At 58.7% G+C, this 56,775-nt stretch carries 50 protein-coding genes and 4 tRNA genes (2 of these 54 only partly in view); 33 read left to right on the top strand and 21 right to left on the bottom strand.

From position 1 onward, the window contains the following. On the bottom strand, nucleotides 1–373 hold the start of the coding sequence (locus tag KGB24_RS19750) for an electron transfer flavoprotein-ubiquinone oxidoreductase (RefSeq protein WP_223415219.1). The gene continues 1,292 nt to the left of window position 1, outside the view; only the first 373 of its 1,665 coding nucleotides appear in the window; its start codon is at nucleotides 371–373; its stop codon lies beyond the left edge, outside the window. A gap of 547 nt (nucleotides 374–920) precedes the next feature. On the opposite strand from KGB24_RS19750, the gene KGB24_RS19755 reads away from it, so the two are divergent. From KGB24_RS19755 to KGB24_RS19775, 5 genes are all read left to right on the top strand, one after another. After that, nucleotides 921–1,670 (top strand): electron transfer flavoprotein subunit beta/FixA family protein, encoded by a 750-nt coding sequence (locus tag KGB24_RS19755; protein ID WP_007942046.1) that lies wholly within the window; start codon nucleotides 921–923, stop codon nucleotides 1,668–1,670. Next, a complete protein-coding gene (locus tag KGB24_RS19760; RefSeq protein ID WP_008032881.1) occupies nucleotides 1,671–2,600 on the top strand; it encodes an electron transfer flavoprotein subunit alpha/FixB family protein in 930 nt (309 codons plus the stop codon). A 185-nt stretch (nucleotides 2,601–2,785) separates the two neighbouring features. Then, the gene (locus KGB24_RS19765; protein ID WP_223415218.1) at nucleotides 2,786–3,622 is read left to right on the top strand and encodes a substrate-binding periplasmic protein; all 837 of its coding nucleotides are present in this window, start codon (nucleotides 2,786–2,788) and stop codon (nucleotides 3,620–3,622) included. A gap of 9 nt (nucleotides 3,623–3,631) precedes the next feature. Next, a complete protein-coding gene (locus tag KGB24_RS19770) occupies nucleotides 3,632–3,988 on the top strand; it encodes a DUF4398 domain-containing protein (RefSeq protein ID WP_008032884.1) in 357 nt (118 codons plus the stop codon). After that, on the top strand, nucleotides 3,985–4,797 hold the full coding sequence (locus tag KGB24_RS19775) for an OmpA family protein (protein ID WP_223415217.1): 813 nt from the start codon (nucleotides 3,985–3,987) through the stop codon (nucleotides 4,795–4,797). The genes KGB24_RS19770 and KGB24_RS19775 overlap by 4 nt, the downstream gene beginning before the upstream one ends. 70 nt (nucleotides 4,798–4,867) lie before the next feature. Here KGB24_RS19775 and KGB24_RS19780 read toward each other — a convergent pair whose 3' ends face one another. Next, a complete protein-coding gene (locus KGB24_RS19780) occupies nucleotides 4,868–5,110 on the bottom strand; it encodes a hypothetical protein (RefSeq protein WP_223474851.1) in 243 nt (80 codons plus the stop codon). On the opposite strand from KGB24_RS19780, the gene KGB24_RS19785 reads away from it, so the two are divergent. From KGB24_RS19785 to KGB24_RS19805, 5 genes are all read left to right on the top strand, one after another. After that, nucleotides 5,109–6,548: a PLP-dependent aminotransferase family protein gene (locus tag KGB24_RS19785; RefSeq protein WP_008040862.1), complete on the top strand. Its 1,440-nt coding sequence runs from the start codon at nucleotides 5,109–5,111 to the stop codon at nucleotides 6,546–6,548. The two genes, KGB24_RS19780 and KGB24_RS19785, sit on opposite strands and share 2 nt — an antisense overlap. A gap of 95 nt (nucleotides 6,549–6,643) precedes the next feature. Continuing rightward, nucleotides 6,644–7,117: a translation initiation factor 2 gene (locus KGB24_RS19790; protein WP_223413998.1), complete on the top strand. Its 474-nt coding sequence runs from the start codon at nucleotides 6,644–6,646 to the stop codon at nucleotides 7,115–7,117. Nucleotides 7,118–7,282: 165 nt separating this feature from the next. Next, entirely contained in the window at nucleotides 7,283–7,537 is a 255-nt protein-coding gene (locus KGB24_RS19795) for a YkgJ family cysteine cluster protein (protein ID WP_008032889.1), read from the top strand. A gap of 40 nt (nucleotides 7,538–7,577) precedes the next feature. Beyond that, nucleotides 7,578–8,183 (top strand): START domain-containing protein, encoded by a 606-nt coding sequence (locus KGB24_RS19800; RefSeq protein ID WP_008040859.1) that lies wholly within the window; start codon nucleotides 7,578–7,580, stop codon nucleotides 8,181–8,183. Between the two features lie 1,145 nt (nucleotides 8,184–9,328). Next, the gene (locus KGB24_RS19805) at nucleotides 9,329–11,422 is read left to right on the top strand and encodes an LTA synthase family protein (RefSeq protein WP_223416131.1); all 2,094 of its coding nucleotides are present in this window, start codon (nucleotides 9,329–9,331) and stop codon (nucleotides 11,420–11,422) included. Between the two features lie 60 nt (nucleotides 11,423–11,482). Here KGB24_RS19805 and KGB24_RS19810 read toward each other — a convergent pair whose 3' ends face one another. Further along, a complete protein-coding gene (locus tag KGB24_RS19810; RefSeq protein ID WP_174602692.1) occupies nucleotides 11,483–11,641 on the bottom strand; it encodes a DUF3309 family protein in 159 nt (52 codons plus the stop codon). A 278-nt stretch (nucleotides 11,642–11,919) separates the two neighbouring features. On the opposite strand from KGB24_RS19810, the gene KGB24_RS19815 reads away from it, so the two are divergent. The 3 genes from KGB24_RS19815 to csrA all read left to right on the top strand — a co-directional run bounded on the left by KGB24_RS19815 (nucleotide 11,920) and on the right by csrA (nucleotide 13,460). Next, on the top strand, nucleotides 11,920–12,735 hold the full coding sequence (locus KGB24_RS19815; RefSeq protein ID WP_008034550.1) for an SDR family oxidoreductase: 816 nt from the start codon (nucleotides 11,920–11,922) through the stop codon (nucleotides 12,733–12,735). 64 nt (nucleotides 12,736–12,799) lie between these two features. Beyond that, on the top strand, nucleotides 12,800–13,132 hold the full coding sequence (locus KGB24_RS19820) for a YnfA family protein (RefSeq protein WP_008034549.1): 333 nt from the start codon (nucleotides 12,800–12,802) through the stop codon (nucleotides 13,130–13,132). Nucleotides 13,133–13,274: 142 nt separating this feature from the next. After that, entirely contained in the window at nucleotides 13,275–13,460 is a 186-nt protein-coding gene (gene csrA / locus KGB24_RS19825) for a carbon storage regulator CsrA (RefSeq protein ID WP_008034548.1), read from the top strand. Nucleotides 13,461–13,465: 5 nt separating this feature from the next. Here the strand turns inward: csrA and KGB24_RS19830 are convergent, their stop codons facing one another. From KGB24_RS19830 to mnmC, 5 genes are all read right to left on the bottom strand, one after another. Then, on the bottom strand, nucleotides 13,466–13,693 hold the full coding sequence (locus KGB24_RS19830; RefSeq protein WP_003199186.1) for a YheU family protein: 228 nt from the start codon (nucleotides 13,691–13,693) through the stop codon (nucleotides 13,466–13,468). A 208-nt stretch (nucleotides 13,694–13,901) separates the two neighbouring features. Then, on the bottom strand, nucleotides 13,902–15,092 hold the full coding sequence (locus tag KGB24_RS19835) for an osmoprotectant NAGGN system M42 family peptidase (protein WP_223416132.1): 1,191 nt from the start codon (nucleotides 15,090–15,092) through the stop codon (nucleotides 13,902–13,904). A gap of 158 nt (nucleotides 15,093–15,250) precedes the next feature. Further along, nucleotides 15,251–16,999, bottom strand: a complete 1,749-nt coding sequence (ngg, locus tag KGB24_RS19840) for an N-acetylglutaminylglutamine synthetase (protein ID WP_223416133.1) — start codon at nucleotides 16,997–16,999, stop codon at nucleotides 15,251–15,253. Nucleotides 17,000–17,002: 3 nt separating this feature from the next. Beyond that, entirely contained in the window at nucleotides 17,003–18,775 is a 1,773-nt protein-coding gene (locus tag KGB24_RS19845) for an N-acetylglutaminylglutamine amidotransferase (RefSeq protein WP_223416134.1), read from the bottom strand. Nucleotides 18,776–18,951: 176 nt separating this feature from the next. Further along, on the bottom strand, nucleotides 18,952–20,931 hold the full coding sequence (gene mnmC / locus KGB24_RS19850) for a bifunctional tRNA (5-methylaminomethyl-2-thiouridine)(34)-methyltransferase MnmD/FAD-dependent 5-carboxymethylaminomethyl-2-thiouridine(34) oxidoreductase MnmC (protein ID WP_223416135.1): 1,980 nt from the start codon (nucleotides 20,929–20,931) through the stop codon (nucleotides 18,952–18,954). Between the two features lie 160 nt (nucleotides 20,932–21,091). On the opposite strand from mnmC, the gene pap reads away from it, so the two are divergent. Together pap and KGB24_RS19860 are read left to right on the top strand one after the other, a co-directional pair. Further along, complete coding sequence (pap, locus tag KGB24_RS19855; protein WP_008035689.1) at nucleotides 21,092–22,615, top strand: polyphosphate:AMP phosphotransferase; 1,524 nt, start codon at nucleotides 21,092–21,094, stop codon at nucleotides 22,613–22,615. 101 nt (nucleotides 22,616–22,716) lie between these two features. Beyond that, the gene (locus tag KGB24_RS19860) at nucleotides 22,717–23,901 is read left to right on the top strand and encodes a thiolase family protein (protein WP_192227884.1); all 1,185 of its coding nucleotides are present in this window, start codon (nucleotides 22,717–22,719) and stop codon (nucleotides 23,899–23,901) included. 121 nt (nucleotides 23,902–24,022) lie between these two features. Here KGB24_RS19860 and KGB24_RS19865 read toward each other — a convergent pair whose 3' ends face one another. Further along, nucleotides 24,023–24,217, bottom strand: coding sequence for a DUF6316 family protein (locus KGB24_RS19865; protein ID WP_223416136.1), 195 nt, complete (start codon nucleotides 24,215–24,217; stop codon nucleotides 24,023–24,025). A 210-nt stretch (nucleotides 24,218–24,427) separates the two neighbouring features. Between KGB24_RS19865 and KGB24_RS19870 the strand changes: the two genes are divergently transcribed. Next, a complete protein-coding gene (locus tag KGB24_RS19870) occupies nucleotides 24,428–25,387 on the top strand; it encodes a DMT family transporter (RefSeq protein ID WP_223416137.1) in 960 nt (319 codons plus the stop codon). 131 nt (nucleotides 25,388–25,518) lie between these two features. Here KGB24_RS19870 and KGB24_RS19875 read toward each other — a convergent pair whose 3' ends face one another. After that, nucleotides 25,519–26,913 carry a class II fumarate hydratase gene (locus KGB24_RS19875; protein WP_223416138.1) on the bottom strand — a complete coding sequence of 465 codons (1,395 nt, stop codon included), beginning with the start codon at nucleotides 26,911–26,913 and terminating at the stop codon, nucleotides 25,519–25,521. Nucleotides 26,914–27,105: 192 nt separating this feature from the next. On the opposite strand from KGB24_RS19875, the gene KGB24_RS19880 reads away from it, so the two are divergent. From KGB24_RS19880 to KGB24_RS19900, 5 genes are all read left to right on the top strand, one after another. Continuing rightward, nucleotides 27,106–27,636, top strand: coding sequence for a DUF2059 domain-containing protein (locus tag KGB24_RS19880; RefSeq protein WP_008035681.1), 531 nt, complete (start codon nucleotides 27,106–27,108; stop codon nucleotides 27,634–27,636). A 12-nt stretch (nucleotides 27,637–27,648) separates the two neighbouring features. Next, complete coding sequence (locus KGB24_RS19885) at nucleotides 27,649–27,945, top strand: BolA family protein (protein WP_008035680.1); 297 nt, start codon at nucleotides 27,649–27,651, stop codon at nucleotides 27,943–27,945. 252 nt (nucleotides 27,946–28,197) lie between these two features. Next, entirely contained in the window at nucleotides 28,198–29,139 is a 942-nt protein-coding gene (locus KGB24_RS19890; RefSeq protein ID WP_008035679.1) for a rhodanese-related sulfurtransferase, read from the top strand. A 3-nt stretch (nucleotides 29,140–29,142) separates the two neighbouring features. Then, nucleotides 29,143–29,781 carry a DsbA family protein gene (locus KGB24_RS19895; RefSeq protein WP_008035678.1) on the top strand — a complete coding sequence of 213 codons (639 nt, stop codon included), beginning with the start codon at nucleotides 29,143–29,145 and terminating at the stop codon, nucleotides 29,779–29,781. Next, nucleotides 29,774–31,591, top strand: coding sequence for an ABC transporter ATP-binding protein (locus tag KGB24_RS19900; RefSeq protein WP_008040921.1), 1,818 nt, complete (start codon nucleotides 29,774–29,776; stop codon nucleotides 31,589–31,591). The genes KGB24_RS19895 and KGB24_RS19900 overlap by 8 nt, the downstream gene beginning before the upstream one ends. Nucleotides 31,592–31,605: 14 nt before the next feature. Here the strand turns inward: KGB24_RS19900 and KGB24_RS19905 are convergent, their stop codons facing one another. After that, entirely contained in the window at nucleotides 31,606–36,264 is a 4,659-nt protein-coding gene (locus tag KGB24_RS19905) for a deaminase domain-containing protein (RefSeq protein WP_223416139.1), read from the bottom strand. Nucleotides 36,265–36,554: 290 nt separating this feature from the next. On the opposite strand from KGB24_RS19905, the gene KGB24_RS19910 reads away from it, so the two are divergent. Then, on the top strand, nucleotides 36,555–39,014 hold the full coding sequence (locus KGB24_RS19910; protein ID WP_223416140.1) for an EAL domain-containing protein: 2,460 nt from the start codon (nucleotides 36,555–36,557) through the stop codon (nucleotides 39,012–39,014). Nucleotides 39,015–39,092: 78 nt separating this feature from the next. Next, on the top strand, nucleotides 39,093–39,854 hold the full coding sequence (locus KGB24_RS19915) for a TenA family transcriptional regulator (RefSeq protein ID WP_008035666.1): 762 nt from the start codon (nucleotides 39,093–39,095) through the stop codon (nucleotides 39,852–39,854). Between the two features lie 78 nt (nucleotides 39,855–39,932). Here the strand turns inward: KGB24_RS19915 and sugE are convergent, their stop codons facing one another. From sugE to rdgC, 3 genes are all read right to left on the bottom strand, one after another. After that, nucleotides 39,933–40,247, bottom strand: coding sequence for a quaternary ammonium compound efflux SMR transporter SugE (gene sugE / locus KGB24_RS19920; protein WP_008035664.1), 315 nt, complete (start codon nucleotides 40,245–40,247; stop codon nucleotides 39,933–39,935). A gap of 119 nt (nucleotides 40,248–40,366) precedes the next feature. Continuing rightward, a complete protein-coding gene (locus tag KGB24_RS19925) occupies nucleotides 40,367–41,332 on the bottom strand; it encodes a bile acid:sodium symporter family protein (RefSeq protein WP_008035661.1) in 966 nt (321 codons plus the stop codon). Between the two features lie 145 nt (nucleotides 41,333–41,477). After that, on the bottom strand, nucleotides 41,478–42,398 hold the full coding sequence (gene rdgC, locus KGB24_RS19930; RefSeq protein WP_223415829.1) for a recombination-associated protein RdgC: 921 nt from the start codon (nucleotides 42,396–42,398) through the stop codon (nucleotides 41,478–41,480). Nucleotides 42,399–42,558: 160 nt separating this feature from the next. Between rdgC and KGB24_RS19935 the strand changes: the two genes are divergently transcribed. The 4 genes from KGB24_RS19935 (at nucleotide 42,559) to KGB24_RS19950 (ending at nucleotide 43,090) form a co-directional block, all read left to right on the top strand. Further along, nucleotides 42,559–42,634 (top strand) — tRNA-Val (locus KGB24_RS19935). Nucleotides 42,635–42,653: 19 nt separating this feature from the next. Further along, a tRNA-Asp gene (locus tag KGB24_RS19940) sits at nucleotides 42,654–42,730 on the top strand. A gap of 188 nt (nucleotides 42,731–42,918) precedes the next feature. Next, nucleotides 42,919–42,994, top strand: a tRNA-Val gene (locus tag KGB24_RS19945). A 19-nt stretch (nucleotides 42,995–43,013) separates the two neighbouring features. Beyond that, nucleotides 43,014–43,090 (top strand) — tRNA-Asp (locus KGB24_RS19950). 221 nt (nucleotides 43,091–43,311) lie between these two features. On the opposite strand, the gene KGB24_RS19955 is transcribed toward KGB24_RS19950, so the two are convergent. Beyond that, nucleotides 43,312–44,481 carry a catalase family protein gene (locus KGB24_RS19955; protein WP_223415830.1) on the bottom strand — a complete coding sequence of 390 codons (1,170 nt, stop codon included), beginning with the start codon at nucleotides 44,479–44,481 and terminating at the stop codon, nucleotides 43,312–43,314. Next, nucleotides 44,478–46,286 carry a di-heme-cytochrome C peroxidase gene (locus KGB24_RS19960; protein WP_008030403.1) on the bottom strand — a complete coding sequence of 603 codons (1,809 nt, stop codon included), beginning with the start codon at nucleotides 46,284–46,286 and terminating at the stop codon, nucleotides 44,478–44,480. Before KGB24_RS19960 ends, KGB24_RS19955 begins: the two co-directional genes overlap by 4 nt. Before the next feature lie 269 nt (nucleotides 46,287–46,555). Between KGB24_RS19960 and KGB24_RS19965 the strand changes: the two genes are divergently transcribed. The 5 genes from KGB24_RS19965 to KGB24_RS19985 all read left to right on the top strand — a co-directional run bounded on the left by KGB24_RS19965 (nucleotide 46,556) and on the right by KGB24_RS19985 (nucleotide 49,243). Further along, nucleotides 46,556–47,272 (top strand): FKBP-type peptidyl-prolyl cis-trans isomerase, encoded by a 717-nt coding sequence (locus KGB24_RS19965; RefSeq protein ID WP_008030401.1) that lies wholly within the window; start codon nucleotides 46,556–46,558, stop codon nucleotides 47,270–47,272. 293 nt (nucleotides 47,273–47,565) lie between these two features. Then, nucleotides 47,566–48,021, top strand: a complete 456-nt coding sequence (locus KGB24_RS19970) for a YkvA family protein (protein WP_008030397.1) — start codon at nucleotides 47,566–47,568, stop codon at nucleotides 48,019–48,021. 113 nt (nucleotides 48,022–48,134) lie between these two features. Further along, nucleotides 48,135–48,476, top strand: coding sequence for a helix-turn-helix domain-containing protein (locus KGB24_RS19975; protein ID WP_008040908.1), 342 nt, complete (start codon nucleotides 48,135–48,137; stop codon nucleotides 48,474–48,476). Beyond that, nucleotides 48,473–48,844, top strand: coding sequence for a hypothetical protein (locus KGB24_RS19980; RefSeq protein ID WP_003223109.1), 372 nt, complete (start codon nucleotides 48,473–48,475; stop codon nucleotides 48,842–48,844). The genes KGB24_RS19975 and KGB24_RS19980 overlap by 4 nt, the downstream gene beginning before the upstream one ends. Next, nucleotides 48,845–49,243 (top strand): sel1 repeat family protein, encoded by a 399-nt coding sequence (locus KGB24_RS19985; protein WP_223415831.1) that lies wholly within the window; start codon nucleotides 48,845–48,847, stop codon nucleotides 49,241–49,243. Between the two features lie 70 nt (nucleotides 49,244–49,313). On the opposite strand, the gene KGB24_RS19990 is transcribed toward KGB24_RS19985, so the two are convergent. The 3 genes from KGB24_RS19990 to KGB24_RS20000 all read right to left on the bottom strand — a co-directional run bounded on the left by KGB24_RS19990 (nucleotide 49,314) and on the right by KGB24_RS20000 (nucleotide 54,517). Beyond that, complete coding sequence (locus KGB24_RS19990) at nucleotides 49,314–49,979, bottom strand: TIGR02466 family protein (RefSeq protein ID WP_223415832.1); 666 nt, start codon at nucleotides 49,977–49,979, stop codon at nucleotides 49,314–49,316. 534 nt (nucleotides 49,980–50,513) lie between these two features. Continuing rightward, the gene (locus KGB24_RS19995) at nucleotides 50,514–52,304 is read right to left on the bottom strand and encodes a bifunctional diguanylate cyclase/phosphodiesterase (RefSeq protein WP_223415833.1); all 1,791 of its coding nucleotides are present in this window, start codon (nucleotides 52,302–52,304) and stop codon (nucleotides 50,514–50,516) included. 131 nt (nucleotides 52,305–52,435) lie between these two features. Further along, nucleotides 52,436–54,517 (bottom strand): carboxy terminal-processing peptidase, encoded by a 2,082-nt coding sequence (locus tag KGB24_RS20000; protein WP_223415834.1) that lies wholly within the window; start codon nucleotides 54,515–54,517, stop codon nucleotides 52,436–52,438. 138 nt (nucleotides 54,518–54,655) lie between these two features. On the opposite strand from KGB24_RS20000, the gene KGB24_RS20005 reads away from it, so the two are divergent. Further along, a complete protein-coding gene (locus KGB24_RS20005; protein WP_223415835.1) occupies nucleotides 54,656–55,618 on the top strand; it encodes a zinc-binding dehydrogenase in 963 nt (320 codons plus the stop codon). A gap of 115 nt (nucleotides 55,619–55,733) precedes the next feature. Here the strand turns inward: KGB24_RS20005 and KGB24_RS20010 are convergent, their stop codons facing one another. After that, entirely contained in the window at nucleotides 55,734–56,387 is a 654-nt protein-coding gene (locus tag KGB24_RS20010) for an HAD family hydrolase (protein ID WP_192419335.1), read from the bottom strand. Nucleotides 56,388–56,421: 34 nt separating this feature from the next. Next, on the bottom strand, nucleotides 56,422–56,775 hold the 3' portion of the coding sequence (locus KGB24_RS20015) for an ABC transporter ATP-binding protein (protein ID WP_008030381.1). 636 nt of this gene lie beyond the right edge of the window; the window shows 354 of its 990 coding nt (coding positions 637–990); its start codon lies off the right edge, out of view; its stop codon occupies nucleotides 56,422–56,424.

Here is a 56,775-nt window from a genome sequence, read left to right on the forward strand (position 1 = left end):
CCAGCCAGCGGCACAGGTTGCCCAGGGAGATGATGTAGTTGCCTTCGTTGTGCATGGTCTTGGGCACAAAGAGGTCGGGAATCTTCTGCGCGCTGTCGGCGTTTTTCAGCACGAAAATGTCATCGCGGGTGACCGGCGTGTTCAGCGGCGCGCCAAGTTCTTTCCAGTCCGGGAACAGTTCGTTCAGGGCGCGTGGTTCGAACACGGCACCGGACAGGATGTGAGCACCCACTTCGGAGCCTTTTTCGACCACGCAGACGCTGATTTCCTTACCGGCTTCAGCAGCCTTCTGCTTCAAGCGGCAGGCGGCGGAAAGACCAGCGGGGCCGGCACCGACGATGACCACGTCGAATTCCATGTATTCGCGTTCCACAGGTTATCTCCTACTCAAGGCTCAACAGTTTTTTTTCTAATTGGAGGTTTGGTGTCGCATCCATGAATTCCTGCACGAGGCAGGAAGAGGACAATCGATGAACCACCTTTCTCTTTGGGTGGCGCATTATATCTACACCACTCTTAGCGTCCAATACAAACGTTTGTTTGAATCGGCTCAAAGCCAGAGAAATCAAAGTCACGCGGCTTATGACTGGCCATTTTGCCGTATTGACCGGAATAGGCGTTCCGGTCAAGATACGGTCGGTTTTGCGCTCGCCGTAGGCTGACTGTTGGTTTCAAGAGCACCTCTAAAGACAGGGCGATGGCAGTACAAGGTGACGCGCAGCGCAGTGTTGGCGCGCAGTTTACACGCCACGATATTTAATGACTTGTTGGTCACCACTGACGAACGGTCATCAACGTCATGAGCGATGGTCACTTGACACGTATGCCGGCGTTTTTAGAGGTGCCCTTGCGCCCGATGAGCATCAACCGCCAGGTTCGCCTAGGCGACTTTCTTTTCACCGGAGAGTAACGAGGAATCCATGAAGGTTCTTGTAGCTGTCAAACGCGTTGTGGATTACAACGTCAAGGTTCGCGTCAAGGCGGACAATTCCGGCGTCGACCTCGCCAACGTGAAGATGTCGATGAACCCGTTCTGCGAAATCGCAGTGGAAGAAGCCGTACGCCTGAAAGAGAAAGGCGTTGCGACTGAAATCGTCGTCGTCTCCATCGGCCCGTCCACCGCTCAAGAGCAACTGCGCACCGCGCTGGCTCTGGGTGCCGACCGCGCCATCCTCGTCGAATCCGCTGAAGATCTGACTTCCCTGGCCGTTGCCAAGCTGCTCAAGGCTGTTGTCGACAAGGAACAGCCTCAGCTGGTGATCCTTGGCAAACAAGCCATCGACAGCGACAACAACCAGACTGGCCAGATGCTCGCTGCATTGAGCGGCTACGGTCAGGGCACCTTCGCGTCCAAAGTCGAAGTGTCCGGCGACAGCGTTGCCGTGACCCGCGAAATCGACGGCGGCGCGCAAACAGTTTCCCTGAAACTGCCGGCCATCGTCACCACCGACCTGCGTTTGAACGAGCCGCGCTACGCGTCCCTGCCAAACATCATGAAAGCCAAGAAGAAGCCTCTCGAAGTGCTGACTCCGGACGCTTTGGGCGTTTCCACCGCCTCCACCAACAAGACCGTGAAAGTCGAAGCGCCTGCTGCACGCAGCGCGGGTATCAAGGTCAAGTCGGTGGCTGAACTGGTCGAGAAACTGAAAAACGAAGCGAAGGTAATCTAAATGACTATCTTGGTTATTGCTGAACACGACAACAAAGTGCTGGCCCCGGCCACGCTGAACACTGTAGCCGCTGCTGCCAAAATCGGCGGCGACATCCACGTGCTGGTTGCAGGTCAGGGCGCTGGCGCCGTGGCTGAAGCCGCTGCGAAAGTGGCTGGCGTGGCTAAAGTGCTGGTGGCCGATAACGCCGCCTACGCTCACCAACTGCCGGAAAACGTCGCGCCACTGGTTGCCGAGCTGGGCAAGGGCTACAGCCACATCCTGGCTGCCGCTACTTCCAACGGCAAAAACATCCTGCCGCGCGTTGCCGCTCAGCTGGACGTTGACCAGATCTCCGAGATCATCTCGGTTGAAAGCGCTGACACTTTCAAGCGCCCGATCTACGCCGGTAACGCCATCGCTACCGTTCAGTCGAACGCTGCGGTCAAAGTGATCACCGTGCGTGCCACCGGTTTCGACCCGGTTGCCGCTGAAGGCGGTTCGGCTGCCGTTGAAGCAGTTGCTGCTGCGCACAACGCCGGCACTTCGAGCTTCGTCGGTGAAGAACTGGCCAAGTCCGATCGTCCGGAACTGACCGCTGCCAAGATCGTCGTTTCCGGCGGTCGCGGCATGCAGAACGGCGACAACTTCAAACACCTGTACGCCCTGGCCGACAAGCTGGGCGCTGCCGTGGGTGCTTCCCGCGCCGCGGTCGACGCAGGTTTCGTACCCAACGACATGCAGGTCGGTCAGACCGGCAAGATCGTTGCTCCACAGCTGTACATCGCGGTCGGTATCTCCGGCGCGATCCAGCACCTGGCCGGCATGAAAGACTCCAAAGTGATCGTCGCGATCAACAAGGACGAAGAAGCGCCGATCTTCCAGGTGGCCGATTACGGCCTGGTGGCGGACCTGTTCGAAGCCATCCCTGAGCTCGAGAAGCTGGTCTAATCCAGCCGCTTGACCTATAAAGAGCCCGACCTTTTGGTCGGGCTTTTTTTTGCTCTTCTGTAGGAGCGAGCCTGCTCGCGATGGACTTGGAGGCACCGCGGTTACCCGGAGCGGGCGCGTCATCGTTAACGTCCATCGCCGGCAAGCCGGTCTCGCTCCTACAGGGGATATAACGGGGTTTGAGTATGGATCTGCATCGAGTGTTCGGTTGGTCATTGCTGCTGGGTCTGACGCTGTTGCCGACGCTGTCCATCGCAGCGGGCAAGTGTGAGCGACTGGTGGTCACCGGCAGCCCGGATGCGCCGCCGTATCTGTGGCAAGACCCGCAAAACCCCAAGCACCTGATCGGGGCCAGTGCCGATCTGTTGCAACAAGTAGCAGGGCAGTTGGGCATCAAGGTCGAGATGCTCTATGCCGGCAAACGCGCTCAGGCGCTGGAGGAAGTGCGCAGTGGGCGCATGGACATGCTGGCCGACGCGCCGTTGACGGTCAGTGAGCTGGAAACCCTGGATTACATTCATCCGCCGTTGCTGGAAAACGATTACCTGGTCTGGACCCGAAAAGACTCGCCACTGGTCTACAACCAGGCGCAGGACCTTCACGGTCACCCCGGCGCGTTGTCGGAAAAGTCTCGAATGACCCCGGAATTCGGTACGTTTGCCGAGCAGCAATTGACCCTCGTACGCACCCCCAACCTGACCCAGGCCCTTCAGAAATTGCTGTTGGGGGAAGTGGAATTTGTCCTCGCCGGACGCTATTCGGGCATGGCAGCCGCACAGGCCTTGAGCATGGCCAATGACCTCGTCGCGCGCCCGCAGCCGGTCGACAAACCCGGCCTGTTCCTCGCGGTTTCCCATAACTCTGCCTGCAACGATCCGTGGTTGCGCGGACAGCTGGCCAAAAAGATGACAGAATTGCCCGCGTCCGGACTGACGGAAGCCGTGCTGCAACGCAATATCGAGCGCTGGAAAGCGCAGCAACAGCAACCACAGCAACCCCCCGCCAGTACCCCAAAACAGTAGGGATTTTTAGTGAGTATTCGACCTCTTTTCGCTGCCCTGGCCGTTCTGGCTCTGGCGGGTTGTGCAGCCGATCCGGCGCCGAATGAACAAATACGCCTGACCGAACAGGTGCTCGTGCAAGCCAAAGCCGTGGGGGCCACCGCGGACGATGTGCCGGAAATGAAACTGGCCGAAGAAAAATTCGCCCGTGCCCAAGGTGATATGGCCGATCAGTCTTACAAGCATGCACGCATGCGCTCCGAACAGGCCGAACTTGACGCGCGCCTGGCTGAAGCCAAGGTCCTGACGCTCAAAAGTGAGGAGAAGCTGGATCTTCTCAACACCCGCATCACTCGATTGCGCAAGCAAGTGGGGGATGCTCAATGAACCTCACGTCCAAAGCTATCGGCGGCTTGATCCTCGTGGGCTGTGCCAGCCTCTATGGCTGCGCCGGTCAGCGCAGTGAAGCCGCGCTGCAAGAAGCGGGTGCTGACTTTCAGAAGGTGAAAGAGGATTCCAGCGTGCTGCGAATCGCACCGAAAGACGTGATCCGTGCCGGTGAATCCCTGGCCCGTGCCGATCGACTGTCCAGCTACTGGGGCAGCGGGTCTGACGTGCTGCATTACGCCTACCTGAGCCGGCGCTACAGCGAAATCGCTCGGGAACACACCAATCAGGTACTCAACGAAGAGCGCGCGGCGAAGCTCGAACTGGAGCGTCAACGCCTGCAACTGGCCCTGCGCGAATCCAAATTGCTGAGCGTGCAGCAGCAGGGCAAGTGGCTTGAAGAGCAGATTGTTGCGCTGGCCACGACCCAGACTGACCGTGGCCTGGTGATGACCCTCGGCGACGTGCTGTTCGACACCGGCGAAGCGGAGCTGAAAAACTCGGCGAACCGCGTGGTGTTGAAGATCGTGCAATTCCTGCAGCTCAATCCCAAGCGCGTCGTGCGCATCGAAGGCTACGCCGACAGCACCGGCGGCAAGCAGGAAAACCTCAAACTGTCCCGTGACCGTGCGCAATCGGTGGCGGACGTGTTGACGGACCTGGGCATCGACGAAAAACGCATTAAGGTCGAAGGTTATGGCGACGAATACCCGGTAGACGCGAACGCCTCGGAACGGGGCCGGGCGCAGAACCGTCGGGTGGAAATTGTGTTCTCCGACGAAAAAGGCCAGCTCGGCGCCGCCCGGTAATGGCGGATTCCGATTGAAACCACATACTCTGTAGGAGCCGGCTTGCCGGCGATAGCATCACCGCGGTGTCTCAGATGAACCGCAGTGATGCCATCGCCAGCAAGCCGGCTCCTACAAACCCGGGCTGCCCGTCAGCGCCGGGTTTTTTTTCGCCTGCCAACTGCTCCGCGTTTTCAGTAAAAAGCAGTACAGATTTTGCTGACACTGCACTGTACCGTCGACTATTGTGGCAACTGTCCCCGTACACTTCTAAACTGTTCCGGTATTGTTTCACACAAGAATAAAATGCCCGTGAAATCGAGTGCTGCGTCATGACCAATCTCTTGCTCTACCAACGTATTGCTCAACAACTGGCCGAAGACATCCGTCGTGGGGTCTATCAGCCGGGGGAGCGCGTGCCTTCGGTGCGCAAGATGAGTTCGCAGCTCAATGTCAGCCACGCGACGGTGTTGCAGGCGTATGCCAATCTCGAAGATCAGGGGCTGATCCGTGCCCGGCCGCAGTCGGGTTACTACGTGCACCAGACGCCGGCCCTGACTGCGCCGACACCGGACATCGCCCGGGTCGAACGTCCCGGCCTGGTCACCCGCAGCAGCATCATTCAACAAGTGTTGGTCGAATCCCGTCGTGAGGGCGTGTTTCCCTTGGGCGCGGCGGTGCCGAGCGTCGATTACCTGCCGGTGCGGGCGCTGCATCAGCAGTTGGCCAAAGTCACCCGATTCCATAGCCCGCGGGCATTCAGTTACATGTTCAGCCCCGGTTTTGAACCGTTGCGGCGGCAAGTAGCGATTCGCATGCGCGATGCCGGCGTGGTGGTCGATCCGTCGGAAGTGGTGATCACCCACGGCTGCGTCGATGCCTTGCAGATGTCCCTGCGCGTGCTGACCCGGCCGGGCGACTTGATCGCCGCCGAGTCGCCAACCTACTACGGGTTGCTGCAACTGGCCGATCTGCTGGGCCTGAAAGTCATCGAGATCCCCAGCGATCCGGCCACCGGCATGAGCCTGGAAGCCTTGCAGCTGGCAGCGAATCAGTGGTCGATCAAAGCGCTGGTGCTGACTACGCGCCTGAGCAATCCGCTGGGCGGCACCATGCCCGAAGAGCGGCAGAAACAACTGCTGCGCCTGGCCTCGGATTTCGATATTCAGGTGGTCGAAGACGATATCTACGGCGAACTGATGTTCGAGCAGGGCCGCACCAAGGCACTCAAGGCCTACGACCGGCTGGATCGGGTGATCTACTGCTCAAGCTTCTCCAAGACCCTGTCCCCGGGTGTGCGGATTGGCTGGATGATTGCCGGCAAGTACCAGCAGGAAATCCAGCGCTTGCAGACCTTCAGCACGCATTCGGCTTGCAGCGTTACGCAGATGGGGATCGCGGCGTATCTGGAAAATGGCGGTTACGACCGGCATTTGCGCTACATCCGTCAGGAGTACCGCAAAAATCTCAGCGCTTTCCAGCTCGCGGTGCAGCAGTATTTCCCGGAAGGCACACAGATGACCCGGCCGACCGGCGGCTTCATTCTGTGGGTGAGTCTGCCGGGACGGGTCAATACACAAGAACTTCATGTGCGCGCGTTGCAGCAAGGCATCAGCATCGCACCGGGGCTGATTTTCAGTAACACCGAGCAGTTCAATCACTGCATTCGGCTCAACTGCGGCATTCCCTGGAATCGCGAAGCCGAGCGTGCATTGATGACCCTAGGCATGCTGGCTACCCAGCTTTGCCAGGAGATGGCCGGCGGAATGTGATGGGGCGGACGGGTAATTCCTGCCCGAGCTTGTCATGTCGCGTCCAACGAGCGAGCATATGCCCTCTGCCGATAGCGCCGTTCCCCGTTGGATCCATGAAACCGATTTTTCCTGCCGCCTGGTTGTCGATCTGCCTGCTGATAACCTTCAATTCGGAAGGCGTCCTGGCGGCTTCCGCTCAGGAAAAACCTGCCGCCAGCGCGACATCGAAAAAACCGGCACCGGCAAAAAAAGCCACGCCGGTCAAAAAGAAAGCGGCTACGCAGAAAAAACGTTCGCCCATTGCCTCCAAATCCAAACCGGCCAGTGAAGTGGTGAAAACCAAACTGCCTTCGGCTGACCTGGATTTGAGCTTGCCTGAGGAAATGGCCGAAGAGTTTAAGCCGGTCGGTACAGTCCCGTTGCCCCGGCACGATGCGGTATTGCCAAAAATGTTTGGTGAGAAGGCCGGCAGCTCTCCGTTCCAGCTCAACGGGCGACTGATCAGCAACGAAATGAAGTTGCAACTGCGTAACGAAGAGCGTCGAGACGTCGACGGTGCGGCGCTGGAATTGGAGTTCAAGCAGTAAATCCTCCCTCGGCGTGACCCGCAGGCCAGACGCTTTGTCGGAGACTGGTCAGTCACGCTGGTTTGAGCGTAAAAACCCGGCGGCAGGTAATTTAAAACAACTGTTTTAGCGGTTACTCTGTGCCCCGTCCTTTAACACATCACCCGTCGCGAGGAGCTCGTCGTCATGAAATGCCGTGAAGGCTGTGGCGCCTGTTGCATTGCCCCTTCCATCAGTTCTCCGATTCCCGGTATGCCCAATGGCAAAGCCGCCGGAGAACGTTGCGTTCAACTCTCCGCCGAAAACCTGTGCAGTATTTTCGGCCAACCGGAACGTCCGGCCGTGTGTTCGGCATTTGAAGCCGACGTCGAAGTCTGCGGGAACAGCAGTGACGAAGCGATCAGATTGCTGGGCTGGTGGGAGCAGATGACGGCGGCGTGATGTGTCAACGAACGGAACTTCAACAATAAGGAATAAGACTATGGGTTCGCTGCATCGTATGGCTGTGCTGTGTGGTTTGACGGTTTTGCTGGCGACTGCCACCGCACAGGCCGAAGACTGGAAGGTGGCCAAGAATGAAGACGGCATCAAAGTGTCCTTGAGTGAAGTGGCCGGCTCTGACTACAAGGCTTATCAGGGCGTTACCCTGATGAAAACCACCATGGCCAAATTGCGCGCACTCCAGGAAGACGTGGCGGGCGCCTGCTCGTGGATTCACGAATGCAAGCAGCAGAAGCTGCTCAAGCATGAAGGCGATCAGAGCTGGACCTACACCCAGTTCAATACCCCATGGCCGGTGACTGCGCGTGATTCGGTGCTGCATATCACGACTACCGTAGGCGCCGATGGCAGTCTGACCCGTAAGCTTGAGGGTGTGCCGAAGTACATTCCTGAAGAAAAGGGTTTTGTGCGGGTTGCCAAGGTTGATGGGTTCTGGAAGTTCGTGCCCAAGGGTGACCAGATTGAAGTGACCTATCAGGTTCACACTGAGCCGGGTGGTAGCGTGCCTTCGATGATTGCCAACAAGTTTGTGGTTGATGCGCCGTTCAATACCTTGAAAGCGCTGAAAGAGCGTGCCGAGAAGTAATTGCTTCGTTTCTTTCTATAAAAAGCCCTGATTTGATCGGGGCTTTTTTTTTGCGGGTTTGTTTGATTGGTGTGCATATCCGTAGCTGCGGTCATGGCGGCTTATGGTTTCGCTTTTACAGCGAGTCACTTGGAAGAGCCCCAAGTAACCAAGGGCTCTTGCCCCTTTCGTTCGGTGGCTCGCTAATGCTCGCCATGCCCTCGCTCCGGTCCTGCTCCGTGGGCCCGCCGCCATCGGCCATCCCTGGCCGGGGGCGGCTAACCCGGCATCCATGCCGGGTTGCCCACTGCGCAGAACCTGCGCTCGGCCTCTCGAGGGGGCGCTCAGATCAAAAGCGGAAGGCGAGCTAACGCTCGGCCTGATGAGTGGTGGAAATCAAAAGCGTACGCGATTTCCTGTAGGAGCCGGCTTGCCGGCGAAAAGCGTCTGGGCGACGCGTTCATTCAGACAGCACGCGTTATCGTTGACGCCCATCGCCAGCAAGCTGGCTCCTACAATTTCGAACTGTGTGAACCCAATCCCTGTAGGAGCCAGCTTGCTGGCGATGGCGTCCGTCCAATCAATAAACAGGTGACTGATCCACCGCTATCGCCAGCAAGCCGGCTCCTACAGGGGGAATGTGCAAACATCCAAAATTAGTGCAGCCACCACAATGCGGGAGTGCACACACGGCCAAGGAGCCAGGTCGGCTTTCAGGCCGCCTCGGCGGCTGTGGCGGTAGTCGCCCCCTCGAGAGGCCGAGTGGAGGTTCTGCGCAGTGGGCAACCCGGCATGGATGCCGAGCCACAGCGAGGCACCGAACGAAAGGGGCAAAAGCGCTTGGTTACTTGGCGCTTCTCCAAGTGACTCGCTGTAAGGGCGAAACCAATAGCCGCCATTACCGCAGAAACGGATATGACCACACCCAACTTATGGACTCTGAAAGACTTTATTGTGTTTCCGAATATGCGCTACACAAAATTTTCACAAAGCCTCCAAGACAATTCGCCCGCGCCAGCCGTGCAGATCAGTAATCAATGGCAATGCCGCGGTTGATCGTGCAACATTTGCGCACCGCGCAAACCCCGGGGCCGAGAACTGGCCAACAGAGGGCAGGGCGCAGCTGTAATTTTGAAACTTCAACTTCCAATGGGTCCTAAAACGACATGGCAATCCCGGACGCCCTGAGTCAGCAGCGAGCTTCTAGTCGCCTGCTGCAACCGACCGTCAAATCGCATCTGGCCTACACGCTGTTGTGTGCCCTGGTCATGATGGTCATGTTCAGCCTGCTGCGCGTCGCGCTGCTGGTCTACAACCGCGAGATGATCCTCGACACCCCGGCCTCGACCTTTTTCGAAGCGTTCGCCAACGGTCTGCGCTTCGACCTGCGCCTGGTGGTCTACCTCAGCATTCCGCTGTTGCTGGCGCTGTTCAGCTCCCGGGCCATGGCGGCCCGCGGGTTCTTCCGTTTCTGGTTGACCATCGCTTCGAGCATCGCGCTGTTCCTCGGCCTGATGGAAATGGACTTCTACCGCGAGTTCCACCAGCGCCTCAACGGCCTGGTCTTCCAGTACGTGAAGGAAGACCCGAAAACCGTAATGAGCATGCTCTGGTACGGATTCCCGGTGGTTCGCTACCTGCTGGCCTGGGCCGTGGGTACGTTGATCCTGACCCTGGCGTTCAAGGGCGCCGACCGCGCGACCCGTCCTCGCGGTCCGTTCAGCGGCGGCAGCATCGGCACGCGCCAGATCGCCCCGTGGTACGCGCGCATTGTCGTGTTCGTGGTGTGCCTGCTGGTCTGCGTGGTCGCGGCTCGCGGCACTCTGCGCCAAGGCCCGCCACTGCGTTGGGGTGACGTTTACACCACCGACTCCAACTTCGCCAACCAGTTGGGCCTCAACGGCACATTGTCGCTGGTCGCGGCGGCCAAGAGCCGGATGTCCGAAGATCGCGACAACATCTGGAAAGCCACGCTGCCACAGCCGCAAGCTCAGCAAATCGTGCGTGACATGCTGGTGATGCCGAACGACAAACTGGTAGATGCCGAGACCGCAGCGGTGCGTCGCGATTACACGCCGCCGGCCGACAAGACTCTGCCGATCAAGAACGTCGTCGTGATCCTGATGGAAAGCATGGCCGGTCACTCGGTCGGAGCCCTCGGTGCGCCGGGCAACATCACGCCGTACCTCGACAAGCTGTCGAAGGAAGGCCTGCTGTTTGACCGCTTCTTCTCCAACGGCACCCACACCCACCAGGGTATGTTCGCCACCATGGCCTGCTTCCCGAACCTGCCGGGTTTCGAATACCTGATGCAGACCCCGGAAGGCAGTCACAAACTGTCCGGCCTCCCGCAATTGCTCAGCGCCCGCGACTATGACGACGTGTACGTCTACAACGGCGACTTCGCCTGGGATAACCAGTCGGGTTTCTTCAGCAGCCAGGGCATGACCAACTTCATTGGTCGTAACGACTTCGTCAACCCGGTGTTCTCCGATCCAACCTGGGGTGTGTCCGACCAGGACATGTTCGACCGTGGTCTGGTCGAACTCAAGGCGCGGGAAAACGGCAAGCCGTTCTATGCCTTGCTGCAGACCCTGTCCAACCACACGCCATACGCCTTGCCGACGCCATTGCCGGTCGAGCGCGTGACCGATCGTGGCAGCCTGAACGAGCATTTGACCGCCATGCGTTACGCGGACTGGGCGCTCGGTCAGTTCTTTGAAAAGGCCCGCAAGGAGCCTTACTTCAAGGAAACCCTGTTTGTCATCGTCGGTGACCACGGTTTCGGCAACGAGCGCCAGATCACCGAAATGGACCTGGGCCGCTTCAACGTGCCGATGCTGATGATTGCACCGGGCATCCAGGACAAATTCGGCAAACTTGACCACACGGTGGGCACGCAGATCGACATCGTACCGACCATCATGGGTCGCATCGGTGGCGAAGTGCGTCATCAGTGCTGGGGGCGTGACCTGCTCGACCTGCCGGAAGGCGACACCGGTTTTGGCGTGATCAAACCGTCGGGCAGCGAACAGACCACGGCCATTGTCACGGCGGATCAGATTCTGGTCTTGCCGAAAGAAAAGGAAATGGAGCCGAAGATGTATCAGTACGAACTGGGCGCGACACCTCACGCCGAGATCGTTCCGAATGCACCTCGCACTGCCGAGCTGAAACTCAAGCTCGAAGCGTTCCTGCAAACGGCGACCAAGAGTCTGATCGACAACACCGCCGGTGTCGTTGACGGCAAGCCGGACTGAGCGTTGACGCAATAAAAAAGAGGCCCTTCAAGGGCCTCTTTTTTTTTGCCTGTCAGATTTTTATATCTTGCCGAGTAACAGCAAAATCAACAGCACCACCAACACCACGCCGATGATACCCGACGGGCCATAACCCCAACTTCTGGAATGAGGGAAGACCGGCAGACCACCTACCAGCAGGAGGATCAGAATAATGATTAGTATTGTGCCCATGTCTATTTCCTTGTCGGAAGTGTTCTGAAATTGCCTGGTGTTAATTGTCAGCTGGACTGCAATAAACCCGAGCTGCTTGTAAATTCCGACTGGTGCACTTGAAAGAAAATTCCAAGTTTTTTTAATGTATTTCGAAGAAAGGCTTATTTCGTTTTCAGGGGCCTGGTTGATTCAGGCGCGCTCGCGGTTTGATTGCGCCATTCAGCAATCTGATGGAGCGTGGGTCGGGCAAGGTCCTTCGCTACACTCGACGCATCTTCCCCGGAACAACAAGGCTGTTTGCTATGCAAAATCGCATGATGATCACTGGCGCGGGCTCGGGCCTGGGTCGCGAAATCGCGCTGCGCTGGGCACGTGAAGGCTGGCAACTGGCTTTGTCGGATGTCAGCGAACCCGGTCTGCAGGAAACCCTGAAACTGGTTCGCGAAGCCGGCGGCGATGGCTTTATCCAGCGTTGCGATGTGCGCGATTACAGTCAGCTGACTGCGTTCGCCCAAGCCTGTGAAGTCAAGCTCGGCGGCATCGATGTCATCGTCAACAACGCCGGTGTTGCCTCGGGCGGGTTCTTCAGCGAACTGTCCCTGGAAGACTGGGACTGGCAGATCGCGATCAACCTGATGGGCGTGGTCAAGGGTTGCAAGGCGTTCTTGCCGCTGCTGGAAAAAAGCAAAGGCAAGATCATCAACATCGCGTCGATGGCCGCCCTGATGCAAGGCCCGGCGATGAGCAACTACAACGTGGCCAAGGCCGGTGTAGTTGCTTTGTCCGAAAGCCTGCTGATCGAACTGGCGCACCAGGAAGTTGGCGTGCATGTGGTGTGCCCGTCGTTCTTCCAGACCAACCTGCTGGACTCTTTCCGTGGTCCGACACCCGCCATGAAAGCGCAGGTTGGCAAGTTGCTGGAAAGTTCGCCGATTAGTGCGGCCGACATTGCCGACTACATCTATCAGCACGTCGCCGCCGGCGAATTCATGATCCTGCCCCACGAACAAGGCCGTATGGCCTGGGCGCTGAAACAGAAGAACCCGCAACTGCTCTACGACGAAATGACCCTCATGGCCGATAAAATGCGCGCCAAGGCCAAACAAACCGCAGGCTGAACTTGCCCACGCACAACGTCGCCGTTAGGGTGGCCGCCATCGGTCATCCTCGCGAGACGTTCGCATGCTCAATTACCTGTGGTTTTTTCTCGCCGCGCTATTCGAAATCGCCGGCTGCTTTGCCTTCTGGATGTGGTTACGCCAAGGCAAAAGCGTCTGGTGGGTGGTGCCGGCGCTGCTCAGCCTGACCTTGTTCGCGCTGCTGCTGACCCGTGTCGAGGCGAGCTACGCGGGGCGGGCTTATGCCGCCTACGGTGGCATCTACATCATTGCGTCGATTGGCTGGCTGGCCGTGGTCGAACGGATTCGCCCGCTCGGCTCTGACTGGATCGGCGTGGCGCTGTGTGTGATCGGCGCAAGCGTCATCTTGTTTGGCCCGCGTTTTTCCGCTGCCTGAAGCAAAGCCTCGGTTTGTAAGACGTTTCCTTAAGAGGTGTTCGCCTTGCGCTGTAGGGCGGGACTGTTTTGCCCTCGTCGCATTGAAGGCCCGCCGCGTGCCGGGCATCTTCAGGGTTCGATAACCCTGAAGGACGAATGCCATGCTTGTACTCAGCCGCGTTGTGGGCGAAATGATTTCCATCGGTGACGACATTTCGGTGCGTATTGTCGCCGTCAACGGCAACACGGTGCGCTTCGGCGTCGACGCGCCGCAAAGCGTCAATGTGCACCGTGCTGAAGTCTACAAGCGCATCCAGGTCAAACTGGCAAAAACCAAAGGGCGATGAAGGCGTCAGTCGAACAGATGCTTGGGCACGTCGTGCTTGAGCATCAACTGGCATTGCTCGCTTTCCGGGTCGAAGACAATCAGCGCCTGACCTTTGGTCAGGGCCTGGCGAACACGCAATACGCGGGTTTCCAGCGGCGTGTCATCGCCGTTATCGGTGCCGTCACGGGTCACGAAGTCCTCGATCAGGCGGGTCAGGGTGTCGACTTCAAGTTGGTCGTGGGGAATCAGCATAGGCACCTCGGCTAAACAATGGCGCGATGCTACGGCGAATGATGGGTGGCGGCTAGTCTGGACCTGATGTGTTGCCTGATAGATCGCCATCGCCGGCAAGCCAGCTCCTATAGGGTTTGATGTCGTTCTCCAAATCCCGAACGACGCAAGACCTGTAGGAGCTGGCTTGCCGGCGATAGCGATCTACCTGACAGCCCAAAACGCCGGATCAGCTATCCGCCCGCTGCCCCACCAGGCTATCCACCGAAGGCACCCGCGTATCGCTTTCCATCTGCGTGTCATGTTCGATCTGATGACTGAACCGGTCCAGCGAACCCTTGGCCGGTTGCGCATCGCTGGCAAACACCGGCGGGCTGAGGATGTAGGCGCCGAGCAGGCGACTGAGCGCCGCAAGGCTGTCGATGTGGGTGCGTTCGTAGCCGTGAGTCGCGTCGCATCCGAAGGCGAGCAGGGCGGTGCGAATGTCATGGCCTGCGGTGACCGCCGAATGTGCATCGCTGAAGTAGTAGCGAAACAGGTCGCGGCGCACCGGCAACTCGTTGTCGCTGGCCAGTCGCAGCAGGTGCCGCGACAAGTGATAGTCATAAGGCCCGCCGGAATCCTGCATCGCCACGCTGACCGCATGTTCGCTGGAGTGCTGGCCGGGCGCGACCGGTGCGATGTCGATGCCGACGAATTCGCTGACGTCCCACGGTAACGCCGCCGCTGCACCGCTGCCGGTTTCCTCGGTGATGGTGAACAGCGGATGGCAGTCGATCATCAGTTCTTCGCCACTGTCGACGATCGCTTTAAGTGCCGCCAGCAGCGCGGCAACGCCGGCCTTGTCGTCGAGGTGACGGGCGCTGATGTGGCCGCTTTCGGTGAACTCCGGCAACGGGTCGAACGCGACGAAATCGCCGACGCTGATCCCCAGGGAATCGCAATCGGCGCGGGTCGCGCAGTACGCGTCGAGGCGCAGTTCGATGTGATCCCAGCTGATCGGCATCTCGTCCACCGCCGTGTTGAACGCATGCCCGGACGCCATCAACGGCAACACGCTGCCACGGATAACGCCGTTGTCGGTGAACAGGCTGACGCGGCTGCCCTCGGCGAAACGGCTGGACCAGCAGCCAACCGGCGCCAGAGTCAGGCGACCGTTGTCTTTCACTGCGCGAACGGCGGCGCCGATGGTGTCGAGGTGGGCGGAAACGGCGCGGTCGGGGCTGTTTTTCTTGCCTTTGAGCGTGGCGCGGATGGTGCCGCGGCGAGTCATCTCGAAAGGAATGCCCAGCTCTTCAAGCCGCTCGGCGACGTAACGCACGATGGTGTCGGTGAAACCGGTCGGGCTCGGAATGGCGAGCATTTCCAGAAGGACTTTTTGCAGGTAGTTGAGGTCGGGTTCGGGGACTTTATGGGTCATGGAAACTCCTGATGAGTTGAGCGCATCGATGGTTTCGATGAGGGTAATTTGCGGTGTCTGTGAGGCCGTCTTCGCGGGCAAGCCTCGCTCCTACAAAAGCACCCATTCCTGTAGGAGCGAGGCTTGCCCGCGAAGGGGCCGGTTCAGGCACCACATCACTAAGAGACCGCCGGCTGACTATGCGGAAACAACAGATCCACAAACCGCTCGGCCGTCGGCTGCGGCTCATGGTTGGCCAGGCCGGCGCGTTCATTGGCTTCGATAAACACGTATTGCGCCTGATCCGCCGCCGGCACCATCAGGTCGAGCCCGACCATCGGAATATCCAGCGCCCGCGCCGCGCGCACGGCGGCCTCCACCAGTGTGGGATGCAGGATCGCCGTGACATCTTCAAGCACACCGCCGGTATGAAGATTCGCCGTACGCCGTACGAACAAATGTTCACCCGCCGGCAGAATGCTGCTGTAGCCGTAACCCGCTGCCTGCAACGTGCGTTCGGTCTCGTGGTCCAGCGGGATTTTGCTTTCACCGCTGGTGGCCGCCTGCCGACGCCGACTCTGGGCGTCAATCAGCGCACCGATGGAATGCTGCCCGTCGCCCACCACTTCGGCCGGCCGGCGAATCGCCGCCGCCACCACCTCAAACCCGATCACCAGAATCCTCAGGTCGAGGCCTTCGTGAAAGCTTTCCAGCAGCACGCGGCTGTCGAACTGACGGGCTGATTCGATGGCTTGCTGGACGTCTTCGATGGTCCGCAAATCCACCGCCACCCCTTGACCCTGTTCGCCATCCAGCGGCTTGACCACCACCCGTTCGTGCTCGTCGAGAAACGCCAGGTTGTCATCGGCGTTGCCGGCCAGTTGCTGGCTCGGCAGATTCAGACCGGCCGCCTTCAACACTTTGTGTGTCAGGCTTTTGTCCTGGCACAGGCTCATGCTGATGGCGCTGGTCAGGTCACTCAGCGACTCGCGGCAACGTACCCGCCGTCCGCCGTGGCTGAGGGTAAACATCCCGGCCTCGGCATCATCGACCTGCACATCAATGCCGCGACGATGGGCTTCCTCGACGATGATCCGCGCGTAGGGGTTGAACTCGGCTTCAGGACCGGGGCCGAGAAACAACGGTTGGTTAATGCCATTCTTGCGCTTGATTGCAAAGGTCGACAGGTTGCGAAAACCGAGCTTGGCATAAAGACTTTTCGCCTGGCGATTGTCGTGCAGCACGGACAGGTCCAGGTAACTCAAGCCACGGCTCATGAAGTGTTCGATCAAATGCCGTACCAGCACTTCACCGACGCCGGGCCGCGAACAGTGCGGATCGACTGCCAGGCACCAGAGGCTGCTGCCGTTTTCCGGATCGTTGAACGCCTTGTGATGATTGAGGCCCATGACACTGCCGATGACCGCGCCGCTGTCCTCGTCCTCGGCCAGCCAGTACACCGGGCCGCCCAGATGACGCGGGGTCAGCAGACGGGCGTCGATCGGCAACATGCCACGCGCCAGATACAACTGATTGATCGCCTGCCAGTCGGCATCGCCTTGCGCACGACGAATGCGAAAGCCGCGAAACACACGGGTCGCCTGCCGGTAATCGCTGAACCACAAGCGCAAGGTGTCCGACGGATCGAGAAACAACTGGGCCGGCTCCAGCCCCAGCACTTGCTGGGGCGCGGCGACATAGAGGGCGATGTCCCGTTCGCCCGGTTGCTCGTTTAGCAGCTCCTGGGCGAGGCTCGCCGGGTCGGGGAACGTATGGCCGATCAACAACCGGCCCCAGCCGCAATGCACGGCAATCGGCGCGGTACCGAGTTCACTGCCGTCTTCAGCCAGACGTGCCTGCAAGCGTTCGTAGGAGGGCGCCTGACCGCGCAACAAGCGTTGGCTGTACGCCGTGGCGTGAGGTTTCATCGATCAGATTCCTTGTTCACTGAGCCACAGGTTCAGCGCTGCCAATTGCCACAGCTTCGAGCCGCGCAACGGGGTCAACTGGCCTTGTGGATCGGTCAGCAAACGGTCGAGCATCGCCGGGTTGAACAGGCCACGATCCTGACTCGGGTCCAGCAGCAATTCGCGCACCCAGTTCAGCGTGTCACCCTGCAAATGCTTGAGCCCCGGCACCGGGAAGTAACCCTTTTTACGGTCGATGACTTCGCTCGGAATCACCAGTCGTGCCGCTTCTTTCAGCACTTGTTTGCCGCCGTCCGGCAGTTTGAATTTGCCCGGCACCCGGGCTGACAATTCCACCAGGCGATAGTCGAGAAACGGCGTGCGCGCCTCCAGGCCCCAGGCCATGGTCATGTTGTCGACGCGTTTGACCGGGTCATCCACCAGCATCACCGTGCTGTCCAGACGCAAGGCTTTGTCCACCGCCGCATCGGCACCGGGTTGTGCGAAATGTTCCTTCACGAAGTCGCCGGCGGCGTCATGCGCGGTCAGCCATTTCGGCTGTACGGTGGCGGCGTAATCCTCGTAGCTGCGATCGAAAAACGCATCGCGGTACGCCGCGTACGGATCGGCCGCGCCATCGACCTGCGGATACCAGTGATACCCGGCGAACAATTCGTCCGCCCCCTGGCCGCTTTGCACCACTTTGCAATGCTTGGCCACTTCGCGGGACAACAGATAGAACGCGATGCAGTCATGACTGACCATCGGCTCGCTCATCGCGCGGAAGGCGGCGGGCAGTTGCTCGATGATCTCTTGTTCGTCGATGCGCAGTTGATGATGTTGGGTGCCGTAATGCCTGGCGATCAGGTCCGAATACTGGAACTCGTCACCGCGCTCGCCACCGGCATCCTGGAAACCGATGGAGAAGGTCGACAGGTTTTCCACGCCGACCTCCCGCAACAGCCCGACGAGCATGCTCGAATCGACGCCGCCCGACAGCAACACGCCGACGTCCACCGCTGCCCGTTGACGAATCGCCACCGCATCGCGGGTGCTGTCGAGTACGCGGTCGCGCCAGTCTTCGAGGGTCAGATTCTTCTCATCCTCGTGTGGGCCGTAGGGCAGGGTCCACCAGGTTTTCTGCTCGGTTGTGCCGTCTGCTTCGATGCGCATCCAGGTGGCGGGCGGCAGCTTTTCGATGCCGGCCAGCAAGGTGCGCGGCGCCGGGACCACCGCGTGGAAGTTCAGATAATGATTGAGCGCCACCGGATCGAGGATCGGATTGATGTCGCCGCCCTTGAGCAACGCCGGCAGCGCAGAAGCAAAGCGCAGGCGCTTGCCGGTGCGCGACAGGTACAGCGGCTTCACGCCGAGACGGTCACGGGCGATGAACAGGCGCTTGGCGTCACGCTCCCAGATAGCGAAGGCAAACATGCCGTTGAGTTTGGGTAACAGCGCTTCGCCCCAGGCGTGGTAGCCCTTGAGCAGCACTTCGGTGTCGCCGCCGGAATAGAAGGCGTAACCGAGGCTTTCGAGCTCGGTGCGCAGTTCCGGGAAGTTGTAGATCGCGCCGTTGAAGGCCAGGGACAGGCCCAATTGATGGTCGACCATCGGCTGCGCCGAGCCGTCCGACAGGTCCATGATTTTCAGGCGACGATGGCCAAGGGCAATCGGCCCCTGGCTGTGAAAGCCCCACGCGTCAGGGCCGCGAGGCGCCAGGTGATGGGTGATTCGTTCAACGGCTGCAAGGTCCGCAGGTTGATGATCAAAGCGTAACTCGCCAGCTAATCCGCACATAAAGTCCTTACCGGTTTTTCCGTTGGGGAGGGTCAATCGATACCGCGCCCAAAGGGCAGGTACTCAGAAACTGACCCGGTGGGATCGTGGGAGTTTTAGATCGATAAGTAATAAAGGTGCTGGGTGCGTGCCAAGGCTTTAAGTACAAAACCTTGTATGCCCGGCAGCCAGGTGCCTCATTTGCCGCGAATCAAACGGCGCAAGGCGAAGCGGTTCGGATGACACGCCTCGGCCACGGCCCTTGGCAATGGCAGCGGTTCGTTATCCAGCCACGCCGCCAGCAACTCGCCTGACAACGGTGCGGTGATCAAACCTCGGGAACCGTGGCCGCTGTTGACATACAAGCCGTCCAGCCATGGGCAAGGGATGTCTGGTGTTTGCCGGGCATCCTTGCTCAAGGCGCTGTAGGCATCGGCGAACGCCTGACCGTCGGCCAGTGGGCCGACAATCGGCAAGTAGTCCGGGCTGGTGCAGCGAAACGCTGCGCGGCCTTCAAGTGCATCAGGTTGCAATGCATTTGCGCCGAGCCGAGCGACCAGGTCTACCGAAATTTCCTCAAGCATTTGCAGATTGCCTGCATGTTCGGCAGCGGTTGGGGTCAGGTCATCGGAGTTGAAATCGAAACTGGCGCCCAGGGTGTGTTCGCCCAAACGAGCTGGCGCGACATAACCTTCGGCGCAGACGACGGTGCTCAGTGCCTGACTTTCAGTCGTCTGTGGCAGGCGAGTGATTTGCCCACGAATGCGTTTGAGCGGCAGCTCGCTGCTGTAAGTGAAACGCTTGATCTCGGCAGCGCCAGCCAGTACCACCACCGGGGCCTCGGCCAGCACGGTTTCGCCCTCTAGGGCTTGCCAGTGTCCTTGCGCTCGGCGCAACTCCAGCACATCGTGATGCGTCAGGATCTGTATGTTCGGGTGCGCCGCTTGCCATTGGCACAGGGCGGGAGGGTGTACCCAGCCGCCTTCGGGGTAGAACAGGCCACCCGATTGCAGCGCGATGCCGGCGCGGATTTCGGCCTGCGCTTGATCGAGCGTGTGCAGCAAGTCCTCGGGAAACGCTGCGGCCAATTGCGCCTGACGCTCCGCTTCCTTGGCATTGAAGGCCAGTTGCAGCACGCCGCAGTCGTCCCAGTCGAGACCTCGATGCAACTGCTCAAGCAAGCGGCGGGTGTGGCCGAACCCGCTGACGATCAATTGCGACAATGCGGTGCCATGGGCGGAAAGCTTGAGGTACAAAACCCCTTGAGGATTGCCCGAGGCTTCCTGCGCCAGTGCCCCGTGACGCTCCAGCAGACTGACTTGCCAACCCCGCGCCGCGAGGCTGGCGGCTGTCGCGCAACCGGCGAGGCCGGCGCCGATCACCAGGGCACGACGTTCGCCGGTCAGGGGGGCCGGACGCGCAAACCACGGTTTTACCATGACGGGCTTCGTGACTTCCTCCGGCCAACCGAGAAACACCCCGCGCAGGATTTCCCATTTGTGGCCGATGCCGGGCGTGCGTTTCATCTTGAAGCCTGCGGCATTCAACAGACGGCGCACCCAACCGGTGCTGGTGAAGGTGCTGATCGTCGAGCCGGGCGCCGCGAGTCGGGCAAGCTCGACAAACAGTTCGGCGGTCCACATGTCGGGGTTTTTCGCCGGGGCGAAACCGTCGAGAAACCAGGCATCGATCTGCGCGTCCAGCTGTGGCAACTGTTCCAGCACATCGCCGATCAGCAGCGTCAGGGTGATGCGTCCGTGGTCCAGGATCAGGCGCTGAAAACCTTGATGGATTGCCACGTATTGCGCCAACAGTTGATCGGCAAACGGTTTGAGCTCCGGCCACAAGGCCAGCGCCCGCTGCAGGTCGGGCAGGCTCAGCGGGTACTTTTCGACACTGACAAAATGCAACCGCGCACCGGCCACCGCGTGCTGCTCGAACAGCTGCCAGGCACACAGGAAATTCAACCCGGTACCAAAACCGGTCTCGCCAATCACCAGTTTCCCGTCCACCGGCAACGCCGCGAAACGCTCACGCAACGCATTCTGTTCGAGGAAGACGTAACGGGTTTCGTCCAGCCCGGAGAGGTTGGAAAAATACACATCATCGAACACCCGCGAGCGCGGGAGACCTTGGTCGTCCCAGTCGAGCTGGGCGTGGGGCAGTACAGGTTTCATGGCAGGCTCGGCAACGGCAAGGCGACCATTCTAGCCGATCGTCGAGTAGCTGCTTGATCCATGGCAACGTCCGGATCGGGTCAGGCAGTGAAAATGGGATTTCTCCCACGCAGGAGAGGTCAATCCGCTAGTCTTGTTCAATCCTGGAAGGAGCCGTCCCATGTTCGAATCTGCTGAAATCGGTCACGTCATCGACAAAGAAACCTATGAAGCCGAAGTGCCGGCGCTGCGTGAAGCGTTGCTCGAGGCGCAGTTCGAACTTCAGCAGCAAAAACGCTTTCCGGTGATCATTTTGATCAACGGTATCGAAGGCGCCGGCAAGGGCGAGACCGTGAAGCTGCTCAACGAGTGGATGGACCCGCGCCTGATCGAGGTCCGCACGTTCGATCAGCAGACCGACGAAGAACTGGCGCGACCACCGGCCTGGCGTTACTGGCGGATGCTTCCGGCCAAGGGCCGCATGGGCATCTTCTTTGGTAACTGGTACAGCCAGATGTTGCAGGCCCGGGTTCATGGCGTGATCAAGGAACCCCGGTTCGATCAGAGCATCAATGGTGCCGAACGCCTGGAAAAGATGTTGTGCGACGAAGGCGCGCTGATCTTCAAGTTCTGGTTCCACCTTTCCAAGAAGCAAATGAAGGACCGCCTCAAGGCCCTGGCCGACGACCCGCTGCACAGCTGGCGCATCAGTCCGCTGGACTGGCAGCAATCGGAGACTTACGACAAGTTCGTCAAGTATGGCGAACGCATTCTGCGCCGCACCAGCCGCGACTATGCGCCGTGGCATGTGATCGCCGGGATGGACCCGCGCTATCGAAGCCTGGCGGTCGGCAAGATTCTGCTTGAAGGCCTGCAAGGCGCGTTGAAACGGCCGAAGATTCACCCGGATAAAGTCAGCGCCGCGCCATTGGCCAGCAGTGTCGATCTGGTGAACCTGCTCGACAGCCTCGACCTGAACCAACACCTGGAAAAGGAAGACTACGAAGAGCAACTGATCACCGAGCAGGCGCGTTTTTCCGGGTTGATGCGCGACAAACGCATGCGCCGCCACGCCTTGATCGCCGTGTTCGAAGGCAACGACGCGGCCGGCAAGGGCGGGGCGATCCGCCGGGTGGCCGCCGCGCTCGATCCTCGGCAATACAGCATCGTGCCGATTGCTGCGCCCACCGAAGAGGAGCGGGCGCATCCGTACCTGTGGCGATTCTGGCGACATATTCCGGCGCGGGCCAAATTCACCGTGTTCGACCGTTCCTGGTATGGCCGGGTGCTGGTGGAGCGTATCGAAGGCTTTTGCAGCCCGGCCGACTGGCTGCGCGCCTACGGTGAAATCAACGACTTCGAAGAGCAGATCGCCGATGCCGGAGTGATCGTGGTCAAGTTCTGGCTGGCCATCGACAAACAGACGCAACTGGAGCGCTTCGAAGAGCGCGAACAGATCCCCTTCAAGCGCTTCAAAATTACCGAAGATGACTGGCGCAACCGGGATAAGTGGGAGGCCTATCGCGCCGCGGTCGGCGACATGGTCGACCGTACCAGCACCGAAATTTCCCCCTGGACGCTGGTGGAAGCCAACGACAAGCGCTGGGCCCGGGTCAAGGTTTTGCGCACGCTCAACCAGGCGCTGGAAGCAGCATTCGAAAAGTCCGACAAGCATGAAAAGAAACTGAAAAAGCCCAAGACTTGAACCGATGGTGACGCATACGCGGGGTGAATGATTGTCGCGACCGGTCACGGCTGGACTTATGCTCGATCCACTCTCAACCGACAACAATAATGAGGTATGCCATGCGTGAAGTGGTGATCGTCGACAGCGTGCGGACCGGCCTGGCCAAGTCCTTTCGCGGCAAGTTCAACCAGACCCGTCCGGACGACATGGCGGCCCACTGCGTCAATGCACTGCTGGCGCGCTCGGGCATCGACCCGGCCAGCGTCGAGGATTGCATCGTCGGCGCCGGCTCCAACGAAGGCGCCCAGGGCTACAACATCGGTCGCAACGTTGCGGTGCTGTCGCGCCTGGGCACCGGCACCGCCGGCATGACCCTCAACCGTTTCTGCTCATCGGGCTTGCAGGCGATTGCCATCGCTGCGAACCAGATCGCTTCGGGCTGCAGCGACATCATCGTCGCCGGTGGTGTCGAATCCATCAGCCTGACCATGAAAAGCGTCAACACCGACAACCTGATCAACCCACTGCTGAAAGAACAGGTGCCGGGCATCTACTTCCCCATGGGCCAGACCGCCGAAATCGTTGCGCGTCGTTACAACGTCAGCCGCGAAGAACAGGATCTGTACGCCCTGCAAAGTCAGCAGCGCACTGCTCAGGCGCAGGCCGCCGGGTTGTTCGACGACGAAATCGTGCCGATGGCGGTGAAGTATCGGGTTGAAGACAAGGCCACCGGGCAGGTGCAGATCCTCGATGGCGTCGTTGACCGCGACGACTGCAACCGTCCGGACACGACCCTGGAAAGTCTGGCCGGGTTGAAACCGGTGTTTGCCGAAGACGGTTCGGTGACGGCGGGCAACTCGTCGCAGCTGTCCGACGGTGCGTCCATGACCCTGGTGATGAGCCTGGAAAAAGCGCTGGAACTGGGGCTGAAGCCGAAGGCGTTCTTCCGTGGTTTCACCGTGGCGGGCTGCGAACCGGATGAAATGGGCATCGGCCCGGTGTTTTCGGTGCCGAAGCTGCTCAAGGCCAAGGGTTTGCAGGTGGCCGACATTGACCTGTGGGAACTCAACGAAGCGTTCGCCTCGCAATGCCTGTACAGCCGTAATCGACTGGGGATCGATAACGAGAAGTACAACGTCAATGGCGGCTCGATTTCCATCGGGCACCCGTTTGGCATGACCGGGTCGCGTCAGGTCGGGCATCTTGTGCGGGAGTTGCAGCGACGTAATTTGCGGTACGGCATCGTCACCATGTGCGTGGGTGGCGGGATGGGCGCGACCGGGTTGTTTGAAGCGGTGCGTTAAGCCTTAAAGTTTGTGGTGATTATTACATCGCCATCGCGAGCAGGCTCGCTCCCACAGGGATCAGGTGTGCGACATTGATCCACTGTGGGAGCGAGCCTGCTCGCGATGGCAGCGCCTCGGTCTATCGACAGGCGCTCAAAAGCTGCATCCGCGCGATGTAAGCCGCAATCTCCCGCGCAGCCGCCTCCGGGTTTTCAAACGGCCCCTCCAGGGTGTTTTCCCGGGTGCTGAAATACAACTCTCCATTCACCCGACACATCCGGTCACTGCGAAAGTGCATGGCGGGGGCGTTGTCCTGGGCGCGCATGCCGTACATGGCGGTCTCCTGAAGGGGGTTGCTGTTGGCGGATCCAATGAGCTTATGCATGAACCACTTGCAACGCCTGGCCAGCCGATCAGCGGCATATCGCCAATTTATTGCTGCGACCCGCACAGTTTCATTTGCGTCCGGCAGCCAACTGTCCCTGTGTACCAGGCACCGCTGAGCCTAGAATGACGGTTCTTGCCATCTGGCTTTGAGGTACGCATGCACATTTCATCGGGGCGCTGGGTTTATGGTCTGTTCCTGGCCTTGTTGACTGCATTTTTGTGGGGAATCCTGCCGATCAAACTCAAGCAAGTGCTGCTGGTGATGGACCCGGTCACGGTGACCTGGTTTCGCCTGATGGTGTCCGGCGGCTGCCTGTTCATTTACCTGGCAGCGACCCGACGCCTGCCGAGCCGCAAAGCGCTCGGCCCGCGCGGTGGCTGGCTGGTGGTGATGGCGGTGCTCGGTCTGGTGGGCAACTACATCCTGTACTTGATGGGCTTGAATCTGCTCAGCCCCGGCACCGCGCAATTGGTGGTGCAGATGGGCCCGATCATGTTGCTGATCGCCAGCCTGTTTGTGTTCAAGGAGCGCTTCAGCGTGGGGCAGGGGATTGGCCTGCTGGTGTTGCTGATTGGTTTCGGACTGTTTTTCAACCAGCGTCTGGTTGAGTTGTTCACCTCGCTGAGCGACTACACGGCGGGTGTGCTGCTGGTGTTGTTGGCGTCCACGGTCTGGACGTTCTATGCCCTGGGGCAGAAGCAGTTGCTGACGGTGTGGAATTCGTTGCAGGTGATGATGGTGATTTACCTGTTCTGCGGGTTGTTGCTGACCCCGTGGGTGCACCCGCTGGAAGCGCTGCAACTGAATCCGCTGCAAGGCTGGCTGTTGCTGGCGTGCTGCATGAACACCCTGATTGCGTATGGCGCATTTGCCGAAGCGCTGGCGCACTGGGAAGCCTCGCGGGTGAGCGCGACGCTGGCGATCACGCCGTTGGTGACGTTCGGGGCGGTGGCCATGGCGGCCTGGTTATGGCCGGAGTATGTGCATGCCGAAACGATCAATGGCCTGGGGTATGGCGGGGCAGTGCTGGTGGTGCTGGGGTCGGCGCTGGTGGCGTTGGGGCCTTCGTTGATTGCGGGGCTCAAGGCGCGGAAGGTTCGGATGGCGGCCAGTTAGACCGCGTTATCGTTCTTCGCGGGCAAGCCTCGCTCCTACAGGGTTTGTGTCGATCACAAAATCTGCGAACGACACAAACCCTGTAGGAGCGAGGCTTGCCCGCGAAGACTGACTAACAGTCACCGCAATACTCAGCCCTTGGCCCCAGCCTCCAGCATATTCTCCGGCCTCACCCACGCATCAAACTGTTCATCGGTCAGATACCCCAATTGCAACGCCGCCTCCCGCAACGTCAGCCCTTCGGCATAGGCTTTCTTGGCAATTTCCGCCGACTTGTCGTAACCGATATGCGGGTTCAGCGCCGTCACCAGCATCAACCCACGCTCCAGATGCTCGGCCATTTTCTCGGCATCCGGCTCCAGGCCGGCGATGCAATGCTGCTGGAAGTTGCTGCAGCCATCGCCCAGCAATCGGATCGATTGCAGCAGGTTGTGGATGATCACCGGTTTGAACACGTTCAGTTGCAGATGCCCCTGACTCGCGGCGAAACCGATGGCCACGTCGTTGCCCAACACCTGGCATGCGAGCATCGACAGGGCTTCGCACTGAGTCGGGTTGACCTTGCCGGGCATGATCGAACTGCCGGGTTCGTTGGCCGGCAATTTCACTTCGGCGAAACCGGCACGTGGCCCGGAACCCAGCAAGCGCAGGTCGTTGGCGATTTTCATCAGGGTCACGGCGAGGGTTTTCAGTGCGCCGGACAGCGTGGTCAGCGGTTCATGCCCTGCCAATGCGGCGAATTTGTTCGGTGCGGTGACAAACGGCAGGCCGGAGAGCGCAGCCAGCTCGGAGGCAATCGCTTCGCCAAAACCGTGCGGCGAATTCAGCCCGGTGCCGACGGCGGTGCCGCCCTGGGCCAGTTCACACACATCGGGCAGGGCGCTGCGGATCGCCCGTTCGGCGTAATCCAGTTGTGCGATGAACGCCGAGAGTTCCTGGCCGAAGGTGATCGGCGTCGCATCCATCATGTGGGTGCGGCCGGTCTTCACCAGCTTCATGTGTCGCGCGGACAGCTCGGCCAGACCGCCCGACAGTTCGCTGATCGCCGGCAGCAAATGGTTCTGCACCGCCTGCGCGGCGGCGATGTGCATCGCGGTGGGGAAGCAGTCGTTGGAGCTCTGCGAGCGGTTGACGTGATCGTTGGGGTGCACCGGCACCTTGCCGCCGCGCGGGTTGCCGGCCAGTTCGTTGGCGCGCCCGGCGATCACTTCGTTGACGTTCATGTTGCTCTGGGTGCCGCTGCCGGTCTGCCAGACCACCAGCGGGAACTGGTCGTCGTGTTTGCCGTCGAGCACTTCGTCGGCGGCCTGTTCGATCAGCCGGGCGATGTCGGCGGGCAGGTCGCCGTTGCGGTCATTGACCCGCGCCGCGGCTTTCTTGATCAGCGCCAGCCCATGCAGCACCGCCAGCGGCATGCGCTCGTTGCCGATGGCGAAGTTAATCAGCGAGCGTTGCGTCTGAGCGCCCCAGTAGGCCTCATCCGGCACTTCCACCTGGCCAAGGCTGTCGGTTTCGATACGGCTCATCATGCACACTCCTGTCAGTCTGATAGCGCAGTTTAGGCCGTGATCGCCGGCCGTGGTTCCATCGGTCAGTATTTTGACCATTCAACCCCTCTAATTCAGGCACGACAAGGCTTGGGGTTGAGCGACACACTTTTTTAGGCGCAGAATGGACGCCCTTGGGGTTTTACCTCGCCTGCTAGAAAAGGAAACTCGATGACTCGTCTTCGTGCCATCTGTACCGCGGTTGCACTGGTTTGCGCCAGCGGCCCTGTTTTTGCCGATACCGCCAGCCACAACGCCAGTGCCGAAGCTTTCCTGACCCTGGCGCACGCTGACAAATTGGGCACTCCGGTGTACATGCAAGTGCAGCAAATGTTCGCTCAGCGCTTTGAACAGACCAAAGCCCCTGAATCGAAAAAAGCCTTGCTGGAAACCTACCAGGCCAAAGCCAACGCCGCTCTGGACCAAGCCATTGGCTGGAACAAGCTGAAGCCGGACATGGTCAAGCTGTACACCTCCAACTTCAGCGAATCCGAGCTCAAGGACCTGGTCGCGTTCTACCAGTCGCCACTGGGCAAGAAAGTCCTGGAAAAAATGCCGCAGCTGACCCAGCAATCGGCCCAGATGACCCAGGCCAAGCTCGAAAGCGCCGTGCCAGTGGTCAACAAGCTGTTGGCTGACATGACCAACGAGCTGGACCCTAAGGCTAACGCCGCTGCACCTGCTGCCAAGAAAAAGCCTTAAGCGGAGTTCGGTATGACCATGCAACAACGCATCGAATCGACGCTGGGCCTGTTACAGCCCGAGCACCTGCAAGTGCTGGATGAAAGCCATATGCACAGTCGTGGGTTGCAGACCCATTACAAGGCCGTGGTGGTCAGCCAGCAGTTCGAAGGGCTCAACCGCGTCAAGCGTCACCAGAAAGTCTACGGCACGCTCGGCGAGCTGATGGGCGAGTTCCATGCGTTGGCGCTGCATACCTACACGCCTGAGGAATGGGCACAGATCGACACGGCTCCGGCCTCGCCGACCTGTGCTGGCGGCTCGCACTAAACAAATGCGCCATCTTCGGCGCTGCCCTTTGTAGGAGCCGGCTTGCTGGCGATGACGGTGGATCAGTCGACATCTTTGCTGGCTGATCGGACGCTATCGCCAGCAAGCCGGCTCCTACAGAGAGGTGTGGCTAGTCGACATTAAGCCGGCTCCCACAATTTTTGCTAGAATCCGCAACGCGCCGCTTACCCGGCGCGTTTTTTTTCGCATCCGGTTCACCCCTTACGAGGGTAGCCACCTGGAGAATCACCCATGACACAACAGATTGTCGTGGCGGCACTGTATAAGTTCGTCACCCTGGAAAACTACGTCGACCTGCGCGAGCCGCTGCTGCAGGCCATGGTCGACAACGGCATCAAAGGCACGCTGCTGATCGCCGAAGAAGGCATCAACGGCACCGTGTCCGGCAGCCGCGAAGGCATCGACGGGCTGATGGCCTGGCTCAAGAACGACCCGCGCATGGACGACATCGACCACAAAGAGTCGTACTGCGACGATCAGCCGTTCTATCGCACCAAAGTCAAACTCAAGAAAGAAATCGTCACCCTCGGCGTCGAAGGCGTGGACCCGAACAAAAAGGTCGGCACCTACGTTGATCCAGAGAACTGGAACGCGCTGATCAGCGATCCGGAAGTACTGTTGATCGACACTCGCAACGATTACGAAGTCTCGATCGGCACCTTCGAAGGCGCCATCGATCCGAAAACCACCAGTTTTCGCGAATTCCCCGACTACATCAAAGCCAACTTCGACCCGGCCGTGCATAAGAAAGTCGCGATGTTCTGCACCGGCGGCATTCGTTGTGAAAAGGCTTCGAGCTACATGCTCAGCCAGGGTTTCGATGAGGTTTACCACCTCAAGGGCGGCATTCTGAAGTACCTCGAAGAGGTGCCGCAGGAAGAAACCAAATGGCAGGGCGACTGCTTCGTGTTCGATAACCGCGTGACCGTTCGTCATGACCTCAGTGAAGGTGACTACGATCAATGTCACGCCTGTCGTACACCGGTTAGTGTTGAAGACCGCGCGTCCGAGCACTATGTGGCCGGCATCAGCTGCCCGCATTGCTGGGATAAGCTGAGCGAGAAGACCCGTCGCAGTGCCATCGATCGGCAGAAGCAGATCGAACTGGCCAAGGCTCGCAACATGCCGCACCCGATCGGCTACAACTACAAGCAAACCCCTTCCGAGGCTTGAACCATGTCTGCACGCCGCCTGCTCTATGTGATGGACCCGATGTGTTCCTGGTGCTGGGGCTTTGCGCCGGTGGCCAATGCGTTGGTCGAGCAGGCGCAGGCGGCGGGTGTGGACGTGCATTTGATTGTGGGCGGCTTGCGCACCGGCAGTGGTTCGGCGCTGGAGCCGACCACCCGGCGCTACATTCTTGAACATTGGCAGGCGGTCACCGAGGCCACCGGTCAGCCGTTCAAGATCGAAGGCGCATTGCCCGACGGCTTTGTGTACGACACCGAGCCGGCCTGTCGGGCGTTGGTGACGGCGCGCAGCCTGGCGCCGGATTGCGCGTGGAAACTGCTTGGTCTGATCCAGCATGCGTTTTACGCAGAAGGGCGCGATGTTACCCACGCCAGTGTGCTGGTGGAACTGGCGGAGCAAGCCGGTTTGCCGCGCATCGAGTTCGCAGCCGCGTTCGACCGCGCCGATCAACATGCCGCGACTGCGGCCGATTTCACTTGGGTGCAGGACCTCGGCATCGCCGGTTTCCCCACCTTGCTGGCAGAGCGTGATGGTCAATTGGCGTTGTTGACCAATGGCTATCAGCCTCTCAGCGTATTGTCACCGCTGCTCGGCCGCTGGCTGGAGCGCGCTGCCTGTGCATGATCTGCCTGACGACGCCCCAACCGCTGCACGTGTCGACCGTCTGAGCTGGGCGGAAATCCGCCGCCTGGCCCTGCATCACAAGAAATCCCTGTGGATCGCCAACGGCGTGGCCGTGCTGGCGACGTTGTGCAGCGTGCCGATTCCCTTGCTCTTGCCCTTGCTGGTGGACGAAGTGCTGCTGGGCCATGGCGACGCGGCGCTGAAAGTCATGAACCACGCACTGCCCGAAGGCTGGCAGAAAGCGGCGGGGTACATCGGCCTGATGCTGCTGGTGACCTTGTTGCTGCGCTGCGGTGCCTTGTTATTCAACGTGGTGCAGGCCAAGTTGTTCGCGGCACTGGCCAAAGACATCGTGTACCGCATCCGCCTGCGGCTGATCGAGCGCCTCAAACGCATCTCACTGGGCGAATACGAAAGCCTGGGCAGCGGCACGGTAACCACGCACCTGGTCACCGACCTGGACACGGTGGACAAATTCGTCGGAGAAACCCTCAGCCGGTTCCTCGTCGCCATGCTGACCCTGATCGGCACCGCGAGCATCCTGATCTGGATGCACTGGAAGCTGGCGCTGCTGATCATGCTGTTCAACCCGCTGGTGATCTATGCCACGGTGCTGCTGGGCAAGCGGGTCAAGCACCTGAAGAAACTCGAGAACGACAGCACCTCGCGATTCACTCAAGCGTTGACCGAAACCCTCGATGCCATCCAGGAAGTGCGCGCCGGCAACCGTCAGGGCTTCTTCCTCGGGCGTCTCGGCCAACGTGCGCGGGAGGTGCGCGATTACGCGGTGAACTCCCAGTGGAAAACCGATGCCTCGAACCGGGCCAGCGGTTTGCTGTTCCAGTTCGGCATCGATATTTTCCGCGCCGCGGCGATGCTCACGGTGTTGTTTTCCGACTTGTCCATCGGCCAGATGCTCGCGGTGTTCAGCTACCTGTGGTTCATGATCGGTCCGGTGGAACAGCTACTGAATCTGCAATACGCCTATTACGCCGCCGGTGGTGCGCTGTCCCGAATCAATGAGTTGTTGGCAAGGGCCGATGAGCCTGAGTATCCGGGCGGGGTCGACCCGTTCAACGGTCGCGAAACCGTGGGTATCGAAGTCCAGGGATTGAGTTTCGGTTACGGCGACGAGTTGGTCTTGAACCAGATGAACCTGTCCATCGCTCCCGGTGAAAAAGTCGCGATTGTCGGCGCCAGCGGCGGTGGCAAAAGTACGTTGGTGCAATTGTTGCTGGGCCTGTACACGCCACTGGCCGGGACGATCCGCTTCGGCGGTTCGACCCAGCAGGACATCGGCCTGGAAACGGTGCGTGAAAACGTAGCGGTGGTCCTGCAGCATCCGGCGCTGTTCAACGACACCATTCGCGCCAACCTGACCATGGGCCGTGAGCGCAGTGACGAAGCCTGCTGGCAGGCGCTGGAAATTGCGCAGCTGCATAACACGGTTCGGGAACTGCCCAATGGCCTGGATAGCATTGTCGGACGTTCCGGCGTGCGCTTGTCCGGCGGTCAGCGCCAACGCCTGGCGATTGCACGGATGGTGCTGGCCGAACCGAAAGTGGTGATTCTCGACGAGGCCACTTCAGCGCTGGATGCCGCCACCGAATACAACCTGCACCAGGCACTGGCGCGGTTCCTGAGCCACCGCACCACCCTGATCATTGCGCACCGATTGTCCGCCGTGAAGCAGGCCGACCGGGTGCTGGTATTCGACGGCGGGCAAATTGCCGAGGATGGCGACCATCAGCAACTGATTGCCGAGGGTGGTTTGTACGCCAAGCTGTACGGGCATTTGCAGCAGCACTGATCAGTGCCGCGCGGCTACTTCCAGATCACGTTCAACGCCTCGGGATTGCCGTCATAACCGAATTGCTTCATGACGATGGAACACGAGTCGCAGGGGGCCATGGTGGTGGCGATAGTGATGGACTCAAGCTCCTGAGAGTCCGGATATTTCTGGCGTATGACGCTGATGAGTTTGCTCTCGGTGTCCAGTGAAGTAGGGCGTTGGGTGAGTGCTGGGGTGTATGTCTCGATGTTGTCGATCGTGTGCGGAATCGCTCGCAACTTGCCAGAAGCGGAGACGTTCAGCGATGTCTGCGGGAAGCTGGCGCCGTGATCTATGTTGAAGTAACTCGTACCTTCGTCGATCACCTCTTTCGAGCCTCTGTTTCTCTCAAACAATGGCAGGTAAGCAGTGTCACCCTGTCTGCCGGAAACGCTGACATAAACCTCCCTAATGCCCTGTCTTGTCTTGATTTCCGCGAATGCAACATTGCGCAGCTTGCCCAATTCACTCTTATGAATGTTGCTGATGCGTTGCTGTAACTCCAACATGACGCCATCGATTTTCAACGCCTTGGGCCCACCTCGAACCGACGATTCCAGGGTGATGACGGTTCTCTGAAATAGTGTATTGATGACTTGCGCTGTCGTTTTACGGACATTTTCCGGAGCATTCCTGGACGCGGACCAGGTCGTTGCGCCATCGGTGGAGTGCCTGACGATCATTCGGGTCGAGTGATCGAACAGCACGGCCTCGCCGGGGCTGGTATCGACCTTGATCAGCCTGAGTGTATCGGGCGGATTGGCATGGCCGCCGATAGGTATGGCGATGTTGTCCATCGCTCTCATGGCGCGCTCAACGAGAGTCACACCGTAAATCCTCGCCATGTTGTTGGCATTCAACGAGCCGGTGTACACCACCATCAACTCGCGCCGCAGTTCGGCGGGCAAGGTTGACGCTTGCTTGAAGGTCAGTGCGTTACGCAGGCTTTGCCCTTTTGCCAGTTCGGCAACGTAAAAATCCCCCGCATCAAGACGTGTGAAAACATACTGTTTCGATCCGTCGACCGAGTCCGCGATGACGGCTCCGGAGTGGAAGGTATCGGTCACACCTTTTTCGGTCACGTTGACTTTGACACGCCCGTAAATGCCTTTGCGGAATTCCATCGTCGCGTCGAGTGTTGTGTGAGTGGCCAACGAAACCTTTGTCAGCGGGGCGCCCGCTGTGCCTGGTGTGTAAATGCTGTCGCCAAACCAGGTGGCCCATCCCTTGGTTTCATTGAACGTGCCAACCGCGGGTGTCGGGGCCGGGTCTCGCTTCACATAGCGAGTCGTGCACACATCTGTTCCCGGGGCGCGTCGCGGTCGGCAAGGTATCGACTTCAGCGAATCACTCGCGTCAATCAAGTCTGCACGGCGTAGCGTGTCACCCTCCAGCCGGTACGGCACGTCATCGATGAACAGCGTGGTTCGGCCGTCCACTTCAAGCACTTCTCGTACGTGGCGTGTCTTGGCTAGCTCCACAACCGATTGCTGGTTGCGGCTTTCCAGGGTGCTGTAGTGCGATTGCCCGGGCGAGAAGTCACTGGCGCGGGTGGTCAACGACGGGCCATAGGGCTTGGAGGACAATGGATCGATCAGGCGCAAGTCGGTCTTGCCAGAGGTGCCGATGTTGCGAATTGGCACATCATCTATGCCTTTGATGCTGGCTAGCTGATCTCCCAGCGTTGCAGGCTTCCAGCGTCCGGCGTCACTCAACTGAGGCAAACTGCGCACGTACTCGTAGTAGCGGATTTTCCCCACGAGTTCGTTAAATTCGAACGTGACGGTTTTATAAATGTATCGCACCGATTTGCCCAAGCCTTTGAGCAGCGCGGGAATAATCTCAAGCGGATTCAACGCTCGCAGTGTCGATACCAGCAGCGTTTTTGTCAGCGTTGAAAATGAAGGGAGCGTTGCGCGTGTGGCCAGTTGGCCCGCGTTACTGATCAGTCTGATCGAACCCGTGGCGAATTTGCCAATGGGGATCACGAACGAAATTACATCGAAAAACAGGCCGACTATTCCCAGGGCGATGCGATTCTTATCGCCTGACATCACGTCTTCGACAGGGCCCCAGAACGGTACAAACAACTTGGCGATCTTGAATATCTTTCTACGTTGAGCTTCTTCGAGTTCAAACCTGGTCTGACCCTTCGCAAAGGTGCGCAACGCTTGCGGGTCAACAAACAGGAGTTCGGTCGCAATGTGTCGGCTGATCGCCAGTGAGCGGCTGGACGACAGGGTCAATGGGGCGCGTTGATGATGCTCCGTGATCTCGGAACTTGCGCTGAACGCTGGCGGCAGCTGATCGATGATTGCCTCGCAGAAGGCCGTTGCCTTGGGCAGGGTGCCATTCGAATGCGCGTCCCAGTCGAAGGGTAAATGCCTGTCGCGGATGACATCGACATAGGCCCCATTGGAGGTGGTTGCCATCGCTCCGATCCGGGGAATGAACAACGTCGCATCAAAATTTTCGAGGCGACGTATTACCCCGGCTTTCGGGAGGAGCTCGTAAAAAGTGCTGACGGAAACGGCGGCTTCGTCCCCGGTGGGCTCGTTTGTTTGAGTCGCTTGCAGTATCACGCCGTTGCGCGCTCTGAGCGGCAACGTAATTTCGGGCGTTTCGTCCTTGGCTGCGACCTTACTGGTTTCTTTGCGCAGGCTGTAAATCTTGACTTCACCCACCTCCAGCGCCAGGCGGTCGACATAGGGGAGTGAGGTTAACAGCGTTCTGATCAATGTCTGGTAGGCCGTCGTGATCGTTTCCAGATGCCGCTTGAACGCATCGTCAAACAGCGCAGGGACATCGGGAATTTTGGTAAACGGTGACAGGACTTTTTGACGGCCTTCAAATCCATTACCGGGAACCGGCCATGGCTTGTCAGCTTTCAAGTACCGGTCCTTGTCCATCCTGATCCATTGTGAGCTCAAGGTTTTGCCGTCAGCCTCAGTCACAAACCATGTTTTCTGATCGTCGAACATGTCGGACGCCAAGACATCGGCGAACGAGTAATACTTGTATTCCTTACCCCTGAGTGGCGGCGGGTCGCGAAAGCCGATTGAAGCCAACTCGTCATACCTGGCCAGTTTGCGTCCGTCGGTATTGAAGGCTTCGCTTCCGAACAGTGTTTGTATTTCAGCTTTGGCGATGGCCAGCCGTTTGGGTGGCTCTTCATTGATTCGGATAACCGCTTGATTGACCTCTTTCGAGTGTTTTTCCAGTTCGGAGCAGGCCCGTTCGATTTCAGCTTGCGTGTAATCCTTGAGGTCTTTTTGCGAAACGAAACCCTGGGTGACAGCCCAATCCAGGGTCGGAAGCAGCCTGGTGAGACTGAGGAGGTTCAATTCTTCCGTGGTTGCCACTTCGGCCCTGTGCATGGGCAAGTTGACCAACTGCTGGAAGCTCAGTCTGTCCAGCAGTTCGGGGGAGACCGATTTGACGAAATTGACTCCGTTGAGGAAGTTGACCCAGACAACCGTGCTCCGGTAAGCAAGATCTGCCGGAATATCCCGCACGCGAAACTCAAAGGGGAATCGGGACAAAAACAATCGCGAGATGACCACGGCCTCTTTGTCCGACGATGCCAGTTTTGACGTGAGTAAATGGGCTTCAAATGCTTCTCGGATAGCTTGATAGCTCTTTCCCCAATTCGAGCGACTTCGCCATTCGTACCCGGCGATCAGATCACTGGAGCCCAGGGTCTGTGCACAAAGCCAATACTGCAGCGCGTTGGCTATCAGTCTGGTGCTGATGTAAGGCGACGTCTCTTCACCGGTTTTTCCGCCGTACCAATCCATTGTCGTCAGTAAAGTGTTTCCTAGTTTTTGAGCCTCCGCGCTCTGCAGGATTTTTTCGAGGTACACACTCGGCGTCGCGCGAACTTGTTCAATCGTTGCAGTAGGAAGAATGTCCTTGGCAAAGTAAGTCAGCGGTGAATTAACACTCTCTGGCAGAAATTGATTAACCGCATCGACTATTTCAGCGCGAGTCTGGACGCCATGGAGTAACTGCGTATCGACTGGAGCGTCAGGAGATGCTTGTTGGATAGTCGCGAACGTTTCCAGATCCTTTTCTGTTGGAAGGGGCTTCAGATCAAGGGCTTCAAACTCGTCCTCCAGTTTCAAACGATGGCTGGCGATCCTGTCCTGAATGACTTTTATCGTGGCCTGAACTTGTTGCGGGTCTCTGGATGTCAGTGCAATACCGTAAAAGACACACATCCTGTCGAAGCCAATGGTGCGGTTTGAATTCAACACACCGCCCAGCAATGCTGCTGCTTGCTCAATCCGCAGTTTCAGCGGCTGCCATTTGGCGTGTTCCGTCAATTCCAGCGTGACTTTATATCCTGTGTTTTTCCAGGCCTGATAGACATACTTGCCCTCCTTGAACTCGACGAATAGATCACCGTGCTTTAACTCAAGCCTTGTGCACATATCGATGTAATCCCGATCGCGCAGCACTTGCCATAACGCTTTTAATCCGTCAGCGCTCACCTTGGTGAGCGGTGAAAAAGGTTTTAGTGGCAAAACGGGCCATAGAATATTTACCGGTGTTTCGCGCAAGGTCGCGAGCAGAAGTTCGTAATCCTCCAGTTGGCCTGCATGTAACTCAGCCTCGGAGGGGGAGGATGGGTTTGAAGTGTTCGATTGCATGTAATTGCTTCTCTTGATTATCGGTTGATCTGCACATCGCTCTGGTGCGATGGCGTCGTTGGCCGATTTCAAGCGAAAACAAACAGGAGAGAGCGGTACATAGTTAGGTGATGACGGTTTTGCTCCAGGAACTGTGTCGCGCGGTGTGTCCGCCTCTCACTGAAAACCGTTATTTACCTGCACTTGCCCATAGAAAGGGCTTCCCGCTTGCCGGGATCGAGAACGCACCCTAGTCTAGCTGTAGCGATCACGTTGGATGATGATCTGGCAGTGCTAAAACAAGGGACCTCATGAATCAAACGCGGACTCTCGGAACGCCACGGTTGCTGGGCATCGTCTGGCCATTTATCGCTGTCGTGCTATTTCAGGCGCTGTTGGGCGGTTTCAGCCTGTATGTTTTGTCGGCGGTGCGCGGCTATGTTGCCGGCGAAAGTCTCTGGTCCAAGGGCCAGAAAGACGCCATCTATTACCTGAATCTCTACGCGGACAGTCGCGACGAGACGATATTTCTCAAATACCAGAACGCCATCGCCGTGCCTCAAGGGGGCCACGAGTTACGTTTGGCGCTGGACCATCAGCCGCCGAACATCGAAGCGGCACGCCAGGCGATCCTCAAGGGGGGCAACCATCCGGATGACGTCTCCAGCCTGATCTGGCTGTACCTCAATTTCCGCCACTTCTCTTACCTTGAGAAAGCCATCGACCTCTGGACGGTAGGGGATGCGTATCTGCTGCGCCTTGATAATGTTGCTCGGGAAATGCACCAGCGCATCACCTCCCGTCAGGCCACCAATGGCGATATCCAGCGCTGGAAAGATCAGATTTTTGCGATCAACGATGAAGTGACGCCGGCAGCGAAAGCCTTCAGTGATGCCCTGGGTGAAGGCTCGCGGGTGATTCTGCGCCTGCTGCTGTTGACGAACCTCGCCACCGCCCTGGGCTTGATTGTCCTGGCCCTGATGCGCACGCACAAATTGCTCAAGCAGCGCCATGCGTTCGCCGACGCCTTGCAGTTGGAGAAGGAGCGCGCGCAGATCACCCTGCAATCGATTGGCGATGCCGTGATCACCACTAATGTCGACGGCGCGATTGCCTACATGAACCCTGCTGCCGAGGCGTTGACGCACTGGAAGGCCGAGCAGGCGACAGGTTTGCCCTTGGCCGCGCTGTTCAATCTGCTGGACGAGAATGCCCAGACCGACGGCTTTACGTTGATCGAGCACATCCTTAGCGGTCAGCTCAGCGGTGGCAGCGAGCATTCCAAATTGATTCAACGGCTGGATGGCAGCACGGTTTCGGTCACGCTGGTCGGTGCGCCGATCCGCAATGCCGGCAAGGTCAGCGGCACCGTGCTGGTGTTGCACGACATGACCCAGGAGCGGCAATACATTGCCAATTTGTCCTGGCAGGCGACCCATGACGCCTTGACCGGGCTGGCCAATCGCCGCGAATTCGAATATCGCCTGGAACAGGTGCTGCACAACCTGACGCGACATCCGGGGCGTCATGCCTTGATGTTTCTCGATCTGGACCAGTTCAAGCTGGTCAACGACACCTGCGGCCACGCGGCGGGGGACGAGTTGTTGCGGCACATCTGCGCGTTGCTGCAATCGGGCTTGCGCGAAGGCGATACCTTGGCCCGCCTGGGCGGCGACGAATTCGGCATCCTGCTGGAGAGTTGCGCGCCGGAAGCTGCGGAGAAAATCGCCGAGGGCCTGCGCCAGACCGTGCAGAACCTGCATTTCGTCTGGAAAGGCCGGCCGTTCGTGACCACCGTGAGCATTGGCCTGGTACACATCAATCAGCACCCGACCACCCTCGAAACATCGCTGCGCGCCGCCGATATGGCCTGTTACATGGCCAAGGAAAAGGGTCGCAACCGGGTTCAGGTCTATCACGCCGATGACTCGGAACTGTCCCTGCGCTTTGGCGAAATGGCTTGGGTGCAGCGCTTGCACATGGCGCTGGAAGAGGACCGCTTTTGTCTGTATGCCCAGGAAATCGCAGCCTTGGGTCATGTCGAAACAGGCGGCGGGCATATCGAAATCCTGTTGCGCCTGCATGACGAAGCCGGGCGCATGATATTGCCCGACAGTTTTATTCCGGCGGCGGAACGTTATGGACTGATGACTTCGCTTGATCGTTGGGTTGTACAGAATGTTTTCAAGATCATTGCCCAATGTATATCGGAGAAACACAAAGGGCCGTTGGCGATGTGTGCGATTAATCTGTCAGGCACAACTATAGGAGATGAGGCGTTCCTGGACTTCCTGCGTCAACAGTTCATTGCTTATTCCATACCGCCTGAAATGATTTGTTTTGAAATTACTGAAACCAGCGCTATTTCCAATCTTGGAAGTGCAATTAGATTTATTAATGAACTCAAAGGCTTAGGTTGCCACTTTTCGTTGGATGACTTTTGCGCCGGTATGTCCTCATTCGCCTACTTGAAACATTTGCCTGTAGACTTCCTGAAGATCGACGGGAGTTTCGTAAAGGATATGCTGGACGACCCGATTAACCGCGCCATGGTCGAAGTGATCAATCACATCGGCCATGTAATGGGTAAGCGTACGATTGCCGAGTTTGTTGAAACACCCCAGATTGAGCAGGCATTGCTGGAGATTGGGGTGGATTACGCTCAAGGGTATGTGGTTGAGCGCCCGCATCTGTTTACCTGCGATAGTTTACAAAGTCGTCCTGCCAGGCCTCAGCCCTTGTTGTTCAAGGCGCCTGGCACGTTCCGTTGAAATCTCCTGCTGATCCTTACAATCACAATCAAAAGGAACCCGACAGTGATCGACACATTCAACAGAACCGGACCCCTCATGGAAGCTGCAAGTTATCCCGCCTGGGCTCAGCAATTGATCCAGGACTGCAGCGAGAGTAAACGCCGGGTTGTCGAACACGAATTGTACAGGCGCATGCGAGATAACAAACTCAGCGCAAAGACCATGCGCAACTACCTTATTGGTGGTTGGCCCGTGGTTGAGCAATTCGCGTTATATATGGCACAGAACCTCACCAAGACCCGTTTTGCCCGCCATCCCGGAGAGGACATGGCGCGACGATGGTTGATGCGCAACATTCGTGTGGAATTGAACCATGCCGATTACTGGGTGCACTGGAGCCGTGCTCACGGTGTCAGCCTGGAAGATCTGCAGGCGCAAAAGGTGGCCCCTGAACTTCACGCCTTGAGTCATTGGTGCTGGCACACCAGTTCGGCGGACTCGCTGATCGTTGCCATTGCCGCCACCAACTACGCCATTGAAGGCGCGACCGGCGAGTGGTCGGCGCTGGTCTGTTCCAATGGTGTCTACGCGGCATCGTTCCCCGAAGAGGATCGCAAGCGAGCCATGAAGTGGCTGAAGATGCATGCTCAGTACGATGACGCTCATCCGTGGGAAGCGCTGGAAATCATCTGCACGCTGGCGGGGCTGAACCCGAGCAAGTCATTGCAGGCCCAATTGCGCGAGGCCGTGTGCAAAAGCTACGACTACATGTACCTGTTCCTGGAACGGTGCATCCAGCTTGAGCATGTGGAAAAGGCTCCGGTCGCGCGTGGGCGCATGGCGTTGGCCGAAAGCTGATCGGTTGGACTCACCATTGAAAAAGCCCGCGCCCTCTATCGATAGAGGGGCGGGCTTTGTCGTATTGGCCGCAAGCCGTCAGGCGCTGACTTTCAGTCCGATCAGCCCGGCAATGATCAAGGTCACGCTGGCCAGCCTGAACAGCGCCATCGATTCACCGAACAGGATGATCCCGGCGATGACCGTGCCGACGGCACCCACGCCGGTCCAGATCGCATAGGCAGTGCCCAGGGGCAATTCCTTCATCGCCAGCCCAAGCAGGCCAAGGCTGATGGCCATCGCGGCAATCGTCAACGCAGTAGGGAGAGGACGGCTGAAACCGTCGGTGTATTTCAGGCCGACAGCCCAGCCCACTTCGAACAGGCCGGCGAAAAACAGAATGATCCAGGACATGAGAGACCTCCATCGATTGACGGGGTCGTCCCCAGATTAATGACTCGATCGAGCCGCGAGGTCGTCCTCGCGTTGCGCAGTATGGTGCCCATCATTAACCCGGGGATCAAGTTTTCCGCTTACTCAGTCACTTGCCGAGCCGCGGTTTCCCGGTCTTCTTTCTCGCTCATCCGGCGGAAATACGTCGAGAGCAGCGCTCCGGAAATGTTGTGCCACACACTGAACAATGCGCTCGGTACCGCCGCCAGCGGCGAGAAATGCGCACTGGCCAGCGCTGCGCCCAAACCGGAGTTTTGCATGCCGACCTCCAGCGCCAGGGATTTACGCTGGGCCAGTGGCAACTTGAACAGCCGTCCGGTGAAGTACCCCAGCAGATAGCCGAAGCTGTTGTGCAGCATCACCACGGCCATGATCAGCAGGCCGGACTCGGCGATCTTCGCCTGGCTGGCCGCGACGACAGCCGTGACGATGATCACGATGCTGACAACGGAAACCAGCGGCAATACGTCCACTGCGTGGCGAACCCGATCACCGAGCACGCGCTGAGCGACCACGCCGAGCACGATCGGCAGCAGCACCACTTGCAGGATCGACCAGAACAGTTCCATGAAGGACACCGGCAACCAGGCCGAGGCGAGCAGCCAGATCAGTGCGGGCGTCAGCAGTGGAGCGAGGAGGGTGGTGACGGCGGCGATGGCCACCGACAGCGCCAGGTCTCCACGGGCCAGCCAGGTCATCACGTTTGATGAGGTGCCGCTTGGGCAGCAACCGACCAGGATGACTCCGACGGCGATTTCCGGCGGCAGATGGAACACCTGGCAGAGCAACCACGCCACACCGGGCATGATCACGAAATGTGCAACCACGCCCAGCGCCACACGCCACGGATGGCGAGCGACTTCGGCGAAGTCTTCGAGCTTGAGGGTCAGGCCCATGCCGAACATCACCAGGCCCAGGAGCGGCACGATCGCGCCTTTCAGGCCGAGGAACCATGCCGGTTGCAGGAAAGCCACGACGGCGAAAATCAGAACCCAGTAAGCGAAGGTATTGCCGACAAAGCGACTCAATGCAGCCAGTGCACGCATGGCCTGATCCTTATTTTAAGTAACACTGCAAAACAAATGTGGGAGCGGGCTTGCTCGCGAAAGCGGTGTTTCAACCAACACATGTGTTGGATGTAAAACCGCTTTCGCGAGCAAGCCCGCTCCCACAGTGGAAGATCACCAGGCTTTAGATTCCCTGCGGCGTCTCTTCACCGCCCAACGCTTCAACCAGCGCCGGGAGGAAGTCGACGAAAGTCAGCATCATCAGGGTGAAACTGGCGTCCAACTGGCCGAGGGCTTCTTCGCCGCCGTCCTGTTCCGCCTGATCCTGCAGCAGGTCTTCGAACTTCAGGCGCTTGACCACCATCTTGTCGTCGAGGACGAAGGACAGTTTGTCCTGCCAAGCCAGCGACAGCTGAGTGACCACTTTGCCGGTGCTCAGGTGCAACTGGATTTCTTCGCTGGTCAGGTCCTGACGCTTGCAGCGCACGATGCCGCCGTCTTCGTGGGTGTCGCGCAGCTCGCACTCGTCCAGCACAAAGAAATCGTCCGCGGCTTTCTGGGTGGTGACCCATTCAGTCATGGTGGCGGTCGGGGACATTTTCACAGTCAGCGGGCGTACCGGCAGGGTGCCGATCACTTCACGCAGGGTCGACAGCAGGTCTTCGGCGCGTTTCGGGCTGGCCGAGTTGACCAGAATCAGGCCCTGTTTCGGCGCGATCGCAGCGAAGGTCGACGAACGACGGATAAAGGCACGCGGCAGGAAGGCCTGGATGATTTCATCCTTGATCTGATCGCGTTCCTTTTTGTAGACCTTGCGCATTTGTTCGGCTTCGATCTCTTCGACCTTTTCCTTAACGGCGTCACGCACGACGCTGCCCGGCAGGATGCGTTCTTCCTTACGGGCGGAGATCAGCAGGAAGTCGCCGCTGACGTGCACCAGTGGTGCATCTTCGCCCTTGCCGAAAGGCGCGACGAAACCGTAGGTGGTCAACTCCTGGCTTGCACATGAACGCGCCAGTTTGGTGGCCAGTGCAGTTTCCAACGCCTCGGCATCAAAAGGCAGATCTTGGGTCAGGCGATAGATAAGCAGGTTTTTGAACCACATGGGGCGAGTCTCTCCTTTATACAAAGTGGGGCATTATTCTCTTCGTGGCGCCATAGGCCAACCCTTCTCTAAGCCTTTGGAAGGCCTGAAAAAATTATTTAAAAAAGTGCTTGCCAGAGGTGAGGTCGCTCCGTAGAATGCGCGCCACACCGAAAGTGAAGGGTGATTAGCTCAGCTGGGAGAGCGTCTGCCTTACAAGCAGAATGTCGGCGGTTCGATCCCGTCATCACCCACCATTCGCTTCAAGTGTTACGCGCAGCGGTAGTTCAGTCGGTTAGAATACCGGCCTGTCACGCCGGGGGTCGCGGGTTCGAGTCCCGTCCGCTGCGCCATATTCGGTAACCTGGAACGCTGAACGCCAGGTCACCACGGAAAAGCCCGCTAACGCGGGTTTTTTTCTGCCTGAAGTTCCTGCTGGATGCGTCGTTTCACCGGTTTTCAGATTTTTTTGAATTATTTATCAATTAAATCAACACGTTATGAAAATCTGTGGCACAATGCGCCCCGCAACGAAGGTAAAGGGTGATTAGCTCAGCTGGGAGAGCGTCTGCCTTACAAGCAGAATGTCGGCGGTTCGATCCCGTCATCACCCACCATTTACTTTCAACGCTACGCGCAGCGGTAGTTCAGTCGGTTAGAATACCGGCCTGTCACGCCGGGGGTCGCGGGTTCGAGTCCCGTCCGCTGCGCCATATTCGGTAACCTGGAACACTGAACGCCAGGTCACCACGGAAAAAGCCCGCTTTAAGCGGGCTTTTTGCTGTCTGGAGTTTGGCTTTCTGCTGAATTGCGCTCAAGACCGCGACTTGTTCGGCCGCTGTAGGAGCAAGCTTGCTCGCGATTAACTCAAGGGCAACGCGTTCAGTCAGAAAGCGCGCGTTATCGTTAACGTCCATCGCGAGCAAGCTTGCTCCTACTGTTCGGCGTTTCGGCTGTGTCGGTAATCGCTGACCGCCTCGTAAACAGCTTTGCGCAAGCGGTTGATGCCGCCAATCGGGCGATGGGCCTCAACACCAAACCATGGATTGAACGACTGGTTGTCGCATTGCAGGTTCAATGCTGGCGTGTCGAAGTCCTGGGCGGGCACGTTGATCCGCGCCACCGTCTGGAAAGGCGCGTCACTTTCCTTCCATTCAACGCTGGTGTCCTCGATCGGCATGTACTTGCCTGCATCCTGTCGCTGGATCTGCAGGACAAAACAGGCAGGCACCCGATCGGTCGACAGTTGCTGGTTCAGCGCATTGCGCAGAAAGTTCGGCAACTTCTGGTTTTGCCCGGGCAGGGCATAGGTCGGGCAGTTCGCTGGGTCGGGCATGACCCGAAACTTGGCATTGGCCTCGCCGAATTTGTAGGGCGAAACCGAAAAATACGTCGTCTGGGTCGGGCTTGGTGGTGGCGGAGAAAGCGTCGCCAAGGCAATAAACAGATGACGGACCTGCCAGGTGCGCGGGTCCCAGCCCGGAAAGAACGCCATCACCTTCTTGCCGTCCGCCTGGGCGGCGACATTCTGACGATACTCGGCGACATCGCTGACAAAGAAGTTCGGATGGCTGAACATCACAAAGTCCTGTTCGCCGCGCCGCTGTTGATCGCTGAGCAGTTGCTTGCCTGGCACATCGAGCAGTTTGATCGCCATGCCCCGTGCATCGCGGATGCTGTCGAATTGCGGGTAGGCATTGCCGTTGGAAAGGCGCATCGTCGCTTGCCAGGTCTTGCCCGGCTCACTGAACACACCTTGACGCAACTCTGTCGCCAGATCCGGCAACACCTGCACCTCGGCCTTTACGCAGCCATGGGCCTTGGCATGGGCATCACGCAGATAGCGGGTGCTTTCACGGTGTTGATCGACAATCCGCACGGCGGTCTGGATCACATCCTGGGTCATGGCGGCTTCGCCATCCGGAATCTGCTCCAGTGCCGAGACCGGTCCGCGGTGCTGCCAGGCAAACCAGGCGGTGGCCAGCGCCCAGCCAAGCAAGCCGATGCACAGTAAAACCAGCAGGGTTTTGCCGAGCAGGCGACCCAGCCACAACCAGAACCGGGCAAACATCGGCAAATCCTTCTTGAAGGTGGTCATGATCATGGCAATTGCGCCTCCAGCGGGCCGCCCAGCACTTTCAGGTACTCCAGCAACGCAAAGCGTTCCTCGGGTTGCAGCAGTCGGCCAATCACCCCGTTGCCGCGTTTACCCGCGCGGAATTCATGGCCGCTGTTGTGGTTGCCGGTAATGCGCGTATCGAACAGGAATGCGTTGGTGAAGGCTTCGGTGCGATAGCCCAGGTGTTTCGGGTCGTACTCGAACGTGCCTTTATAGAAGGTGGCCGCGCGTTCGTCCTGAGGCGAGAGCAATTGATAAATGCTCGGCACCGAGCCGTTGTGCAGGAACGGAGCGGTCGCCCAGACGCCTGACAGCGGCCGAGCCTTGTAGGCGACTTTTTCACGAACGCCGATCGGCAGGCCGAAGCCATCGAGCCGAGGCTTTTCTGCGGCTGTGACCTTGGCCTCCCGGTAAGCCCGGTCCTCGACGAACGCGGTGACGTAGGCCAGCCCCTTGGCCACCGAAAGCTGGCTCAGGTCCAGCGGTTCCTCGGGTGTCGGGTGCAGCTTCACGTCCATCTGTGCCAGCTCCGTCGGGTCCCATTGCAGCGCGGTCAGGTCGAAACGGTGGTTGGCGATGTTGCTCGCCGCCGTCGGATCAGTGCCGATCACGTCGACGGGCAGCATGTGCAACTGCTGCACCCAGCGCTCGCCTTCCTGGATCGTCCGCGGAACGTGGCAACCGGCGCAGTTCTCGGTGAACAGTGCGCGACCTTTGGCGGCCAAAGGCTTGTCGACAGCGCCCAGCAGCTCTTCCGGCCAGGCAGGCGGTTTGAGTCGTTGCAGGGTTTCTTCGATCAGGTGCAAATCGCGCACCCGCACGCTGGACGGATATCGGTAGTCGCCCTTGAGTGGCTGCCCGTTGCTGTCGAAGAAATTCAGCGTGGCGCCTACGCCCAACGCCTCACCGATGTTACGGGCCATCGGTTGCTGCGCCGAACCGTTCCACTGCACCCAGTCGAATGTCCACATGTCCCACAGTTGCGGGTAGTCGACCGGCGCATTGGCCACCCGGTAGTTGGCCGGTGAGATCGCGTCGCCGAAACTGGCGTTGGCAATACGCCCGAACGCGTCGGTGCGGCCAGGGCCTTCCTCGGTCGGGTAGAGCCCGCGATGGGTGTCGTTCCAGGCTACTTTCAGGAACGTATCGAGAGAGGTTTTGAAGTCTTTGCGCAGTTGTTGATGCCGGGCGTCGTATTCCTGGCCCAGCACGTTGCGAGCGAAACGTTCGAATTTCCATGGGTTGTAGTAAGTCGACGTCAGACTGGCGACCAGAGCTTGTCCGAAACTGCCACCGCGCAGTGTCGGAACGCTGGACGGCAAGACGTGTTGCGCCGAACCACCATCGATGCGGATGGCCTGACCGTTGAAACGCAATTCGCCGGTGTGGCAGGCGGCGCAGGTGATGTCCAGAAACTGTTCCTGGCTGCCGGGGTTTTGATGGCGGGCGAAACCCACGGGCAGGTTGCCGGGGTTGTTCGGCGTAGCTTTCTGGCCGGGATCGACCAGGAAACCGAAGCGCGCAAGGTACTCCGGGCTGGCAAATCGTTGTTGCGAAAAGGGCAGCTCGAGCGCATTGAACCACTCGTAGCGCAAGCCTTTGACCTGAGTGCCCTGGGGCGTGAAGTAGTAGGTCTGGCGGTCGGCCGCGCTCCACTGCTCCAGGTAATGCACTTGTTGTGCTGGCGACCAGTTCGGCAGTTTCGGGTTGGCGACGTAATACAGAATCACGGCGAGGGCGAGGCCCAGCAGCGCAACGATCAGAATCAGAAAGCGATAAAAGAGGCGCAAGTTAAACATCCTTGTCGAGTTGTCGCTCTCTTATGCCTCAGCTGCAATCGTGGGGCAAGTGGCCATTACTTCAGTTGTTGTGGGGCAAAGCGGTCGTCCCTGTGGGGCGAAGATGACAGAAGCTTCATCATCCGATTCCGGAAATGCGTTAAAACACCTGAACTTATCAGAAGTTTCCTGCTCTCATGCCGGTAGCCATTGGTCGTGGCCGCCTGATAAGCTCGCGGCTTTACTCGATTGCCCTTTAGGCGCATGAACAAGGAAATAGCATGAAACAGCATCGGTTGGCGGCGGCGGTGGCCCTGGTTAGCCTGGTACTTGCGGGTTGCGACTCGCAGACCAGCGTAGAGCTGAAAACCCCGGCGCAAAAAGCTTCCTACGGGATTGGCCTGAACATGGGCAAGAGCCTGGCTCAGGAAGGCATGGATGATCTGGACTCCAAAGCCGTTGCCCAGGGCATTGAAGATGCCATCGGCAAGAAAGAACAGAAACTGAAGGATGACGAGTTGGTCGAAGCCTTCGCAGCACTGCAGAAGCGTGCTGAAGAACGTATGGCCAAAATGAGTGAAGAGTCGGCAGCCGCCGGCAAGAAATTCCTCGAAGACAACGCCAAGAAAGCCGGTGTCACCACCACTGCTTCGGGCCTGCAGTACGAAGTGGTCAAGAAAGCTGATGGCGCACAGCCTAAGCCGACCGACGTGGTGACTGTTCACTACACCGGCACCCTGACCAACGGCACCGTGTTCGACAGCTCCGTGGAGCGTGGCAGCCCGATCGATCTGCCGGTCAGCGGCGTGATTCCGGGTTGGGTCGAAGGCCTGCAACTGATGCACGTTGGCGAGAAGTACAAACTGTACATCCCTAGCGAGCTGGCTTACGGCGCCCAAAGCCCAAGCCCGGCGATTCCAGCCAACTCGGTGCTGGTATTCGACCTGGAACTGCTGGCGATCAAGGATCCGGCAAAACAAGACGACGCTGCCAAGTAATTAGCGTTTGTCCTGACAACAACGCCTCGCTTATGCGGGGCGTTGTTGCATCTGGCGTCCGGCAAGGGTAAACAAAGCGAACGGATGTTTCAGGCTGGAGTCATAGCCATTGAGAGCGCCTGCGCTAGCCGCGGCGGAGCGCCAAGTCAATGAAATCTTGGGTTTTTTTATGTGAGTAAAAAACGCCCGATCTGAGTTGAGCCCTTATGAAACGGGGCTTTCAGCCGTGAAATGCAGCTCTGTTCACAAGGTTATCCACAATTTGTGTGGATAACATTTCAGCGGGAGGAATGATGAAAGCACCCTGGAATTTCGCTCGTTTCCTGCCTCTGGCCGGACGTCTGCTCGCTCGTGGGCGTTTGCCGACGTTATTGTTCGCGGTAGCCAGCAAAGGTGCCAGTCAGGGCAACCGTTTGGGCAAGCTCAAAGACGACCTGCGTTTGTTGCAGGCGTTGTGCCTGGCTTACTGGCGCGGTGAATACCGGGCCATCAGCCCTAAAGCGCTGATCTCGGTGGTGGCAGGCTTGATGTATTTCCTGAGCCCGGTGGATGCGATTCCGGATTTCATACCGGTGTTCGGCATGTTCGATGACATCGCCGTGCTCGCCTGGCTGATGAAGGTTCTCGACGACGAGCTCAACGCCTTCCGCGCCTGGCGCAATCGCCAGGCGCCAGAGAAGCTCGCGGTGGTCGAGCGTTTGCCCGATACCCCGGAACAACTTCAACTGCAGGGCCCGAAAAAAACCTGAGTCGATTCAGGATCATCCCTATATTCATACCCCCGCGACCTTGGCCGCTGTTAGGATTACACTTCTAAGGAAAAGCGCCGACTCGCTAAGTGTCGTTGTCCTACGGGGAAGTCATGGATATTCAGATAATCACACGCGAAGGCGAGCCCGAGTATGCGGTTGTTCCGTGGGCTCAGTATCAGGCTCTACTCAAAGCTGCAGGCATCGATCAACAACCGCCGCGCGAGGCCCCTGTGCAGCGCGTGGCCACACCAGACCAGATTCTTCCGGGTCTGGATCAACTACGCAGTTTGCGCGAAGGGAAGGGCATCGCCATTGAGGCGCTGGCCCGCACGGTCGGCATCAGCCCGTCTTATCTGGCCTTGATCGAAAGTGGCGAGCGTCAACCCGACGCTGCGATTCGCCGCAGTCTGGCCTGGGAATTGACGGTGCCAGGGTGGAGGGAAGAATCGTGAGTGTACGCATCAGTCGTCAACATTGGGACGGGTTGCTGGGCGAGCTGGATCAGGCGCGCCGCCAGCGTCATTTGCTGACCTACCGCGCGTTGCTTGAGCGCCTGCAATTGCCGACGCCGGCCATGCAAACCTTGACCGCTGCCCTTGAACACCTGGCCGCACTGGACGCCAAGGCCGAGCAGCCGCTGCGCAGCTCGCTGGTAATCAGCCAGGGCGCCAGTCGCCTGCCGCGCACCGGTTTCTTCGAGTGCGTCGAGCGCCTGGGGCGTTTCTCCGGGCCGTCCGATGGTGTCGCCGCCGCCTCGTGGCATGCCTCGGAAGTGGTGCGGGTGTTCGAGTACGAGTACCCCGAATCGGCGGAAGCCTGAGTGTTTTTCAAGCTCAAGGCGCGGGCCGGTTACTGGCTGGCTCGCCGGTTGTTTCACTGGTCGTGGTTTGTGCGTCAGCCACGCTGCTGGAGTTGGCTTGAAGGCCAGCTTGCACGCATGGCGAACCTGGGCGATGTCGACGCTCAAAGCTTCTATGGCCACATTCTGGCTTTTCGCGGTGTGGGCCTTGGGGCACGTGAGGAAGGTGTCCGCTTGCTGCGCCTGGCGGCGTTGGCGGGGGATGGCAAGGCGGCGTATCAGGTGGGGGTGATCAGTCTGGCCGGGACGGCGAGCAAGGCGCCGGATCCGGTAGAAGCGGCGCGGTTTTGGCGTATTGCTTTGAAGTCTGGGCACCCGCTGGCTGAGATCAAGTTGAAAGGGTTGCCGCGCGACAGTTAATTGATCAAGCCCGTGCGACCCGAGGGAATGTCTACTAAATCAGCGGCGATTCAAGTAAATCGGAAATCATTTAAGCGCCGAAGTTAAAAGCTATAGAGATTCGCGGTCTTGTCCCTTCGAAGCGTCTTACTGAATGCATTAGCCAAGACGTAAACATGATGAAAGTTCCACTTCTGGCGGCACAGGTACTACTAAAGCCGGCAGTAAGGCAATCTTCGACTCTCATTCGCAGAGCTGGATTGTATGTCGATGCAACCATACCGCGCGGGTCTACAAACTCTAGATCACCTCCAACTTCTGGATCGTCCTCCCGGCCGCCGGCATCGACCCAGTAAACCCCTGACCAAAACGCACCGGGGTGTCCATGAAGTGAGTTGCTGTGGCCTGCCTCGTTAACATTTGCCCACGCGTTGAGTTTCCATTCGAAACCAGGTTCAGTTAATCCGTATTGCTCGCTATGAACCGCGGTAAGTTGAATGGCGAACTCTGTGGCAAACTTAACCAACGCATCGCAGGCTTCCCCTCCCCATTTAGGGAAGTCGTTCGCGGACTGCCAGCCGCCGTCATTGCTGCGTCGTGCGCCGCTGTGATCTTCCGCCATACGACTTTTGACTATAGCTTTCAGTTCAGCATTGAGTCTTTCTGCGTCGGGATACTGGATACTGGCCAGAGGAGTTGCGAACAGTCGTCGAATTTTTATCAGTTCAGGATCTACTATGTTTTTGCTCGACTGCATTGAGTTTCTCCAGGTTTCGCTAGTTGAAAAAACTATACCGGATGAAATATATGGTCGATGTAATTCTTTGTTAAAGTCATTGTATTTGTGTGTTCTTCTCGAGCTGAAGCCTTATCCGAATGCCCCAGATATCTATGGCTCGAAGCAGGACTTTATTTTTAACTGGATTTCCCTTGTTTCAAGGTCGATGGTTGTGCCGAACAATAATGTTCATGGTTTGTCTTTCTTGTTTAGATAGAGCGTGGTTGGATTAATGACGATGCGTGCTCGCTATCGATCCAATAATAAGGAGAGATGGATTTGGTTCTACTATGAACCATAACGCTATGGAATCCTGCCCCCGCAGTGGGTCAATCCAGCACGTCAGACGATAGGAGCAACAAGTCTAAAAGAAGCGTTTTAACGGATTAGCAAAAAGCGGGCTATAGCCGGTTTGATCAACTGGCAGTTGATGAATGTGATCCGGACGAACTGAAACCGGCGCCGCTGGAGCAATTTGACTTCGCCTTGCTTTGCGCGAAAGCGCACGCCCAATCACCGCTGCCCTATGAGCAGTTCTTCTGCTGGCCCAGGCACCGCCAAACTATCAATCACATGCACGCTATACCCCGGCACATTCTTCGCGTGGTGTTTAGCCTGCGATGCCATCTCCGCCAACTGGCTCGCATCGAGTTGTCCACAAGCCTGTGGATGCAAATGCACCACACCGATGGACAGTGACAGCAACGGAAACTCCTGGCGCACGCCCTGGCGATTCGGGGCAATGAAGCAGCCGGCTTCCAGGTGTTCGCTGCGGTAGAAGCGTCGGCATTGGCTTTGGAAGTCGTCGAGCAACTGGGTCAGACGTTTACGCCAGTCTTCCGGGCCGAGCACCAGCAAAAAGTCATCACCACCGATATGGCCGACAAAGTCTCGGGACGGGTCGACGCGATCATTCAGACATTGCGCCAGGCACAGCAGGACTTCGTCCCCGCGTCCGTAGCCGTAGATGTCGTTGAAGGGTTTGAAACTGTCGATGTCCACGTAGCAGATCACTGATTCCCTTTGCTGTTGCAGCAGGCGCGTCAGGCATTGCTGGATCGGCACGTTACCCGGCAGCAGGGTCAGCGGGTTGGCGTAACGGGCTTGCTGGATCTTCAGTTCAGTAATCAGCTTCAATACGTCGATGACCCGACCCAGTCCCAGATAGCCGCCGTTGAGGGTGATGATGAAGTCTTCCTCGATGCGCTGCCGGGCGCGGCTGGTGATCAGGCGGCTGACTTGTTGCAGCGACTGGCTCATCTCGACGGCGAGAAAGTCGTCGTTCATCAACCGGCTGATGGGCTTGCGGGCAAAGAGGTCGGTGGCAAAGGGTTTGAGCAGGGCGTCCGACAGCGAATGCCGATGGACGATGCCGCAAGGGTGGCCTTGCTCATCGAGCACCGCCAGTGAGTTCAGGTTGGCCTGGCGGCGGAAGGCTTCCAGCACCGTGGCAGTCGGCGTACCCCGCGCGACCGCTGGCTGATCGATCAAAAGAGCACTGAGGTCACTGCCTTCGTCGTTCAGCGCCACCGCAGAGCTGTCCTGTTTGGGCATCAGGTTTCGCGCTTCCCTTGGCGGGTGTTCTTGAGGGCGGCAGAGCAAGTAACCCTGGACCAGATCGACACCCATATCGGTCAACACCGCGAGCTCCTCCGGCAGCTCGATACCTTCAGCAATCACCTGCGCCCGCGAGGCTTTGGCGATTTGCATGATGGAGCCGACAAATTCACGCTTGAGCGCATCCTGATGGATGCCGTCGATGAAGTGCCGATCGATCTTCACATAGTCCGGCCGCAGCTCGGACCACAGGCGCAGGCTCGAATAACCGGCACCCAAATCATCCAGCGCAATGGAAAAGCCCATCGCCCGATAGTGATGCAGCGCGTTTTGCAGCAGCTGGAAATCGTCGGTAGGCGTCTGTTCCGTCAGTTCGATGACCACCTGGCTGGGCGGTATGCCGAAATCCTGCAGCAGTTGCAGGGTCCGACCCGGTTGGTGAGCCGCTTCGAGCAGCGATTCCGGCGACACGTTGAGAAAGAGTTTGCCCGGCAGTTGCTGCTCATTAAAGCGCCGGCAAGCGCTCTCGCGGCAGGCAATTTCCAGCTCGTTCAAACGACCGGCCTGGCGGGCGACGGCGAACAAGGCAATGGGTGAGTGCAGGGGGCTGTTGGAGGGGCCACGGCTGAGGGCTTCGTAACCGATGATCCGTCGTTCAGAGAGCGAAATGATTGGCTGGAACAGGCTGTGCAAACCGCTTTGAGTCAGTATTGAACTCAACGCACTCAGCTGTTCGGTAGTGGTCATGGCGGTCTCTGGCGAAAAAAAAGGACTGAAAGCTTTGGCTCTCAGTCCTTTATTTCACGACAGAATGATGACTGTTTGATGACGCTAAGGGGGCGTCAGCATTAAATTGCCATCATCGTGCTTGTAACAACTTAGTGTTTGGCAACCGCGGTGTTGAGTTTCAGGTAGTCCAACAGAATCCGACCAGTCTCGCTCAGGTAGGCATCGTCTTCTGGTTTGACCTTGTCCGGCTCGGCTGCAGCGACGTCTTCGTCTTCTTTCTTCAGCTCTTTGAGCGGCTCTTCGCCCTTGGCCTTGCGACGGATGTTTTCCATCGCAAGCTGCTTGGCTTCGATATCCGCGTGTTGGGCACGACGCTCGGCTTCATTGAGGCTGACGGTTTTTTCCGACATCAGTTTCTGCGCCAGGGCCAGTTTGTCGCGGATGAACACGAACTCCGCGTCTTTGGCCGAACGTACGTCATGCTCGGATTTGAGCTGCGAAATGTATGGCTTGAACGGGTCGACCGCAGGCTTGATGGCCGCGCGGATGGTGTCCCACGGCATGGCTTCCGGCAGGGCGCTCTCGCCGATTTCCTTGGTGTCGATGATCGACGGGTAATCGATGTCCGGCAGTACGCCCTGATGCTGGGTGCTCTGGCCGGAAACCCGGTAGAACTTGGCCAGGGTCAGTTTCAGTTCGCCATGGTTCAGCGGCTGAATGGTCTGCACGGTGCCTTTGCCGAAGGTCTGGCCGCCAATGATCAGTGCGCGGTGGTAGTCCTGCATGGCGCCGGCGAAAATCTCCGAGGCCGAGGCGGACAGGCGGTTGACCAGCAACGCCATCGGGCCTTTGTAGAAGGCGCCCGGGTTTTCATCTTCGAGTACATCGACCCGGCCATCGGCGTTACGCACGAGCACGGTCGGCCCTTTGTCGATGAACAGGCTGGTCAGCTCGGTGGCTTCCTGCAAGGAGCCGCCGCCGTTGTTGCGCAGGTCGATGACCACGCCGTCGACCTTGTCTTTCTGCAACTCGGTCAGCAGTTTCTTGACGTCGCGTGTGGTGCTCTTGTAGTCCGGATCGCCAGCACGGAAGGCCTTGAAGTCGAGGTAGAAGGCTGGAATCTCGATGACGCCGAGCTTGTAGTCCTTGCCATCCTGTTTCAGGTTGAGGACCGACTTTTTCACCGCCTGGTCTTCAAGCTTCACCGCTTCGCGGGTGATCGGCACGATCTTGGAGGTCTGGTCGTTCGGCGCATTGCTGGCCGGGATGACTTCCAGGCGCACCACGGTGCCTTTCGGACCACGGATCAGCTTGACCACTTCGTCGAGGCGCCAGCCAACCACATCGACCATCTCTTTGTTGCCCTGGGCAACGCCGATGATCTTGTCGGCCGGTGCGACCTGCTTGGTCTTGTCGGCAGGACCTGCCGGCACCAGACGCACGACTTTCACCTGGTCGTTGTCGCTCTGCAACACAGCGCCGATGCCTTCGAGGGACAGGCTCATGTTGATGTCGAAGTTTTCCGCGTTATCCGGCGACAGATAGTTGGTGTGCGGGTCGTAGGACATGGCGAAGGTGTTGATGTACGCCTGGAAGATATCCTCCGGACGGGTCTGGTCCAGGCGCGAGAGCTGATTCTTGTAACGCTTGGTTAGCGTTTCCTGAATCTGCTTGGGCTCTTTGCCAGCAATTTTCATCCGCAGCACTTCGTCCTTGACGCGTTTGCGCCACAGGTCGTCGAGCTCTGCGGTGGATTTGAGCCAAGGCGCATCCTTGCGATCGATCAGCAAGGTTTCCTTGGCGGTGAAGTCGATCTTGTCGACGCCCTTGTTCAGCTCCGCAAGGGCAAAGTCCAGACGCGCTTTTACGCGGTCCAGATAGCGCTTGTAGATGGTGAACCCGGCGTTGAGGTCGCCGCTTTTGAGGAAGTCGTCGAACTGGGTTTTCCACTTCTCGAATTCGGCAATGTCGCTGGCCATGAAATAGCTGCGCGACGGATCCAGCAGCTTGAGGTAGCTGTCGTAGATGATCACGGAGCGCGCGTCATCGAGCGGCGGCTTGCTGTAGTGGTGACGCTTGAGCAACTCGACGACATTCAGACTGGCGATCACTTCGTCACGATCTGGCTGAAGCTTGTCCCAGCTATTGGCTGCGAACGTATTGCTCGACATCGGCATCAGGCCGATACCAATAAATAGGGCGAGGGCGGTGCTGGGGAACAGATGCTTCATGCTGATTCGACGCGGGGACAATTGATAACGCATATTAGGCCGTCTTTGAAGTCGCCGGTACCACAAGGGCCGGTCGCATAATGCAAAAAGCCCGGCGCTACAGCTTCGGGCTCAGTCCAGACTCACTATGGAGGCACTGTGAAAGCATTGCAAGGCGTTGACGGTCAAGTGGAGTGGGTTGAAGAGCCCGGTCCTACATGCGATGTAGGGCAAGTTCGCATTCGCGTGGCGGCAGCGGGCCTCAATCGCGCCGATTTGTTACAGAAGGCGGGCCTTTATCCGCCACCGCCGGGGGCCAGTCAGGTACTGGGTCTTGAGTGTTCCGGGGTGATCAGTGAGGTTGGCCCGGGCTCGTCCTGGCAGGTCGGTGATCGGGTCTGCGCCTTGCTGGCCGGGGGCGGGATGGCCGAAGAGGTGGTTGTCGACGGACGGCATGTGCTGCCGGTGCCCGAAGGATTGTCCCTGGCCGAGGCGGCAGCGCTACCCGAAGTCTATGCGACCGTCTGGCTGAATTTGTTTCAATTGGCTGCGCTCAAACCGGGTGAGAAAGTTCTTCTTCACGCCGGAGCAAGTGGAATCGGTTCAGCTGCCATTCAGCTGTGCAAAGCGTTTGGCAACCCATGCTGGGTCAGCGTCGGTTCTGCCGAGCGTCTGGCCTATTGCGAAGCGCTGGGTGCACAGGGTGGCGTGGTGCGCACCGACGATCTGGACAGCTTGAGCGACCTGGGGCCGTTCGATGTGATTCTCGACCCGGTCGGCGGCAACTACGCCGCGCTGAACCTCAAGCTGCTGGCTCTCGATGGCCGTTGGGTGTTGATTGGCCTGATGGGCGGCCGTGAGGCAAAACTGGATCTGGCGCAGGTGCTGGCCAAACGCTTGCAGTTGCTGGGTTCGACCTTGCGCAGCCGTGACGATCAGTTCAAGGCGGATTTGTTCAGTGATTTACGCCTGCATGTCTGGCCGTTGTTTGCCGAAGGGCGATTGAGCCCGCAGTTGGCGAAGACCTTCCCGATCAAGGATGCCGAAGCGGCATTTGCCGAGCTGGCGACGAACAAGGTGGCGGGGAAGTTGGTGTTGGTGATCGACGAAAGCCTGACCTGACAACACCGATCCCTGTAGGAGCGAGGCTTGCCCGCGAAAGCGGTGTATCAGTCAACATAGGTGTTGAATGTAATTACGCCTTCGCGGGCAAGCCTCGCTCCTACAGGGTTTTGCGTTATTTCCAGAGGTGGATCGGCCAGCCGGCTTTTTCGGCGTGCTCGCGCAATACCGGATCAGGGTTCACCACGTGTGGGAAATCTACCTTCAGCAACAGCGGTAAATCGTTACGTGAGTCGGAATAGAAACTCGCGCCCTCCAGGTTTTCCTCTTCCGCATCCAGCCATTCCAGTAAACGGGTGATCTTGCCTTCGCGGTAGGTCAGCGTGCCGACGGTGTTGCCGCTATAGACCCCATGCAGCACTTCCAGCTCGATGCCCAGAATCTCGTCGATGCCCAAGCGGTCGGCAATCGGCCTGACAAGGTGCGTACCCGACGCCGAAATCACCAGTATCCGGTCACCGGCCTTGCGATGGGCTGCGATGGCTTTGGTTGCGTCGCTGAAGATGATCGGTTCGATGAAGTCTTCAACCCACGGCCCGACCAAGTGGTCGACCTCTTCGGGTGTGCGCCCGATCATCGGTTCGAGGCTGAAGGCCATGTACTCCTCCATGCGCAACTTGCCGTGGCTGTAAGCGTCCATCAGTTCGTTGTTCTGACGCATGAACGACTCGGGATCGACCCAGCCCAGCCGGCCCATCTGTTCGCTCCAGAGGGTGGCGCAGTCGCCGTGGATCAGGGTTTCGTCCAGATCAAAAATTGCCAGGGCCATCAGTGCAGTTCTCTCTTCAACATCAGCAAAGTCATCAGGCTACCTCACACAGGGCCGTCGGATCGATGGAAAGCGCCAGACGCTGACCATCGGGATGCAAATCGGCCGCCGAGCGGTTGAGCACATCCACCACCAATTCCACGCCCCTGGCCTCGATCCGGTAGCGAATCACGTTGCCCAGCAGGCTGTGGCTGCGCACTTGTGCGTCAAGTTCGCCGTTCAGGCTCAGTTCGATGGCTTCCGGGCGAATCGCGATGCGATGCGTAATCGGTCGTTGCAGCAATTTCGAGGCATTGTCGGCGTCGAGCAGGTTGTAGTTGCCGATAAAGCCGGCAGCGAACACATCCACCGGCGCGGTGTAGAGGGTTTCGGCGTCGCCGCTCTGTAC

This window comes from Pseudomonas sp. BF-RE-25 (assembly GCF_019956105.1).
GTDB lineage: Bacteria > Pseudomonadota > Gammaproteobacteria > Pseudomonadales > Pseudomonadaceae > Aquipseudomonas > Aquipseudomonas migulae.

Bases quoted from the DNA above. Each gene is read 5' to 3' on its own strand.
- KGB24_RS19755 (WP_007942046.1), top strand. From the start codon at position 921: ATGAAGGTTCTTGTAGCTGTCAAACGCGTTGTGGATTACAACGTCAAG.
- KGB24_RS19905 (WP_223416139.1), bottom strand. From the start codon at position 36,264: ATGCAATCGAACACTTCAAACCCATCCTCCCCCTCCGAGGCTGAGTTA.
- KGB24_RS19975 (WP_008040908.1), top strand. From the start codon at position 48,135: ATGGATATTCAGATAATCACACGCGAAGGCGAGCCCGAGTATGCGGTT.
- KGB24_RS19995 (WP_223415833.1), bottom strand. From the start codon at position 52,304: ATGACCACTACCGAACAGCTGAGTGCGTTGAGTTCAATACTGACTCAA.
- csrA (WP_008034548.1), top strand. From the start codon at position 13,275: ATGCTTGTACTCAGCCGCGTTGTGGGCGAAATGATTTCCATCGGTGAC.
- KGB24_RS19915 (WP_008035666.1), top strand. From the start codon at position 39,093: ATGGAAGCTGCAAGTTATCCCGCCTGGGCTCAGCAATTGATCCAGGAC.
- KGB24_RS20000 (WP_223415834.1), bottom strand. From the start codon at position 54,517: ATGAAGCATCTGTTCCCCAGCACCGCCCTCGCCCTATTTATTGGTATC.
- KGB24_RS19970 (WP_008030397.1), top strand. From the start codon at position 47,566: ATGAAAGCACCCTGGAATTTCGCTCGTTTCCTGCCTCTGGCCGGACGT.
- KGB24_RS19845 (WP_223416134.1), bottom strand. From the start codon at position 18,775: ATGTGCGGATTAGCTGGCGAGTTACGCTTTGATCATCAACCTGCGGAC.
- KGB24_RS19765 (WP_223415218.1), top strand. From the start codon at position 2,786: ATGGATCTGCATCGAGTGTTCGGTTGGTCATTGCTGCTGGGTCTGACG.
- KGB24_RS19815 (WP_008034550.1), top strand. From the start codon at position 11,920: ATGCAAAATCGCATGATGATCACTGGCGCGGGCTCGGGCCTGGGTCGC.
- pap (WP_008035689.1), top strand. From the start codon at position 21,092: ATGTTCGAATCTGCTGAAATCGGTCACGTCATCGACAAAGAAACCTAT.
- KGB24_RS20010 (WP_192419335.1), bottom strand. From the start codon at position 56,387: ATGGCCCTGGCAATTTTTGATCTGGACGAAACCCTGATCCACGGCGAC.
- KGB24_RS19910 (WP_223416140.1), top strand. From the start codon at position 36,555: ATGAATCAAACGCGGACTCTCGGAACGCCACGGTTGCTGGGCATCGTC.
- mnmC (WP_223416135.1), bottom strand. From the start codon at position 20,931: ATGAAACCTGTACTGCCCCACGCCCAGCTCGACTGGGACGACCAAGGT.
- KGB24_RS19890 (WP_008035679.1), top strand. From the start codon at position 28,198: ATGACACAACAGATTGTCGTGGCGGCACTGTATAAGTTCGTCACCCTG.
- KGB24_RS19835 (WP_223416132.1), bottom strand. From the start codon at position 15,092: ATGACCCATAAAGTCCCCGAACCCGACCTCAACTACCTGCAAAAAGTC.
- KGB24_RS19790 (WP_223413998.1), top strand. From the start codon at position 6,644: ATGAAACCGATTTTTCCTGCCGCCTGGTTGTCGATCTGCCTGCTGATA.
- KGB24_RS19885 (WP_008035680.1), top strand. From the start codon at position 27,649: ATGACCATGCAACAACGCATCGAATCGACGCTGGGCCTGTTACAGCCC.
- KGB24_RS19820 (WP_008034549.1), top strand. From the start codon at position 12,800: ATGCTCAATTACCTGTGGTTTTTTCTCGCCGCGCTATTCGAAATCGCC.
- KGB24_RS19800 (WP_008040859.1), top strand. From the start codon at position 7,578: ATGGGTTCGCTGCATCGTATGGCTGTGCTGTGTGGTTTGACGGTTTTG.
- KGB24_RS19965 (WP_008030401.1), top strand. From the start codon at position 46,556: ATGAAACAGCATCGGTTGGCGGCGGCGGTGGCCCTGGTTAGCCTGGTA.
- KGB24_RS19785 (WP_008040862.1), top strand. From the start codon at position 5,109: ATGACCAATCTCTTGCTCTACCAACGTATTGCTCAACAACTGGCCGAA.
- KGB24_RS19925 (WP_008035661.1), bottom strand. From the start codon at position 41,332: ATGCGTGCACTGGCTGCATTGAGTCGCTTTGTCGGCAATACCTTCGCT.
- KGB24_RS19990 (WP_223415832.1), bottom strand. From the start codon at position 49,979: ATGCAGTCGAGCAAAAACATAGTAGATCCTGAACTGATAAAAATTCGA.
- KGB24_RS19775 (WP_223415217.1), top strand. From the start codon at position 3,985: ATGAACCTCACGTCCAAAGCTATCGGCGGCTTGATCCTCGTGGGCTGT.
- KGB24_RS19865 (WP_223416136.1), bottom strand. From the start codon at position 24,217: ATGTACGGCATGCGCGCCCAGGACAACGCCCCCGCCATGCACTTTCGC.
- KGB24_RS19895 (WP_008035678.1), top strand. From the start codon at position 29,143: ATGTCTGCACGCCGCCTGCTCTATGTGATGGACCCGATGTGTTCCTGG.
- KGB24_RS19870 (WP_223416137.1), top strand. From the start codon at position 24,428: ATGCACATTTCATCGGGGCGCTGGGTTTATGGTCTGTTCCTGGCCTTG.
- KGB24_RS19880 (WP_008035681.1), top strand. From the start codon at position 27,106: ATGACTCGTCTTCGTGCCATCTGTACCGCGGTTGCACTGGTTTGCGCC.
- rdgC (WP_223415829.1), bottom strand. From the start codon at position 42,398: ATGTGGTTCAAAAACCTGCTTATCTATCGCCTGACCCAAGATCTGCCT.
- KGB24_RS19875 (WP_223416138.1), bottom strand. From the start codon at position 26,913: ATGAGCCGTATCGAAACCGACAGCCTTGGCCAGGTGGAAGTGCCGGAT.
- KGB24_RS19780 (WP_223474851.1), bottom strand. From the start codon at position 5,110: ATGACGCAGCACTCGATTTCACGGGCATTTTATTCTTGTGTGAAACAA.
- ngg (WP_223416133.1), bottom strand. From the start codon at position 16,999: ATGAAACCTCACGCCACGGCGTACAGCCAACGCTTGTTGCGCGGTCAG.
- sugE (WP_008035664.1), bottom strand. From the start codon at position 40,247: ATGTCCTGGATCATTCTGTTTTTCGCCGGCCTGTTCGAAGTGGGCTGG.
- KGB24_RS19955 (WP_223415830.1), bottom strand. From the start codon at position 44,481: ATGATCATGACCACCTTCAAGAAGGATTTGCCGATGTTTGCCCGGTTC.
- KGB24_RS19860 (WP_192227884.1), top strand. From the start codon at position 22,717: ATGCGTGAAGTGGTGATCGTCGACAGCGTGCGGACCGGCCTGGCCAAG.
- KGB24_RS19805 (WP_223416131.1), top strand. From the start codon at position 9,329: ATGGCAATCCCGGACGCCCTGAGTCAGCAGCGAGCTTCTAGTCGCCTG.
- KGB24_RS19795 (WP_008032889.1), top strand. From the start codon at position 7,283: ATGAAATGCCGTGAAGGCTGTGGCGCCTGTTGCATTGCCCCTTCCATC.
- KGB24_RS19830 (WP_003199186.1), bottom strand. From the start codon at position 13,693: ATGCTGATTCCCCACGACCAACTTGAAGTCGACACCCTGACCCGCCTG.
- KGB24_RS19760 (WP_008032881.1), top strand. From the start codon at position 1,671: ATGACTATCTTGGTTATTGCTGAACACGACAACAAAGTGCTGGCCCCG.